Origin of the sequence: Streptomyces soli (assembly GCF_003999195.1) — a bacterium.
Lineage (GTDB): Bacteria > Actinomycetota > Actinomycetes > Streptomycetales > Streptomycetaceae > Actinacidiphila > Actinacidiphila soli.
This window is the reverse complement of the sequence record NZ_RJVR01000189.1, coordinates 55,397-113,067: the sequence shown is the minus strand read 5'-3', so window position 1 is coordinate 113,067 and position 57,671 is coordinate 55,397. Positions and strand designations below refer to the sequence as shown.

General features: G+C 70.0%; 46 protein-coding genes, 1 tRNA gene and 3 pseudogenes (2 of these 50 running past the window's edge). 21 read left to right on the top strand and 29 right to left on the bottom strand.

Going from position 1 to position 57,671, the window contains the following annotated elements; genetic code table 11:
* From EFK10_RS17680 to EFK10_RS17660, 5 genes are all read left to right on the top strand, one after another.
* Positions 1-474: the 3' portion of an urea amidolyase associated protein UAAP1 gene (locus EFK10_RS17680; RefSeq protein WP_127356639.1), read on the top strand. It extends 363 nt beyond the left edge of the window; only the last 474 of its 837 coding nucleotides appear in the window; the start codon falls outside the window, past its left edge; it ends in the stop codon at positions 472-474.
* Positions 471-1,079, top strand: a complete 609-nt coding sequence (locus tag EFK10_RS17675; protein ID WP_127356638.1) for an urea amidolyase associated protein UAAP2 — start codon at positions 471-473, stop codon at positions 1,077-1,079. The genes EFK10_RS17680 and EFK10_RS17675 overlap by 4 nt, the downstream gene beginning before the upstream one ends.
* Positions 1,076-4,681, top strand: coding sequence for an urea carboxylase (gene uca, locus EFK10_RS17670; RefSeq protein ID WP_127356637.1), 3,606 nt, complete (start codon positions 1,076-1,078; stop codon positions 4,679-4,681). The genes EFK10_RS17675 and uca overlap by 4 nt, the downstream gene beginning before the upstream one ends.
* Before the next feature lie 291 nt (positions 4,682-4,972).
* Positions 4,973-6,622, top strand: coding sequence for an allophanate hydrolase (gene atzF / locus EFK10_RS17665; protein ID WP_127356636.1), 1,650 nt, complete (start codon positions 4,973-4,975; stop codon positions 6,620-6,622).
* Positions 6,623-7,071: 449 nt separating this feature from the next.
* On the top strand, positions 7,072-8,169 hold the full coding sequence (locus tag EFK10_RS17660; RefSeq protein ID WP_127356635.1) for an LLM class flavin-dependent oxidoreductase: 1,098 nt from the start codon (positions 7,072-7,074) through the stop codon (positions 8,167-8,169).
* Between the two features lie 151 nt (positions 8,170-8,320).
* Here EFK10_RS17660 and EFK10_RS17655 read toward each other — a convergent pair whose 3' ends face one another.
* From EFK10_RS17655 to EFK10_RS17605, 11 genes are all read right to left on the bottom strand, one after another.
* Positions 8,321-11,158 (bottom strand): DEAD/DEAH box helicase, encoded by a 2,838-nt coding sequence (locus EFK10_RS17655; RefSeq protein WP_127356634.1) that lies wholly within the window; start codon positions 11,156-11,158, stop codon positions 8,321-8,323.
* An 82-nt stretch (positions 11,159-11,240) separates the two neighbouring features.
* Positions 11,241-12,200 (bottom strand): twin-arginine translocase subunit TatC, encoded by a 960-nt coding sequence (tatC, locus tag EFK10_RS17650; protein ID WP_127356633.1) that lies wholly within the window; start codon positions 12,198-12,200, stop codon positions 11,241-11,243.
* A 93-nt stretch (positions 12,201-12,293) separates the two neighbouring features.
* A complete protein-coding gene (gene tatA, locus EFK10_RS17645; RefSeq protein ID WP_127356632.1) occupies positions 12,294-12,593 on the bottom strand; it encodes a Sec-independent protein translocase subunit TatA in 300 nt (99 codons plus the stop codon).
* A gap of 264 nt (positions 12,594-12,857) precedes the next feature.
* Positions 12,858-13,061 (bottom strand): hypothetical protein, encoded by a 204-nt coding sequence (locus EFK10_RS17640; protein ID WP_127356631.1) that lies wholly within the window; start codon positions 13,059-13,061, stop codon positions 12,858-12,860.
* A gap of 33 nt (positions 13,062-13,094) precedes the next feature.
* A complete protein-coding gene (locus EFK10_RS17635) occupies positions 13,095-13,319 on the bottom strand; it encodes a hypothetical protein (RefSeq protein ID WP_127356630.1) in 225 nt (74 codons plus the stop codon).
* 15 nt (positions 13,320-13,334) lie between these two features.
* Positions 13,335-14,291, bottom strand: a complete 957-nt coding sequence (locus tag EFK10_RS17630; RefSeq protein WP_127356629.1) for a helix-turn-helix transcriptional regulator — start codon at positions 14,289-14,291, stop codon at positions 13,335-13,337.
* Between the two features lie 17 nt (positions 14,292-14,308).
* The gene (locus EFK10_RS17625; RefSeq protein ID WP_127356628.1) at positions 14,309-15,274 is read right to left on the bottom strand and encodes a helix-turn-helix transcriptional regulator; all 966 of its coding nucleotides are present in this window, start codon (positions 15,272-15,274) and stop codon (positions 14,309-14,311) included.
* A gap of 126 nt (positions 15,275-15,400) precedes the next feature.
* Complete coding sequence (locus EFK10_RS17620) at positions 15,401-15,772, bottom strand: FKBP-type peptidyl-prolyl cis-trans isomerase (protein ID WP_127356627.1); 372 nt, start codon at positions 15,770-15,772, stop codon at positions 15,401-15,403.
* A gap of 65 nt (positions 15,773-15,837) precedes the next feature.
* A complete protein-coding gene (locus tag EFK10_RS17615; RefSeq protein WP_127356626.1) occupies positions 15,838-16,773 on the bottom strand; it encodes an FKBP-type peptidyl-prolyl cis-trans isomerase in 936 nt (311 codons plus the stop codon).
* Between the two features lie 132 nt (positions 16,774-16,905).
* Complete coding sequence (gene pafA, locus EFK10_RS17610; protein WP_127356625.1) at positions 16,906-18,267, bottom strand: Pup--protein ligase; 1,362 nt, start codon at positions 18,265-18,267, stop codon at positions 16,906-16,908.
* Between the two features lie 9 nt (positions 18,268-18,276).
* Entirely contained in the window at positions 18,277-19,524 is a 1,248-nt protein-coding gene (locus EFK10_RS17605; RefSeq protein WP_127356624.1) for an MFS transporter, read from the bottom strand.
* A 178-nt stretch (positions 19,525-19,702) separates the two neighbouring features.
* On the opposite strand from EFK10_RS17605, the gene EFK10_RS17600 reads away from it, so the two are divergent.
* Positions 19,703-20,704 carry a LacI family DNA-binding transcriptional regulator gene (locus EFK10_RS17600; RefSeq protein ID WP_240677275.1) on the top strand — a complete coding sequence of 334 codons (1,002 nt, stop codon included), beginning with the start codon at positions 19,703-19,705 and terminating at the stop codon, positions 20,702-20,704.
* A 21-nt stretch (positions 20,705-20,725) separates the two neighbouring features.
* Here EFK10_RS17600 and prcA read toward each other — a convergent pair whose 3' ends face one another.
* The 6 genes from prcA to arc all read right to left on the bottom strand — a co-directional run bounded on the left by prcA (position 20,726) and on the right by arc (position 26,822).
* On the bottom strand, positions 20,726-21,475 hold the full coding sequence (prcA, locus tag EFK10_RS17595; protein WP_127356622.1) for a proteasome subunit alpha: 750 nt from the start codon (positions 21,473-21,475) through the stop codon (positions 20,726-20,728).
* Positions 21,476-21,516: 41 nt separating this feature from the next.
* Positions 21,517-22,362, bottom strand: coding sequence for a proteasome subunit beta (gene prcB, locus EFK10_RS17590; RefSeq protein WP_127356621.1), 846 nt, complete (start codon positions 22,360-22,362; stop codon positions 21,517-21,519).
* Positions 22,314-22,727: an endonuclease VII domain-containing protein gene (locus EFK10_RS17585; RefSeq protein WP_407647096.1), complete on the bottom strand. Its 414-nt coding sequence runs from the start codon at positions 22,725-22,727 to the stop codon at positions 22,314-22,316. Before EFK10_RS17585 ends, prcB begins: the two co-directional genes overlap by 49 nt.
* A gap of 186 nt (positions 22,728-22,913) precedes the next feature.
* The gene (locus EFK10_RS17580; protein WP_127356619.1) at positions 22,914-23,132 is read right to left on the bottom strand and encodes a ubiquitin-like protein Pup; all 219 of its coding nucleotides are present in this window, start codon (positions 23,130-23,132) and stop codon (positions 22,914-22,916) included.
* Between the two features lie 134 nt (positions 23,133-23,266).
* Positions 23,267-24,778: a depupylase/deamidase Dop gene (gene dop, locus EFK10_RS17575; RefSeq protein WP_407647095.1), complete on the bottom strand. Its 1,512-nt coding sequence runs from the start codon at positions 24,776-24,778 to the stop codon at positions 23,267-23,269.
* Between the two features lie 277 nt (positions 24,779-25,055).
* Positions 25,056-26,822, bottom strand: a complete 1,767-nt coding sequence (arc, locus tag EFK10_RS17570; RefSeq protein WP_127356618.1) for a proteasome ATPase — start codon at positions 26,820-26,822, stop codon at positions 25,056-25,058.
* Positions 26,823-27,074: 252 nt separating this feature from the next.
* Between arc and EFK10_RS17565 the strand changes: the two genes are divergently transcribed.
* On the top strand, positions 27,075-27,365 hold the full coding sequence (locus EFK10_RS17565) for a ferredoxin (protein WP_127356617.1): 291 nt from the start codon (positions 27,075-27,077) through the stop codon (positions 27,363-27,365).
* 4 nt (positions 27,366-27,369) lie between these two features.
* On the opposite strand, the gene EFK10_RS17560 is transcribed toward EFK10_RS17565, so the two are convergent.
* From EFK10_RS17560 to EFK10_RS17550, 3 genes are all read right to left on the bottom strand, one after another.
* Positions 27,370-27,930: a hypothetical protein gene (locus tag EFK10_RS17560; protein WP_127356616.1), complete on the bottom strand. Its 561-nt coding sequence runs from the start codon at positions 27,928-27,930 to the stop codon at positions 27,370-27,372.
* Between the two features lie 189 nt (positions 27,931-28,119).
* Positions 28,120-29,034: a tRNA (adenine-N1)-methyltransferase gene (locus tag EFK10_RS17555; protein ID WP_127356615.1), complete on the bottom strand. Its 915-nt coding sequence runs from the start codon at positions 29,032-29,034 to the stop codon at positions 28,120-28,122.
* A gap of 219 nt (positions 29,035-29,253) precedes the next feature.
* Positions 29,254-30,486, bottom strand: coding sequence for a site-2 protease family protein (locus EFK10_RS17550; RefSeq protein ID WP_127356614.1), 1,233 nt, complete (start codon positions 30,484-30,486; stop codon positions 29,254-29,256).
* A 95-nt stretch (positions 30,487-30,581) separates the two neighbouring features.
* On the opposite strand from EFK10_RS17550, the gene EFK10_RS17545 reads away from it, so the two are divergent.
* Both EFK10_RS17545 and EFK10_RS17540 read left to right on the top strand, forming a co-directional pair.
* Entirely contained in the window at positions 30,582-31,487 is a 906-nt protein-coding gene (locus EFK10_RS17545; protein ID WP_127356613.1) for a RecB family exonuclease, read from the top strand.
* A 9-nt stretch (positions 31,488-31,496) separates the two neighbouring features.
* Positions 31,497-32,168 (top strand): response regulator, encoded by a 672-nt coding sequence (locus EFK10_RS17540; RefSeq protein WP_127356612.1) that lies wholly within the window; start codon positions 31,497-31,499, stop codon positions 32,166-32,168.
* 42 nt (positions 32,169-32,210) lie between these two features.
* On the opposite strand, the gene EFK10_RS17535 is transcribed toward EFK10_RS17540, so the two are convergent.
* From EFK10_RS17535 to metH, 4 genes are all read right to left on the bottom strand, one after another.
* Positions 32,211-33,809: an ABC transporter substrate-binding protein gene (locus EFK10_RS17535; protein ID WP_127356611.1), complete on the bottom strand. Its 1,599-nt coding sequence runs from the start codon at positions 33,807-33,809 to the stop codon at positions 32,211-32,213.
* A gap of 89 nt (positions 33,810-33,898) precedes the next feature.
* Positions 33,899-35,494, bottom strand: a complete 1,596-nt coding sequence (locus EFK10_RS17530) for an ABC transporter substrate-binding protein (protein ID WP_127356610.1) — start codon at positions 35,492-35,494, stop codon at positions 33,899-33,901.
* Positions 35,495-36,004: 510 nt separating this feature from the next.
* Positions 36,005-36,706: an HAD family hydrolase gene (locus tag EFK10_RS17525; RefSeq protein ID WP_127356609.1), complete on the bottom strand. Its 702-nt coding sequence runs from the start codon at positions 36,704-36,706 to the stop codon at positions 36,005-36,007.
* A gap of 181 nt (positions 36,707-36,887) precedes the next feature.
* Positions 36,888-40,391, bottom strand: coding sequence for a methionine synthase (gene metH / locus EFK10_RS17520; RefSeq protein WP_127356608.1), 3,504 nt, complete (start codon positions 40,389-40,391; stop codon positions 36,888-36,890).
* Between the two features lie 217 nt (positions 40,392-40,608).
* On the opposite strand from metH, the gene EFK10_RS17515 reads away from it, so the two are divergent.
* The 6 genes and pseudogenes from EFK10_RS17515 to EFK10_RS17490 all read left to right on the top strand — a co-directional run.
* A complete protein-coding gene (locus tag EFK10_RS17515) occupies positions 40,609-41,373 on the top strand; it encodes an IclR family transcriptional regulator (protein WP_127356607.1) in 765 nt (254 codons plus the stop codon).
* A gap of 189 nt (positions 41,374-41,562) precedes the next feature.
* Entirely contained in the window at positions 41,563-42,321 is a 759-nt protein-coding gene (locus EFK10_RS17510; protein WP_127356606.1) for an MIP/aquaporin family protein, read from the top strand.
* A 32-nt stretch (positions 42,322-42,353) separates the two neighbouring features.
* Positions 42,354-43,880, top strand: coding sequence for a glycerol kinase GlpK (gene glpK / locus EFK10_RS17505; protein ID WP_127356605.1), 1,527 nt, complete (start codon positions 42,354-42,356; stop codon positions 43,878-43,880).
* A gap of 7 nt (positions 43,881-43,887) precedes the next feature.
* A complete protein-coding gene (locus tag EFK10_RS17500; RefSeq protein ID WP_127356604.1) occupies positions 43,888-45,495 on the top strand; it encodes a glycerol-3-phosphate dehydrogenase/oxidase in 1,608 nt (535 codons plus the stop codon).
* Between the two features lie 71 nt (positions 45,496-45,566).
* A pseudogene (locus EFK10_RS50305) lies at positions 45,567-45,812 on the top strand (ABC transporter permease subunit); the annotation flags it as partial.
* Between the two features lie 317 nt (positions 45,813-46,129).
* Positions 46,130-46,464, top strand: a pseudogene (locus EFK10_RS17490) (LLM class flavin-dependent oxidoreductase); the annotation flags it as partial.
* A 58-nt stretch (positions 46,465-46,522) separates the two neighbouring features.
* On the opposite strand, the pseudogene EFK10_RS17485 reads toward EFK10_RS17490, so the two are convergent.
* Positions 46,523-46,825, bottom strand: a pseudogene (locus EFK10_RS17485) (ArsR/SmtB family transcription factor); the annotation flags it as partial.
* Positions 46,826-47,188: 363 nt separating this feature from the next.
* Here EFK10_RS17485 and mtnB point away from each other — a divergent pair.
* The 6 genes from mtnB (at position 47,189) to EFK10_RS17455 (ending at position 51,373) form a co-directional block, all read left to right on the top strand.
* A complete protein-coding gene (gene mtnB / locus EFK10_RS17480; protein WP_127356601.1) occupies positions 47,189-47,797 on the top strand; it encodes a methylthioribulose 1-phosphate dehydratase in 609 nt (202 codons plus the stop codon).
* A gap of 58 nt (positions 47,798-47,855) precedes the next feature.
* Complete coding sequence (locus EFK10_RS17475; RefSeq protein WP_127356600.1) at positions 47,856-48,620, top strand: nucleoside phosphorylase; 765 nt, start codon at positions 47,856-47,858, stop codon at positions 48,618-48,620.
* Complete coding sequence (locus tag EFK10_RS17470; RefSeq protein ID WP_127356599.1) at positions 48,617-49,912, top strand: amidohydrolase; 1,296 nt, start codon at positions 48,617-48,619, stop codon at positions 49,910-49,912. The genes EFK10_RS17475 and EFK10_RS17470 overlap by 4 nt, the downstream gene beginning before the upstream one ends.
* A complete protein-coding gene (locus tag EFK10_RS17465) occupies positions 49,909-50,532 on the top strand; it encodes a sulfite oxidase-like oxidoreductase (protein ID WP_127356598.1) in 624 nt (207 codons plus the stop codon). Before EFK10_RS17470 ends, EFK10_RS17465 begins: the two co-directional genes overlap by 4 nt.
* Positions 50,525-51,265, top strand: coding sequence for a ferredoxin reductase (locus tag EFK10_RS17460; protein WP_127356597.1), 741 nt, complete (start codon positions 50,525-50,527; stop codon positions 51,263-51,265). The genes EFK10_RS17465 and EFK10_RS17460 overlap by 8 nt, the downstream gene beginning before the upstream one ends.
* Before the next feature lie 34 nt (positions 51,266-51,299).
* Positions 51,300-51,373, top strand: a tRNA-Pro gene (locus EFK10_RS17455).
* A 96-nt stretch (positions 51,374-51,469) separates the two neighbouring features.
* Here the strand turns inward: EFK10_RS17455 and EFK10_RS17450 are convergent.
* The 4 genes from EFK10_RS17450 to EFK10_RS17440 all read right to left on the bottom strand — a co-directional run.
* Positions 51,470-54,412, bottom strand: a complete 2,943-nt coding sequence (locus EFK10_RS17450; RefSeq protein ID WP_127356596.1) for an alpha/beta hydrolase — start codon at positions 54,410-54,412, stop codon at positions 51,470-51,472.
* Between the two features lie 52 nt (positions 54,413-54,464).
* The gene (locus EFK10_RS47465) at positions 54,465-54,638 is read right to left on the bottom strand and encodes a hypothetical protein (protein ID WP_164836030.1); all 174 of its coding nucleotides are present in this window, start codon (positions 54,636-54,638) and stop codon (positions 54,465-54,467) included.
* Positions 54,635-56,557, bottom strand: coding sequence for an amidase (locus tag EFK10_RS17445; protein WP_206305486.1), 1,923 nt, complete (start codon positions 56,555-56,557; stop codon positions 54,635-54,637). The genes EFK10_RS47465 and EFK10_RS17445 overlap by 4 nt, the downstream gene beginning before the upstream one ends.
* Before the next feature lie 498 nt (positions 56,558-57,055).
* On the bottom strand, positions 57,056-57,671 hold the 3' portion of the coding sequence (locus EFK10_RS17440; protein ID WP_127356595.1) for an aspartate/glutamate racemase family protein. Its footprint extends 128 nt past the window's final position; only the last 616 of its 744 coding nucleotides appear in the window; its start codon lies beyond the right edge, outside the window; the stop codon is at positions 57,056-57,058.

The window sequence follows — 57,671 nt, the reverse complement described above, 5'->3', positions numbered from 1 at the left end:
GCCTCCGTCGTCGCCGACACCAGCTCCCGCCACGACGCGCTGTGCGGCACCTCCACCGCCGTACGCAACACCCAGCGCTACGGCGACGGTTCACCGCAGGGCCCCTCCCCCGCCGGGCGCGAGCTGCTGAAACTTGCCGCGCTGAAGAACGGGCTGGAGCCACGCGATCTGCCACCGTCCCTGTCTTTCTTCCAGGGCGTACGGGTCGTGGCCGACGGCAAGCTCGAGTTCACCGGATCCGCCGGGCCGGGGGCGTCGGTGACCCTGCGGGCCGAGCAGCCGCTGACCGTACTGATCGCCAACGTCCCGCACCCGGTGGACCCGCGCCCCGACTACGTGTGCACGCCGCTGGAGGTGCTGGCCTGGCGGGCCGCGCCCACAGCGCCCGGCGACCGGCTCTGGGACGCCACGCCCGAGGGCCGCCGCGCCTTTCTCAACACCGACGACCACCTCGCCGCCAGGGGGATCCAATGAAGGTGACCAGCACCGTCGTTCCGGCCCGCGCGCCGTGGTCCGCGGTCGTCAGCAAGGGTGAGCACCTCGCCATCACCGACCTCGGCGGCAACCAGGCCGTGGACTGCCTGCTGTACGACGCCCACGACACCGCCGTCCGCTACAGCGCGCCCGACACCATCCACGCGCAGGGCAACATCTTCCTGACCACCGGCAGCGTGCTGCTCTCCAACGAGCACACCCCGCTCATGACCGTCGTCGAGGACACCTGCGGACGCCACGACACCGTCGGCGGCGCCTGCTCCAAGGAATCCAACACTCTGCGCTACGGCCACCACACCTGGTCCCAGCACGCCTGCGTGGAGAACTTCCTCGCCGAGGGCGCCAAGCACGGCCTCGGCAAGCGCGACCTGGTCAGCAACATCAACTGGTACATGAACGTCCCCGTCGAGGAGGACGGCACCCTCGGCATCGTCGACGGCATCTCCTCCCCCGGCCTGAAGGTCGTGCTGCGCGCCGAGACCGACGTCCTCGTCCTGGTCTCCAACTGCCCGCAGATCAACAACCCCTGCAACGGCTTCGACCCCACCCCCGTACGCATGACGATCACCGAGGGCGCCGCATGAGCCGTACGCCGGGCTTTGACACCCTCCTGGTCGCCAACCGCGGCGAGATCGCCGCCCGCATCATCCGCACCGCCCGCCGCCTCGGCCTTCGTACCGTCGCGGTCTACTCCGACCCCGACCGCTCCGCCCCCCATGTCCGCCTCGCCGACGAGGCCGTACGGCTCGGGCCCGCCCCGGCCAAGGCCAGCTACCTGGACGTCGACGCCGTGCTGGAGGCCGCCCGCCGCACGGGCGCCGGCGCGATCCACCCGGGGTACGGATTCCTGTCCGAGGACGCGGACTTCGCGCGCCGCTGCCAGGCCGAGGGCCTGGTCTTCGTCGGCCCGACCCCGCAGCAGCTCGAGCTCTTCGGCGCCAAGCACACCGCCCGCGCCGCCGCCGAGGCCGCCGGGGTGCCGCTGCTGCCCGGCACCGGGCTGCTGGACGGCCTGGACGCGGCGCGCGCCGCAGCCGACGCGCTCGGCTACCCCGTCATGCTCAAGGCCACCGGCGGGGGCGGCGGCATCGGCATGCAGGCCTGCCACTCCCCCGCCGACCTCGCCGAGTCCTGGGACCGCGTGCAACGGGTCGCCGCCGCGTCCTTCTCCGGAGCTGGGCCCCTCCTGCCCGAGGGCGGGCAAGGAGGGAGGGTGTTCCTGGAACGGCTGGTGGAGCGCGCCCGCCATGTCGAGGTCCAGGTCTTCGGCGACGGCCACGGCCGCGTCGTCACCCTCGGCGACCGCGACTGCTCCCTGCAACGCCGCAACCAGAAGGTGGTGGAAGAAGCCCCCGCCCCCGGCCTCCCCGACTCCGTACGCCGCCAACTCGCTGACACCGCTCGCTCGTTGTGCGCCTCGGTCGACTACCGGTCGGCGGGCACGGTGGAGTACGTCTACGACGCCGCGCGCGGCGAGGCGTACTTCCTGGAGGTCAACACCCGTCTGCAGGTCGAGCATCCGGTCACCGAGGCGACGTACGGCATAGACCTGGTGGAGTGGATGCTGCGGCTCGCGCGCGGCGAGGTCTTCGACATCACGCCGGAGGCCCCGCGCGGTCACGCCGTCGAGGCCCGCGTCTACGCCGAGGACCCCAGCCGGGGCCACCGGCCGAGCGCGGGGCTGCTGACGCGGGTGCGCTTCCCGGAGGGCGAGGGCGTGCGGGTCGACGCCTGGATCGAGACGGGCACCGAGGTGACGACCTCGTACGACCCGATGCTGGCCAAGATCATCGCGCACGGCACCGACCGCGCCGACGCCCTCGACCGGCTGGCCCGGGCCCTCGCCGAGACCCGCGTCGACGGCATCGAGACCAACCTCGGCCTGCTGCGCGCGGCCGCCGCCTCGCCCGCGCTCCGGGCCGCCGGCCACACCACCGCCTCCCTCGACGGGATCACCGACCCCACCCCGCGCATCGAGGTCGTCCGCGCGGGCACCCTCACCACCGTCCAGGACTGGCCCGGCCGCACCGGCCTCTGGCACGTCGGCGTGCCGCCCTGCGGCCCGATGGACGACCTGTCCTTCCGCCTCGGCAACGAGGCCCTGGGCAATGACGAGGGCGCCCCCGGGCTCGAATGCACCCTCCAGGGGCCGCAGTTGCGGTTCACCCGGGCCACCACTGTCTGCGTCACCGGCGCCCCCGCCGCCGTCACGGTCGACGGGGTGCCGGTCCCCCAGTGGGAGCCGTTCACCGTCCCTGCGGGGGCGTTGCTGGATGTTCCGGCGCCCGGGGGGCACGGCCTGCGTACGTACGTCCTCTTCGCGGACGGCGGCCTGGACGTGCCGGACTTCCTCGGCAGCGCCGCCACGTTCACGCTGGGGCGCTTCGGCGGCCACGGCGGGCGGACGCTGCGGGCGGGTGACGTACTGCACGGCGGGTCTACGGTGGTGGGCACGCCGGTGCCCGAGGGCCGGCGGCCTTCTTTCGGTGCCGAGTGGCTGGTCGGGGCGGTCGAAGGGCCGCACGCCGCGCCCGAGTTCTTCACCGAGGAGGACATCCAGGAGTTCTACGCCGCCGAGTGGAAGGTCCACTTCAACTCGGCGCGGACCGGGGTGCGGCTGGTCGGCCCCAAGCCGCGCTGGGCACGAACGGACGGCGGCGAGGCGGGACTTCACCCCTCCAACATCCACGACACGCCCTATTCGGTGGGCGCTGTCGACTACACCGGCGACATGCCGGTCCTGCTCGGGCCGGACGGGCCCTCGCTCGGCGGCTTCGTCTGCCCCGCCACCATCGTCACCGGCCAGCGCTGGAAGCTCGGCCAGTTCCGGCCCGGCGACACGGTGCGCTTCGTCCCCGTGACGGAGGACGCGGCGGCGGCGCTCCGCCTCGCGCCCGCCGTACAGCCGGTGGCCTCGCGGCCCGCTCTCCGGGACGGCGGCGTCCTCGGGCGCCTCCCCGAGACCGACGGCCGCCCCTCGGTCACGTACCGCCGCAGCGGCGACGACAACCTGCTCATCGAGTACGGCCCCATGCAGCTCGACCTCGCCCTGCGCATGCGGGTGCACGCCCTCGCCGAACGCCTCACTGCCGACGCCCTCCCCGGCGTCGTCGACCTCACCCCCGGCATACGGTCCCTGCAGGTCCACGTCGACCCCGACATCCTGCCGACCGCCAAGCTCCTCGCCCTCGCCCAGGAGGCCGAGGCCCAGCTACCCCCCACGGACGCGCTCCGCGTGCCCAGCCGCACGGTGCACCTGCCGCTGTCCTGGGACGACCCGGCCACGCGGGAGGCCATCGCCCGGTACATGGCGGGGGTACGGGACGACGCGCCATGGTGCCCGTGGAACATCGAGTTCATCCGCCGTGTCAACGGCCTCGAGTCCGTGGACGATGTCTACCGGACGGTCTTCGACGCGGAGTATCTGGTGCTGGGGCTGGGTGACGTGTACCTGGGCGCGCCGGTTGCGACGCCGCTCGACCCCCGGCACCGGCTCGTCACGACGAAGTACAACCCGGCGCGGACGTGGACCGCCGAGAATTCGGTGGGCATCGGGGGTGCGTACCTCTGCGTTTACGGGATGGAGGGGCCCGGGGGGTACCAGTTCGTGGGCCGTACGGTCCAGGTGTGGTCGAGCTGGTCGGGCTCCCATCTCAGGCAGCCGTGGCTGCTGCGGTTCTTCGACCGCATCAAGTGGTATCCCGTCGAGGCCGACGAACTCCTCGATATGCGGGCCGACATGGCTGCGGGTCGGCTTCACCTGCGGGTCGAGGACGGCGAGTTCTCGCTCGCCGAGCACCAGCGTTTCCTTGCCGAGAACGCGGACTCGATTGCCGCGTTTCGCGCCCGTCAGGGTGCCGCGTTCGGGGCCGAGCGGGATGCGTGGGAGGCGGCGGGCGAGTTCGCCCGTGCGGAGGCGGCTGTTGCTCCCGCACCGGCCACGGCCGACGTCGCTGTGCCGGAGGGTGGGTGCACCGTGGAGGCCGAATTCGCTGCCAGCGTCTGGCAGGTCGCTGTGCGTCCGGGTGAGCGGGTTCGGGCCGGGCAGAAGCTGCTCGCCCTTGAGGCCATGAAGATGGAGTCCGCGGTCTCGGCCCCCGCCGATGGCGTCGTCGCCGAGGTTCTTGTCGCCCCCGGCGATCAGGTGTCGGCCGGTACGGCGTTGCTCACGCTGGGGCCGGGGTGAGCGGCTCCCTGGGTGGGGGTGCGCGGGGCTTCGGTTCGTGGGTGGGTCGGGGCGTGTCGGGGTGGGTCCTATGAGACGGCGCTGCAGTCGATTTGCGGCCGGAGCAGCGTGGTCGCCCACTCTGTTCCTCGCCAGCTCGGAACCGGACGTTCTGCGTCGCTTTAGTGTCTCTACGGACCCGCCCCGCCCCACCCCCTCCGCGCCGACGGCGGCTGCCGGTCGGTGGGTGTTCCTGACCTCCTCGTCCCGGCACGGACCGGCAGCCCCCACCACCACAAGGAGACGCACGCGATGACCGGACCTGCACTCAGCCGCGTACGCGCCGCGTACACGAAGATCGCCGAGGTGGACCGGCCCGAGATCTGGATCGGGCTCAGGCCGCAGGCCGAGGTGGAGGCGGAGGCCCGCGCGATCGACGCGCGCCTGGCCGCAGGGGAACACCTCCCGCTGGCCGGGACGACCGCTGCGGTGAAGGGGAACATCGACATCGCCGGCTTGCCCACGACCGCCGGGTGCCCTTCGTACGCGTACGAGCCGGAGCGGGATGCCCCGGCCGTGGCGCGGCTGAAGCAGGCGGGCGCCGTCGTCCTGGGAAGTACGAACCTGGACCAGTTCGCCACGGGCCTGGTCGGCACCAGGAGCCCGTACGGCGCCGTGCGCAACGCGTATGACCCGGCGCGGGTCAGCGGGGGCAGCAGCAGTGGGTCGGCCGTTGCTGTGGCGCTCGGGATCGCCGATATCGCGCTGGGGACGGACACCGCGGGCTCGGGGCGCGTGCCGGCGGCGTTCAACGGAATCGTCGGCATCAAGCCGACGTACGGGCTGGTCCCGCCGACCGGGGTTGTGCCGGCCTGCGCGAGCGTGGACTGCGTGACGGTGTTCGCCCGTACGATCCGGGAAGCGGAACGCGCCTTCGGATTCCTCGCCTCGCCCGCAGGGCGGACCGGGGAGCCGCCGGCCCGCCGGCCCGGGCCGTGGCGGGTCGCGGTGCCGCCCACGGATCAGCTCGGTGAGCTGGACAAGGGGTGGGCGGAAGCTTTCGAAGCGGCCGCGCAGCGGCTCGCCGAGGCGGGCGCGGAGCTGCGCAGTGTTGAGCTCACGGCGTTCTCGGCGGCGGCTGAACTGCTGTATGAGGGCGCGTTCGTGGCGGAGCGCTACACCGCTGTCGGTGGCTTTATCGACAAGCATGCCGACGACCCGGCCCTCGACCCCACCGTCGCCCGCATCATCACGGCCGCCCGGGACCTCCCGGCGCACCGACTGTTCGCCGACATGGACAAACTGGCCGCACTGCGTGCGCAGGCCATGGCGGAGCTGAGTGACGCGGATGCGCTGCTGCTGCCCACGACCCCCGGCCATCCCACTCTGGCCGAGGTGGCGGCCGATCCGCTGGGCGCGAACGCACGCCTTGGCAGATTCACCAACTCCACCAATCTGCTGGGCATGTGCGGGATCGCCGTCCCGGCCGGCGAGGTGGACGGGCTGCCCTTCGGGGTGATGGTGCTCGGCCGTGGCTTCACGGACGACCGTACGGCGGCCATCGCCCGGCTGCTCAAGCCGACCGCGAAGCTCGTGGTCGTCGGCGCCCACCTGTCGGGGCAGCCCCTCAACCCCCAGCTGCTCGGCTTGGGGGCCCGGCTGGTGGCCACGACCAGTACCGCGCCCGAGTACCGGCTGTACGCCCTCGACACGGAGCCGCCGAAGCCGGGCCTGGTCCGGGTCCCGGACGGCGGCGCGGCCATCGAGGCCGAGGTCTGGGAGCTGCCGACCGAGGGGCTGGGCGCGCTACTGGCCGCGCTGCCGCGCCCCATGGCGCTGGGCAGGGTCGGGCTTGCGGACGGCACGACGGCCCCCGGGTTCCTGTGCGAGCCGGAGGCGGTCGGCAAGGCAATGGACATCACAACCTACGGCGGATGGCGCGCATTTCTCGCCGATTCGTGAGTCTGCGTGATCCTTTCGAACGCCGCGTTTCCGCACCGTTAAGGAATCGAGTGGCCGTCCGACCATAAAGGGACAGGAGTTCGACCTCAATGGTTGGGGGTCGGGGATCCTCGAGCCGGTCTGCCACCGGCGCATTTCGCGGGGCCCCGCACGCCCCCACTGATGTGGGGAATTCCGGACGCCCTCAATTGCCGCCGTGTGTCCCGAATTTCCCTCGGGTCCATCCCGTGTCACCGCGCGGGCGACCACCCTTGACCGTTTCCGCGTGTCTCTGTCACCGTTCAGTCGGCTTTAGCCAACACAGGGGAGCACACCATGGCACCGGCAATACGCCGCCGCGCCGTCGTGACCGGACTCGGCGTCATCGCGCCGGGCGGAAACTGCCGCAAGGCCTTCTGGGAACACGTCACTTCAGACGTGAGCGCCATCCGAGAAGAGGCCTCACACCCATGCCCGTAGAGTTCCTCGGCATCGCCGCGACCAACGAAGGCTCCGAAGTCACCTCGCGCTCCGGCGCCTCCTTGGACAAGGACTACACCCTCCGCCTCGCCCGCGCCCACGAGGACAACGGCTGGGACCGGATCCTCTTCGCTTACGGTTCCGGGTCCCCCGACCCCGCGCCCGCCGCCGCGTACATCGCCGCGAAGACCGAGCGCATCCAGATCCTGCTGGCGCACCGGCCCAACGTCTCGTACCCGACCTTCGCCGCGAAGACCTTCGCGACCCTGGACCGGATCAGCGACGGGCGCCTGGCGGTGCACTTCATCACCGGCGGCAACGACCACGAGCAGCAGCGCGAGGGCGACTTCCTCACCAAGGACGAGCGGTACGCGCGGACCCGTGAGTACATCCAGATCGTCAAGAAGATCTGGACCACGCACGAGCCCTTCGACCACGAGGGCGCCCACTACCGCTTCAACGACTTCGTCTCCGACACCTTCCCCGTCCAGCAGCCCCGCCCGCGCGTCTCCTTCGGCGGTTCGTCCGCGGCGGCGTACGAGGCCGGGGGCGCCGAGGCCGACATCTACTGCCTGTGGGGCGAGCCGCTGGCCGAGACCGCGCAACAGATCGAGTCCGTCAAGGCCGCCGCGAAAGCCGCCGGCCGGACCGACGTGCCGAAGATCCAGGCCGCCTTCCGGCCCATCATCGCCCCGACCGAGGAACTGGCCTGGGAGAAGGCCCACCGGACGCTGGACCGCATCCGCGCCCGCAAGGCGTCGGGGCCGCCGCTGAGCCGCCGGCACCCCCTCAAGAACCCCGAGAACACCGGCTCCCAGCGCCTCTTGGAAGTCGCCGCGAAGGGCGACCTCCACGACCGCGCACTCTGGACCCCCACCGCCGCCGCCACCGGCGGCGCCGGCAACTCCAACGCCCTCGTCGGCACCCCGGAGACCGTCGCCCAGGCCCTCCTCGACTACTACGACCTCGGCGTCGACATCCTCTCGGCCCGCGGCTACGACCTGCTGGACGACGCGATCGACTTCGGGCGGTACGTCATCCCGATCGTGCGCGAAGAAGTAGCCAAGCGTGACGCTGCGCGTGCCTGACCGGGTTGGGAGTAGGCCGCTCTCCCCCAGCTAGATGCTGGGTGGGGGTCCCCCCAGACGGAGTCTGGGGGAGAGTGCCGCCAAGGCGAGCGAAGCGAGGTGGGGGACCCCCACCTCTTCGCTCGCCTTGCGGAAAGTTCTCCCACAACCTTCACCCAACAGACGAGTACGCCACCACGCCCCGGAGCAGCGCATCGACCGCCTTGCGGGCATTGCGCCGCACCGGGCTGGCGTCTGGCGCCGCGGCCGCGATCTGGCCGAGCACATCGATCAGCTGCTTGGTCCAGCGGACGAAGTCACCGGCCGGCATGTCCGCGTCGCGGAGCACCGCGTCGAGGCCGTGTCCGGAGGCCCAGCGGTACGCGGGCCAGGCGAAGCCGAGGTCGGGCTCGCGCTGACCGACGCCTTCGGCCTGGTTGATGCGGTGCTGCTCTTCGAGCGCGTCGAGGCGGCCCCAGATGCGGACCATCTCGGCGAGCGCGTCGCGCGCATTGCCGCTGGGCAGGCGCGGCGGCATCGCGTCGTCCGCGGAGCGGGCCTCGTAGACGAGAGCCGAGGCGCAGGCAGCGAGCTCGGCGGGGCCGAGGGCGTCCCAGACGCCTTCGCGCAGGCACTCGCTGGCCAGCAGGTCGAGCTCGCCGTAGAGCCGGGCGAGCCGGCGGCCCTCCGGGGTGACCCTGTCGGCCTCCAGGTAGCCGAGGTCGGTCAGGAGCGCGCAGATGCGGTCGAAGGTGCGGGCGATGGTGTTCGTACGGCCTTCGATGCGGCGCTCCAACTGCCGGGTGTCGCGGAGCAGCCGGTGGTAGCGCTCGGACCAGCGGGCGTGGTCCTCGCGCTCGTCGCAGCCGTGGCAGGGGTGGGCGCGGATCTCGGTGCGCAGGCGGGAGATCTCGCGGTCGTCGGCGGCAGCCGCCCGCTCCTTGCGGTGGCGCGGCGGCGCCACGATCCCGGCGGTGCCTGCCTTGGACCGCATCGCGGTCGCGAGGTCGCGCCGGGACTGCGGGCTTCGCGGGTTGAAGGACTTGGGGATGCGCATACGGTCGAGGGCTTCGACCGGCACCGGGAAGTCGACGGGCGCGAGCCGCTTGACCTGCCGCTCGGCGGTGAGGACGAGCGGGCGCGGCCCGTCGTGCTGGAACTGCTCGTGCCGGGGGTGGTAGCCGGTGGACCGGCCCGCCGGGACGCCGGGGTCCAGAACGAGCGCGAGGCCGGCGAACTTGCCGGCCGGGACATGGATGATGTCGCCCGGCTTGAGCTTCTCCAGCGCGTCGGCGGCGGCGGCCCGCCGCTGCGCCGTGCCCTCGCGGGAAAGTTCGGCCTCACGGTCCTTCAACTGCCTGCGCAGGCTCATGTATTCGTCGAAGTCGCCGAGGTGGCAGGTCATGGTCTCCTTGTAGCCGTCCAGGCCCTCCTCGTTGCGCTGCACCTGCCGCGAGATGCCGACCACCGACCGGTCGGCCTGGAACTGGGCGAAGGAGGTCTCCAGCAGCTCCCTCGACCGATGCCGGCCGAACTGCCCGACCAGGTTGACCGCCATGTTGTACGAGGGCTTGAAGGACGAGCGCAGCGGATACGTCCGCGTACCGGCCAGACCCGCCAGGGCCGCCGGGTCGAAGCCGCGCTGCCAGAGCACCACCGCGTGGCCCTCGACGTCGATGCCGCGCCGTCCGGCGCGGCCGGTGAGCTGGGTGAACTCCCCCGGGGTGATGTCGGCGTGGGTCTCGCCGTTCCACTTGACGAGCTTCTCCAGGACGACGGAGCGGGCCGGCATGTTGATGCCGAGCGCCAGCGTCTCGGTGGCGAACACCGCCTTGACCAGGCCGCGTACGAACAGCTCCTCGACGACCTCCTTGAAGGTCGGGAGCATGCCGGCGTGGTGGGCGGCGACGCCGCGCTCCAGGCCTTCCAGCCACTCGAAGTAGCCCAGGACGTGCAGGTCTTCGTCGGGGATGGACTTGGTCCGCTCCTCCACGATGGCCCGCACCTTGACGCGCGCCTCGTCGTTGTTGAGGCGCAGCCCGGCGGCCAGGCACTGCTGGACGGCGGACTCGCAGCCGGCCCGGCTGAAGATGAAGGTGATGGCGGGCAGCAGGCCCTCCGCGTCCAGCCGGTCGATGACCTCGACGCGACTGGGGGTCCAGACCCGGCTTCGCTGGCGCCGCTCGCGCTCGCGGTCGGCCTCGCGGACCTTGCCGCGGCCGCGGCCGAAGCCGCCGGCCTGGCTCTCCATCCGGGCCAGGCGTACGAGGTCGGGGTTGACCTCGCGCCGGGTGCGGTCGGGGGATCCGGGGGCGCCGCTCTTCTCCTCGTACAGGTCGTACATCTTGCGGCCGGCCATGACGTGCTGCCAGAGCGGGACCGGGCGGTGCTCGGAGACGATGACCTCGGTGTCGCCGCGGACGGTGTCGAGCCAGTCGCCGAACTCCTCGGCGTTGGAGACGGTCGCGGACAGCGACACCAGCGTCACGGACGGCGGGAGGTGGATGATGACTTCCTCCCAGACCGCGCCGCGGAAGCGGTCGGAGAGGTAGTGCACCTCGTCCATCACCACGTACCCCAGCCCGTCGAGGGCCTGGGATCCCGCGTACAGCATGTTGCGCAGGACCTCGGTGGTCATGACGATCACCGGGGCATCGCCGTTGACGCTGTTGTCACCGGTGAGCAGGCCGACCTTCTCGGCGCCGTAGCGCTTGACGAGGTCGGTGAACTTCTGGTTGGACAGCGCCTTGATCGGCGTGGTGTAGAAGCATTTGCGGCCCTCGGCGAGGGCCAGGTGGACGGCGAACTCGCCGACGATCGTCTTGCCGGACCCGGTGGGCGCGGCGACCAGGACACCCTTTCCGGCTTCCAGGGCCTGGCATGCCTCGATCTGGAACGGGTCCAGCTCGAAGTCGTACAGCTCGCGGAAAGGCGCGAGGGCGGTGGCCTGCTCGACCGCCCGGAGCTTGGCGGCGGCGTAGCGCTCTGCGGGGGACATCTCGTCACTCATCTTGACACCGAGCGTACCGGCAGCCACTGACAGAGGACGTGATCTTTTCTTTTCGAATACCTTCTGAGCAGCGTCGTCGGGGTCAGGTGGCGTCGTCGAAGCCGTCGCCGGAGCCGCTGCGCTCGATCTGGTCGCGCCCGCTGGGCTGCTCGGGCAGGGCCGCGCCGACCGGCTCGGGGGTGAGGTCCACGTCGGAGGCCTCGTCGTCGTCCAGATCGGCGTCGGGGTTCGACCGGCGGCGGCGCTTGTCATTGACCAACGAGACCCCGACTGCGATGAAGTACAGGACCCAGATGGGTCCGGCCAGCGCGAGCATGCTGAGCGGGTCGGTGCTCGGCGTCGCGACGGCGGCGAAGACCGTGATGCCCATGATCATGCCGCGCCACCAGCCGAGCATCCGCTTACCGGACAGGATCCCGGCGAAGTTCAGCAGGACCAGCAGCAGGGGCATCTCGAAGGAGAGGCCGAAGACGACGACCATGCGCGTGACGAGGTCGAGGTAGTCGTCGAGGTGGAGGAGGTTGTCGACGCCCTTGGGGGTGAAGTCGATGAGGACCGTGGCGGTGGTCGGCAGGATCTTGTACGCGAAGAAGGCGCCGGCCAGGAAGAGCGGGAAGCCGACGCCGACGAAGCTGAGCGCGTACCGCTTCTCGTTCTTGTGCAGGCCGGGGGCGAGGAAGGCCCACAGCTGGTACAGCCAGACCGGGGTGGACAGCACCACACCGGCCATGAGGGAGACCTTCAGCGCGAGCGTGAACGGCGTCAGCAGGCCGTCCATGACCAGGTGTGCGCAGTGGGTGTCCGACTTGACGGAGCTGGACTGGTTGGCGATGTCGCTGAGCGACGCCTTGCAGCCGATCGACGTCAGTACCGGCTTCACGAGGAAGGCGATCAGGTCGTTGTAGAAGAAGGCAGCGACAACGGTGATCGCGATGATCGCGAGCAGCGCTTTGCCGAGCCGGTTGCGCAGCTCACGCAGGTGCTCCGCGAGGGGCATGCGCCCCTCCGGGTCCTTCTCCTGCTGGCGGGCAGACTTGAGCAACCCACGTCCTCATCTCGTGCGGCAGCCGCCGTCGCCGTCGGCTTGGTGTGTCTGTCCTGGTGACCTGGGCCTGGGGCCTGGGGAGAGCCGGGGTCAGCTCTGGGTGGTCTCGTGCGGCTGCGGGGTCTCGTTGACCGGGCGGGCGCTGGTCACATCGCCGGGAGAAGCCTGGATGGTCTTGGGCGCGGCCTGCTGCTCGGCGGTGGTGTTGTCGGCGGGCGGCCCGGCCGGGGCCGGCGCGTCGTCGTTCTTCATCGCCTTGGCTTCACTCTTGAGGATGCGCATCGACTTGCCGAGGCCGCGCGCCATGTCCGGGAGCCGCTTCGCCCCGAACAGCAGCAGTACGACGACAAGGATGAGGATGATCTCCGGGGCGCCGAGCCTACCGAACATAAGCGAATACCTTCTTACCGAGGCGGCGTGGGTCCATGTCTGCCGAAGCTTTCGGACGGACGTCCGACCTTCGTTCTGCCAGCGATCGTAGCCTGCAGGGGTGAACGTCTGGCAATCCCCTGGCGTCCAGCTGGCTCCGCTGCCCCCGCCGCACTCCTTCGGGGCCGCGTTGGCCAGCGTACCTCTCGAGCTTGCCAAGAACGAGGGGCTGGCGTGACAGCGCTTTCTACGAGCCTTCTACGAGCTTCCTACGCCCCGGCGGGCTCAGCGCCGGACGCTGTCCCCGGTCCTGCGTGCCACGGGCTCCGCGGCCCGCCGCAGGTCGTCCGAGGCGCGCGAGATCTCGTCGGTGCTGCGGCCCAGCTGCCGGGCCAGCCCCTGGACCTCGGCGAAGACCCGGATACCGAGGACGCCGAGGACAAGGATGCCGACGGTCGCCAGGCCCACGTAGAGGTAGAGCAGCCACATGACGGATGAGCCTAGTGGGTCGGCCGGTGTGGATCAGCCCACGTGCAGGCGCATGGTGTTGACCCCGCCGCCGGTGAGCAGCTCGATGATGCGGTCGCCGGCCGGTTTGCGTACGAAAGTGCCGCAGTCGGGGCAGGTGAAGGAGTAGAAGGTGGTCCTGTGGCTGCCGCCTATGGCCAGCCGCAGGGCGCTGGCGGACAGCTCGAAGCGGCCCCGGCAGTCGGGGCAGGCCGCCTTGAACACGACGCTCGGGACCATCACCGGATTCTCCCCTTACTCCCCGTACGCCGCCAGGGCCTCGGCGGCGGCCTTCTGGGCGCTGTCCGCGAGGTCCCGAGGGGAGACGATCCGGCCGTCGCGGCCCAGCCGCAGGGCGAGCCTGCGCAGGGAGCCCGGGTCGGGGGTGCGCAGGGTGATCCGCAGGGCGCCGTCGGGGAGCTCCTCGGCGGTGTCGTGCGGGTAGTACTCGGCGACCCAGCGGCCGCCTGGGCCGACCTCGACCACGACCTCGGGGTCGTCGCCGGCCGGCTGGACCAGGCCCTGGGACAGGTCCCGGGGCTCGATGCGCGGCGGGTCGGAGGGCGTGTCGAGGAGCTTGATCTCGGCGACCCGGTCGAGCCGGAAGGTGCGCCGGTCCTCCGACAGATAGCACCAGCCCTCGAAGTAGGTGTGGCCGACGGCGAACAGCCGGATCGGGTCGACCTCGCGCTCGGTGAGGGCGTCACGGGACGGCGAGTAGTAGCGGATCCACAGCCGCCGGCCCTCGGTGATCGCCCGGTCGACATCGGCGAAGACGCTGCCCTCGGACTCGAAGGTGACCGACAGCCCGGCGCTGGCCCCGGCCGCCTCGCCCGCCGCCGCCTCCACCTTGGCGGTGGCGCGCAGCAGTGCCTGACGGTCGCTGTCGCGCAGGCCCGGCAGATTGGCCACGGCCCGCGCGGCGACCAGCAGCGCGGCGGCCTCGTCGGCGGCCAGCCGCAGCGGGTGGGCGGCTTCCGCGAGGGCGCCTTCGTTGTGCCACCAGATCCGCTCGCCGTCGGTGTCGATGTCGAGCAGGTCACCGCCCCGGAAGCTGGTTCCGCACAGCGGCAGCACATTGAGGTCGCCGATCAGCTCGGCCTCGGTCACCCCGAAGGCCCGGGCGACATCGCTGACCCGGGCGCCGGGGCGCTCGCGCAGATACGTCACCAGGGACAGCATCCGGCGGGTCTGGTCGATCGCGTTCGCCATGGTGTCCGTGACCCCCCTCAGCCCTTGGCCACGGCGCGCAGCCGGTCGATGACATCGGCCCGCAGCTCGGCGGGCTCCAGGACCACCACATCGGGCCCGAACTCCGCCAGCCAGGCGTCCAGCCCGTGCCCGTACGGGATCTCCAGCTCGTCCCAGTCGGCGTCGACGGGCAGTATCTCCACCGCCCGGGCGCGCAGCGGGTACCCGGAGTCGCGGCGCAGCCTGATGCGGGCGGTGCTGCCGGTGGAGCCGTCGCCGGCCCAGCCGGCCACGGTGGCGCGTACGTCCACGTGGTCGGGGACGGGGGCGGTGAAGCCGCCGCCGCGCAGCCGGACCCGGCCGGTGATGCGCGAGAGCCGGAAGACCCGGACGTCCGAGCGGTCGCGGTCCAGCCCTGCGAGGTACCAGTGGCCGCGCCAGCACTCCAGGGCCCAGGGCTCGACCTGGCGGGGCTCGGGGCGTACGGCGTTGGCCTTGCGGTAGTCGAAGGCGACGGCGCGGCGCTCGCGGGCGGCGGTCATCAGCGGCTCGAAGGCCGGCTCGGGCGCGGGGATGCGAGGCTCCAGGGCGCTGTGGGCGCCGGCCGGGAGGTCGTCCGTACCGTCGTCGAAGGGGACGCCGGCGGCGCGCAGCTTCTGCAGGGCTCCGCTGGCGGCCTCGGCGAAGCGGGCCTGCTGCCAGACCTTGGCGGCCAGGGTGAGGGCAGCGGCCTCTTCGGCGTCGAGGGCGATCTCGGGTAGGCGGTTGCGGTCGCGGCGGGCGAGGTAGCCGATCTCGCCGTCCAGGCTCTCGATGGTGTCGATGACCATGCCGAGCTCGCGGAGATCGTCCTTGTCCCGCTCGAACATCCGGTTGAAGGCGTCGTCGGAGCCCTCGTGATAGGCCTCGATGGAGGTGCGCAACTCGCGCTTGCTGACCGGGCGCCGGGTGTTCATCAGGCACAGCGCCAGGTTCATCAGCCGCTCGGCCTTGGCAATGGCCACTCGCGCAACCTTCCTTCTTCAGCTCTCGTTGCAGACCGTACCGCCATGACGCCGCACGGCAAAAGCGAAACCCCCGCCGGACCGGCCGATGGCCTGGCCCGGCGGGGGCTCCCGGTCAGCCTGTCGTCAGACGGACAGCAGGTCCACGACGAAGATCAGGGTCTCGCCGGGCCTGATCGCCGGGGTGGGACTCTGGTTGCCGTAGGCGAGGTGCGCGGGGATGGTCAGCTGGCGGCGCCCGCCGACCTTCATGCCCTGCACGCCCTGGTCCCAGCCCTTGATGACGCGGCCGCCGCCGAGCGGGAAGGTGAAGGGAGAGTTGCGGTTCCAGCTCGCGTCGAACTCCTCGCCAGTGCTGAAGGAGACGCCGACGTAGTGGACGGTGACGTTCTGGCCCGCCCTGGCCTCGGGGCCGTCGCCCTCCCAGATGTCCTTGATCTCGAGCTCCGCCGGGGGGTTGCCGCCGGGGAAGTCGATCTCGGGCTTTTCGATGCTCACGTGCTTGCTCCTCGTTGGATTGCGGGCAACCTGGTCATTCTTGCAGTCGTCGGCTACCGGGCCGCCTACACGACCGCGAGAATGTCCACCGAGAAGACCAGTGTCGAGTTGGCCGGGATGCTGGACTGCGCGGTGGATCCGTAGCCCAGGGACGGCGGGATGACCAGCAGCAGCCGGCTGCCGACCTTCTTGCCTGTCAGGCCCTGGGACCAGCCCTTGATGACCTGGTCGAGGGTCAGCGAGGCCGGCGAGGTGTCCCAGCTGCTCTGGAACTGCTTGCCGGTCTTCCAGAGCACGCCCTTGTACTGGACGACGACGGTGTCGGTGCCCTTGAGTGTCTGGCCGTTGCCCTCGATGACGTAGTTGGAGACCAGCTGCGTCGGCGGGTTCTTCGAGGTCGGGACGGTGACGGAGGGGGCCTTGCCGTCGGTGTTGACGCCGATCTTGGGCAGGTTCGGGTCGGTCTGCGGGACCACCGTGCCGCCCTTGACCGTGGTCGGGACAGTGGTGGTGGAGATGATGTCCACGACGAAGACGAGGGTGGAGTTGGCCGGGATGGTGCCGGCCGCCTGGCTGCCGTAGCCCAGGGACGGCGGGATGACCATCTCGACCCGGCTGCCGGCCTTCTTGCCGACCAGAGCCTGGTCCCAGCCCGGAATGACGGCGCCGGTGCCGATCGAGGTGGTGATCGGCTTCTTCTGGTCGTAGCTGTTGTCGAAGACCTTCCCGGTCTCGTAGATCTGGCCCAGGTAGTTCGCCTTGATGAAGTCACCCTTTTTGACGGTCGCCCCGTTGCCCTGGATCGGGGTCGCGGTGACCAGCTTCGTCGGCTTGCTACCCGTTCCCTTGGCGACGGTCGGCTTCTCGCCGAACTTCGTACCGGCGGTGATCTTGGGCACTCCCCCGCTGGCGGAGTCGGAAGAGCCCTTGCTGTCGCTGCCGCAGGCCGCCGTCAGCAGCAAGGCGGGGACGATCAGAAGGGCGGCCAGTTGTCGGCGCACGATTAATGCCTCAGCTCATCGATGGATCTTGACGGTCAGTTCAGTGCGCGCCACTCTACGACGCGCGCAGGGCCCCGTACGAGTAACGTACGGGGCCCTGCGTCGCATTGACACCAACTGCTACATCCCGTGCTACATGCCGGCGATGAGCTTCTCAACCCGGTCGTCAACCGACCGGAAGGGGTCCTTGCACAGCACGGTGCGCTGCGCCTGGTCGTTGAGCTTGAGGTGCACCCAGTCGACGGTGAAGTCGCGGCGCTGCTCCTGCGCACGGCGGATGAAGTCGCCGCGCAGCCGCGCCCGGGTGGTCTGCGGGGGCACCGACTTGGCCTCGAAGATCTTGAGGTCGTTGCAGATCCGCTTGGCCTGGCCGCGCTTCTCGAGCAGGTAGTACAGACCTCGGCGACGGTGGATGTCGTGGTAGGCGAGGTCTATCTGCGCGATGCGCGGGTGCGACATGGTGAGGTTGTCGCGGGCCCGGTATCGCTCGATCAGCTGGTACTTCATGACCCAGTCGATCTCAGTGCCGATCCGGTCGAGGTCACCACTGCCGATGGATTCGAGGGTGCGGCCCCACAGTTCGAGTACCTGCTCGATGACGCCGCTGCGGATGCCGCGACGCTCGCAAAAGTCCACCGCCTTGGAGTAATACTCCTCCTGGATTTCCAGGGCGGACGCCTCGCGGCCGGAGGCCAGCCGGACCTTGCGCGACCCGGTGATGTCGTGGCTGACCTCGCGGATGGCCCGGATCGGGTTCTCCAGGGTGAGGTCGCGCATGACGGTGCCCGCCTCGATCATGCGCAGGACGAGGTCGGTGGCGCCGACCTTCAGCAGCATGGTCGTCTCGGACATGTTGGAGTCGCCGACGATGACGTGCAGGCGCCGGTAGCGCTCCGCGTCGGCGTGCGGCTCGTCGCGGGTGTTGATGATCGGCCGGGAACGGGTGGTCGCGGAGCTGACGCCCTCCCAGATGTGCTCGGCCCGCTGACTGACGCAGTAGACCGCGCCTCTGGGGGTCTGCAGCACCTTGCCCGCGCCGCAGAGCAGCTGCCGGGTGACCAGGAAGGGAATGAGGATGTCCGCGAGGCGTGAGAACTCCCCGTGGCGGGCGACCAGATAGTTCTCGTGGCAGCCGTACGAGTTTCCGGCGGAGTCGGTGTTGTTCTTGAAGAGGTAGACGTCGCCCGCGATGCCCTCTTCGTGCAGCCGCCGTTCGGCGTCGACGAGAAGGCCTTCGAGGATACGCTCGCCCGCTTTGTCGTGAGTGACCAGCTCCGTCACATTGTCACACTCCGGAGTGGCGTACTCCGGGTGCGAGCCGACATCGAGGTAGAGGCGGGCGCCGTTGCGGAGAAAGACATTGCTGCTACGGCCCCATGACACGACACGGCGGAAGAGGTACCGCGCCACCTCGTCCGGGGACAGACGCCGCTGCCCTCGAAACGTACATGTGACGCCGTACTCGTTCTCCAGCCCGAAAATGCGGCGGTCCATGACTGAACATTACGCCTGATGCGTGGGGCTGAAACCGGGTTCAGCCGCGGCGATTCGATCTTTTTCGGTCCGGCTCGCCAGGTTTGAGAACACCAGGAAACGGCCACAGGCCAGCAGAACCACCAGGGCCACCAGGCCTCCGGCCCCCGCAACGGCGAACGCGGCGGTGGCGCCCCCGTACTGCGCGGCGGGCCCCGCGGCGGCCGTACCGACGGCCGCGCCGACGCCGAAGGCGGTGACGATCCAGGAGAAGGCCTCGGTGACGGTACCGGAGGGCGCGTGCCGGTCGACGACCACGAAGGCACAGGCCAGCACGGGTGCCAGGAACAAACCAGACAGTCCCGCCAGGGCCGTCATCGCGACGACGCCCGGCACCAGCGCCAGCGGCAGATAGCAGACCGCCAGACCCACCATGAGCAGCCGCAGCCGCCGCTCAGGGATCCCGGGCCAGTGCCGTGCGCCGTAGACCACGCCGCCCACGAGCGCGCCGAAGCCGAGCGCGGACAGCAGGTAGCTGGACACCATGCCGCCGCCGTGGACGTCGGCGTACGAGACCGAGGCAACCGCTATCGAGCCGAGCGCGAGCCCGACGAAGAAGAACGAGCCGATCAGCGCCACCAGGCCGGCCGCGCGGAGCGGTCCGAGCCAGTCCGCCGCCCGGGGCGCCGCCCGCCAGGCGCGGGACGGCGGCGAGGTCACCACCGACAGGGCGCCGGCCACGCCGACCGCCGCGATCCACAGCAGTGCCGCCGCCTCGGAGAACGCGGCCACCAGCAGGGTCACCAGCAGCGGCCCGACGGCGAACATGACCTCCTGCGCGGCCGCGTCCAGGGCATAGGCGGCGTGGATACGGTCCGCCCGGTTCAGCACCCCCGGCCACAGCGCCCGCAGCCCGCCCTCCAGGGGCGGCGTGAACAGCCCCGCGACCAGCATCGCGGCATAGGCGAGCGGCAGCGGGTCCGGGCCGGTCAGCGCGAACAGCGCCATCCCGGCGGCCGAGAGCAGCGCGGCGGGGAGCATGACGCGGGGCTGTCCGTAGCGGTCCACGGCCCGGCCGAGCAGGGGCTGGCCGACGGCGTTGGCGATGCCGTAGACGGCGGACAGAATGCCCGCGAGGGTGAAGTCACCGCCCTGGGAGCGGGTGAGCAGGACGATGCCCAGGGCCGCCGTCGCGTTGGGCAGCCGGCCGACCAGGGTGCCGGTGAGCAGCCGTGTCGCGTGCCTTGTGCGCAGCAGATCCGCGTACCCAGCTGCCATGTGTGCCCCCGTTTCTCCGGGAGACCCGGTGGTGTTACGTATAACGCGCTCATCTATACGTAGCATGGCCGGACGGGCGGGTCCACCCCACGGACGCCGCCGCCAGACGAGAGGACCGGGCGCCGACGTGACGCGTACGGGCGGTTCGGCGCCAGCGGCCCGGCCCACGAGCCGGGACGTGGCACGCGCCGCAGGTGTGTCGCAGGCCACCGTGTCGCTCGTCCTGGGCGAGAAGTGGCGGGGCCGGGTCTCCGAACGCACCGCCGACACCGTGCGCAGCGCCGCCGAGACCCTCGGTTACCGGCCGAATCTCGCCGCCCGCAATCTGCGGCTCGGCCGAACCCGCACCGCGCTGCTGGTCGTGCCGACGATCACCAACGAGTACTTCGCCCGCGTCTACACCGGTGCCGCCCGCGTGGCCGCCGAGCATGGCTTCGGCGTCGTCCTCTACCCCTCCCCCGAGGGCGTCGGCCCTGCCAGGGACCCGTTCGGCTCCGCCCAGGCGTCCCTGGACGGCATCATCGCCTCCTCCATGGCCGCCGACGCACTCGCCGCGATCGGTGAGGGCGGCCTGCCCCTGGTCATGCTCGACGCCGACCCCGCCGAACCCGGCCCGGTCGCCACCGTCAACCTCGCCATCGCCGACGGCATGCACCAGACCGCCCGCCACCTGCTCGCCCTGGGACACCGGCCGGACCGGATCGCCCACCTCGCCGCCGCCATCGACACCTGGACCTTCCGGGTACGCGCCCAGGCACTCCACGACACCCTCGGCACCTCGCCGGCCGCAACCGCCCACTCCGCCCTCACCTTCGAGGACGCCCGGCAGGCCACGGAACGCCTCCTCTCCCGCCCCGGCGCCCGCCCCACCGCGCTGGTCTGCGACGACGACGTCCTCGCGGTCGGCGCCTGCAAGGCCCTGCGCCGAATGGGGCTCCGCGTGCCGGACGACGTCTCCGTCACCGGCTACGACGACTTCGCCCTTGCCACCGCCATCGAGCCCGAGCTCACCACGGTGCGGCTGCCCGCCGAGGAGGTCGGCGCCGGCGGCATGACCGCGCTCCTCGACGCCCTGGAGGGCCGCCCCGTCACCGGTACCGACCTGCCGGTCGAACTCGTCGTACGCGGCTCCACGGCAGCGCCCCGGCAGGCACAGGGCCTACCGGGGCGCGCGGGGTGATGCTCGCGGGGACCTGGCCTCCTACTCGTCGGCCTCGTCGGACGGCTCGTCCGTCTTCGTCGCCGAGGCGTCCTCCGCCTCCAGCAGACGGCTGAGCTGACGGCCCAGGATCCGCTTGAATTTCCGCTGCTGCGGCCGCGTTCTGTCCAGCACCGCGACCTCGAGCTGCTCGGCGGTCAGTGTCCGGTCCGCGCCGTTGTTGTCCCGGCTGAGCGAGTCCACGGCCAGCTTCAGCACCTCCGCGAGCGACATGCCGTCGCGGTGCCGCTGGTCCAGGTAGCTGCCGATCTGGTCGGAGTTCCCGCCGACCGCGACCGCGCCGTGCTCGTCCACGATGGAGCCGTCGTGCGGCAGCCGGTAGATCTGGTCGTCCTCCGGGGCCGCACCGACCTCGGCGACGATCAGCTCCACCTCGTAGGGCTTCTCGCCGACGCTGGAGAAGATGGTGCCCAGCGTCTGGGCGTAGACGTTGGCCAGGCCACGGGCCGTGACGTCGTGGCGGTCGTAGGTGTAGCCGCGCAGGTCGGCGTAGCGGACGCCGCCGATCCGCAGGTTCTCGAACTCGTTGTACTTGCCCACCGCCGCGAAGGCGATCCGGTCGTAGATCTCGCTGACCTTGTGAAGGGCACGGGAGGGGTTCTCGGCGACGAAGACGATGCCGTCGGTGTACTGCAGAACGACGACGCTGCGGCCGCGCGCGATGCCCTTGCGGGCGTATTCGGCGCGGTCCGCCATGGCCTGCTGGGGTGAGACATAAAACGGCGTCGACACCGGCTATCCGTCCCTTTCTGTCGGATACGAGTGCATCGGGCTCAGAGCAGCTCGGCCCGGGGGCCGTCCGGCTGCTCCAGGCGCCGCTCGATGATGGAACGGGCGATCTCGGAGGACTCCGCCTCCGAGAGCTTCTTGAACCCCTCGTCCGTGATGACCGTGACGATCGGGAAGATCCGGCGCGCCACGTCGGGACCGCCGGTCGCCGAGTCGTCGTCGGCCGCGTCATAGAGCGCCTGTACGACCAGCGTCGTGGTCTGCTGCTCCGTCAGGTCCTTGCGGTACAGCTTCTTCAGCGCCCCGCGCGCGAACACCGAGCCCGAGCCGGTGGACGCGAAGCCGTGCTCCTCCGAGCGCCCGCCGGTCACGTCGTAGGAGAAGATCCGGCCCTTCTCCCGGTCCGTGTCATATCCCGCGAAGAGCGGGACGACGGCCAGGCCCTGCAGGGCCATCCCGAGATTGCCGCGGATCATGGTCGACAGGCGGTTAGCCTTGCCCTCCAGGGACAGCACCGCCCCCTCGATCTTCTCGTAATGCTCCAGCTCCAGCTGGAAGAGCTTCACCATCTCCACGGCCAGGCCCGCGGTGCCGGCGATGCCGACGGCCGAGTACTCGTCGGCCGGGAAGACCTTCTCGATGTCCCGCTGCGCGATGATGTTGCCCATCGTCGCCCGGCGGTCACCGGCCAGCACCACCCCACCGGGGAAGGTCGCCGCTACGATCGTCGTGCCGTGCGGCAGCTCCACCGCGCCGAGCGTCGCGGGCAGCGGACGGTTGCCCGGGAGCAGCTGGGGCGAGTGATCGCCCAGGAAGTCCATGAACGAGGACGAGCCAGGCGTCAGGAAGGCAGCTGGTAGACGCCCGGTGCTACGAGTGTTGGCTTCCACGCGTTTCCTTCCAGGTATGCGGCCGCCCGCCGTATGACGTCGGGCCGGTCCTTGAACTGCCCCAGTGCCGCGTTGCAGCTGAAGCACAGTACGCCACGGACCCTACCCGTCTCGTGGTCGTGATCCACATGTTCTGCGGAGGCTGCCAAACAGATGCGGCAGATGCCGAATTGTCCGGCGACCATGGCGTCCCGCTCGGCCTCGGTGAGGCCGTACTGCCGCTTCAGGTAGTCAGCACGGCCCTGAGTAGCCCGGCACTGCTTGCAGCTTGTAGACAGGCCGTCGGAGGCGGTTGTATTGCGATGCCATTCGCTCCAGGGCTTGACCTCGTCGCAGCGAAGGCAGTGCTTGTGCCCCTCAGGCACGTCCACTACCCTCCGGAACTTCTTTCCGCGGGCTTCCTGACCACGCCCGTAAGCCTCCGCAGTGCATTCGCGGCAGTTATTCTGCAAACCGTCCAGCTTGGACCTGTTTCGCGCGAATGCACCGACGGGGAGACTTCGGTGGCATGCCGAGCACTTCTTCTCCGCCCCCGAAACGGACATATGGTGCTATTCTCCGCCTTTCTGAACAAATGACCTCACGAAATCCTCGGCATTGGACTCGAGCACATCATCGATTTCGTCCAGCACATCGTCCACGTCGTCCGACAGCTTTTCCTGCCGTTCCTTGAGGTCGGAGGATGCCTGCGCGTCCTGCGCGGTCTCCTCGACCTCTTCGGTCGAACGCGTGGCCTTCTGCTGTCCGCCGTCAGTGTCCTTGGTAGCCATGTCCCTCACCCCGCTCCGGTGTCATGTCCTACAAGATCAGACCCTACTAGGAGGGTCTGACATCGGCCCTCGATTGCTCTAACGTTCGGGAGCCACTCAGATGATTCCCGGTTCAGAAGCATTTCAGCCGCGTATCAGCCCCCGGACAAGATCCGGACAAGGTCCTCAGCCGTCCGGCACCGGTCAAGGAGCTCCTTGACATGGTTGCGGGTCCCGCGCAGGGGTTCCAGGGTCGGGACGCGCTGCAGGGAGTCACGGCCGGGCAGATCGAAGATCACGGAGTCCCAGGAGGCGGCCGCGACGTCGTCCGCGTACTGCTCGAGGCAGCGGCCGCGGAAGTAGGCGCGGGTGTCCTCCGGGGGCTTGGTGCGGGCCCGGGTGACGTCGTCCTCGTCCAGCAGGCGCTGGATGCGGCCGCGGGCGACGAGGCGGTTGTAGAGGCCCTTGTCGGGCCGTACGTCGGCGTACTGGAGGTCGATGAGCTGGAGCCTGGCGGCGGACCAGTCGAGGCTGTCACGGCGGCGATAGCCCTCCATGAGCTCCAGCTTGGCGATCCAGTCCAGCTCGCCGGCCAGGGACATGGGGTCGCTCTCGAGCCGGTTGAGGACGTCCTCCCAGCGTCCGAGTACGTCCTTGGTCTGATCGTCCGCGTCGGTGCCGTAGCGGTCCTCGACGTATTTGCGGGCCAGCTCGCAGTACTCCATCTGCAACTGCACAGCGGTGAGTGTCCGGCCGCTGCGCAGCGTGATGAGCCGCCGCAGGGTCGGGTCGTGGCTGACCTGGTGGAGGGTGCGTACGGGCTGGTCGACGGCGAGGTCGACGTTGATGAAGCTGTCCTCGATCATGGACAGCACCAGGGCGGAGGTGCCCAGCTTGAGGTAGGTCGAGATCTCGGAGAGGTTCGCGTCGCCGATGATCACATGCAGCCGGCGGTATTTCTCGGCGTCGGCGTGCGGCTCGTCGCGGGTGTTGATGATGGGGCGCTTGAGGGTGGTCTCCAGGCCGACCTCGACCTCGAAGTAGTCCGCCCGCTGGCTGATCTGGAAGCCGTGCTCGTGGCCGTCCTGGCCGATGCCGACGCGTCCGGCCCCGGTCACGACCTGCCGTGACACGAAGAAGGGCGTGAGGTGGCGCACGATGTCCGAGAAGGGGGTCTCCCGCTTCATCAGGTAGTTCTCGTGGGTGCCGTAGGACGCGCCCTTGTTGTCGGTGTTGTTCTTGTACAGGTGGATGGGCTGGGCGCCGGGGAGCTGGGCGGCCCGCTCGGCGGCCTCGGCCATGATGCGCTCGCCGGCCTTGTCCCAGAGCACGGCGTCGCGCGGGTTGGTGATCTCGGGCGAGGAGTATTCGGGGTGGGCGTGGTCGACGTACAGCCGGGCGCCATTGGTCAGAATGACGTTGGCCAGGCCGATGTCCTCGTCGGTGAGCTGGCTGGAGTCCGCTGTTTCCCGCGCGAGGTCGAAACCGCGGGCGTCCCGCAGCGGGTTCTCCTCCTCGAAGTCCCAGCGGGCGCGACGCGCCCGGTGCATCGCCGCCGCATAGGCGTTGACGACCTGGGATGAGGTGAGCATGGCATTGGCGTTCGGGTGGCCGGGAACGGAGATCCCGTACTCCGTCTCGATACCCATTACTCGCCGTACGGTCATGCGGCCCTCCTTGCCCGGCTCCGGCCCGTGCTGGACCGGACGCTCAAGTACCGCTGCACATATGGCCCCAGTGCGGCTGCAGTCCCATGATGCGTCGCCGCACTGCATGGCGCGGTACCGAAGAGCCTAGAACGCGATGGCGGCGGTGGGGAGATCATTTCCCTCATTACCTTGCTATGGCCGGTCTGTGTGGTCCTGTAGGTCCTGTAGGTAGTCCTGCCTTCAAACACCCCGGCTGCGGGCACCCGGCGTGGGCACCCGCAGCCGGAGGTGTCGCTTACAGGTACTGACCGGTGTTGGCGACGGTGTCGATGGAGCGACCTGTGTCGGCGCCCTGCTTGCCGGTGACGAGCGTGCGGATGAACACGATCCGCTCGCCCTTCTTGCCGGAGATGCGGGCCCAGTCGTCCGGGTTGGTGGTGTTGGGCAGGTCCTCGTTCTCCTTGAACTCGTCGACGCAGGCCGCGAGCAGGTGGGAGACCCTCAGACCCCTCTGGTTGTGGTCGAGGAAGTCCTTGATCGCCATCTTCTTGGCCCGGTCCACGATGTTCTGGATCATGGCGCCGGAGTTGAAGTCCTTGAAGTACAGGACTTCCTTGTCACCGTTGGCATAGGTGACCTCCAGGAAGCGGTTCTCCTCGGTCTCGGTGTACATCCGCTCGACCACGGCCTGGATCATGGCGTCGACGGTGCCGGCGCTCGATCCACCGTGTTCCGACATGTCCTCGCTGTGCAGCGGGAGGGACGGGACCAGGTACTTGGAGAAGATGTCCTTGGCCGCCTCGGCGTCCGGCCGCTCGATCTTGATCTTCACGTCCAGGCGGCCGGGCCGCAGGATCGCGGGGTCGATCATGTCTTCGCGGTTGGAGGCGCCGATGACGATGACGTTCTCCAGGCCTTCCACACCGTCGATCTCCGCCAGCAGCTGCGGGACGATGGTGTTCTCCACGTCCGAGCTGACACCGGAGCCGCGGGTGCGGAAGAGGGACTCCATCTCGTCGAAGAAGACGATGACGGGAGTGCCCTCGCTGGCCTTCTCCCTCGCACGCTGGAAGACCAGGCGGATCTGCCGCTCGGTCTCGCCGACGTACTTGTTGAGCAGCTCAGGACCCTTGATGTTCAGGAAGTAGCTCTTGCCCTGCGGCTGTCCGGTGACCTCGGCGACCTTCTTCGCAAGGGAGTTGGCGACCGCCTTGGCGATGAGGGTCTTACCGCAGCCCGGAGGGCCGTACAGCAGGACGCCCTTGGGCGGGCGCAGCTCGTACTCCTTGAACAGCTCGGCGTGCAGATAGGGCAGTTCGACCGCGTCGCGGATCTGCTCGATCTGGTTGCCGAGGCCGCCGATCTGGCGGTAGTCGATGTCGGGGACCTCTTCGAGAACGAGGTCTTCGACCTCGCTCTTGGGCACGCGTTCGTAGACGTATCCGGAGCGCGGTTCGAGCAGCAGGGCATCGCCGACGCGCAGGGCGCCGTCGAGCAGCGGTTCGGCGAGCCGGACCACCCGCTCCTCGTCGGTGTGGCCGATGACCAGGGCTCGTTCGCCGTCCTCGAGGACTTCCTTGAGGGTGACGATGTCGCCGATGCTCTCGAAGGCCATGGCTTCCACCACGTTGAGTGCCTCGTTGAGCATCAGTTCCTGGCCGCGCCGGAGTTCTTCCAGCTCGACGGACGGGCTGACGTTCACCCGCAGCTTGCGGCCGCCGGTGAAGATGTCGGCTGTCCCGTCCTCGTTCGCCTGCAGGAAAACACCGAATCCGGCAGGCGGCTGCGCGAGCCTGTCGACCTCTTCCTTGAGGGCGACAATCTGGTCGCGGGCCTCGCGGAGCGTGTTCGCAAGCCGCTCGTTCTGAGCGGACACGCCTGCCAGGTTGGTCTGCAGCTCGACGATCCGCTCTTCGAGAATTCTCGTGTGACGCGGAGAGTCGGCGAGCTTACGTCGCAGGACGGCGATCTCCTGCTCAAGAAAGGCGACCTGGCCCGTTGGGTCATCCTGACCACGGGTCGATCGGCCGCCACGGTTGATGTCGTCGTCGTGGGCCGCCACGGTCCTCACCTCCTCCAAGGGGAGCTGGACGTTTCCAGACCCTACCTGTGCCGGTAGGGGTGTAAACCCCTAGATCACTAAAGACGGTCGGGGTGTGTCCGATCTTCACCCTTGCGCACGTCCTCTCGCGAGGGAGATACCCACCCAGCAACATCGGAAAGCGGGCGGTTGTATCGTCGATTCGGTCAACGCCCGTCAGGGGCGGTTCCATCCCGGTTCGAGACCGGACTACGAACGGCAGGCGAGGTACCCGTGAGCGAGCTGGCCGGCGAGGCGCTGGAAGTCTGGATCGACCAGGACCTGTGCACCGGTGACGGGATCTGTGTGCAGTATGCGCCCGAGGTCTTCGAGCTGGATATTGATGGGCTCGCGTATGTGAAAGGCTCTGACGAAGAGCTTCGCCAGGTGCCGGGGGCCACCGCGCCGGTGCCGCTGCCGCTGCTGACCGATGTGGTGGATTCCGCCAGGGAGTGCCCTGGAGACTGCATTCATGTGCGACGGGTTTCGGACAGTGTAGAGGTCTACGGGCCCGACGCGGAGTGATCCTTCACACGCTGGCGGCCAGCGGCCCCGGGATCACGTAGTAGGTCCCCGAGCGCCATTCCCAGGTGTACGTGCGCTGCTGGTCGGGGCAGCAGCGGGGGACGGCCTCGCTGGAGTAGCCGAGGACGGTGGCCTTGACGGCGCTGTCACTGATCCGCAGATCCTTGATGTTGCGCTGGTCCTTGGGGTTCACCAGGGTCTCGACGATCCGGGGCGTTGTGCTGCCCGCCGCGCCCTGGGACAGCACGTACATGCCGCTGGGCGGGGTTCCGGTCTCGGAGTGGCAGCGGACGACGGCCACGGTCTCGGGGCGACCGTCCCGGTCCAGGTCGCCGGAGACGTGGTCCACGACATCCACCGGGCCCCCGGAGCAGTCCAGGGGGTAGTGGGCGGTCTTGGCGTCCGGGGCGTCGGCCACGGGGGCCTTGGAGCCGCGGGGGGAGGCGTCGGCGGGCTGGACGAGTACGCCCGCGCCTATGACGGCGGCGACGACCGCGGCCGTGGTGATCCAGTGCACCGATCCGGCTTGGGTGTGTGGAAGGGCCGGGCCTGCGGAAGGCTGCACGCGCCTGTCTCCTGGGAGGTCGAACTGCGGGGGTGGCCAGCATGGTGCCATACGTCACAGGGTGGTGGAACGATCGGGTCCGGTGTTTCGGGGTTCGACTCCCGTGACTGCCGGGACGGATGCCGCGAACGGGGCCGCCGCCGGTCCCCCTACGGGAATCCGGCGGCGGCTTCGTCGTGACGGTCGGGCTCAGCCCTCGGTTGCGGGCGTGCCCGCGCTGCCGCTGCCCGGACCGGTGTAGTCCTCGCCGTACGCGCCCTTGGCGGGGCGGCGGCGGCGCAGCGGGGGCTCGACGCCGTCGGCGAGGCGGCGGGCGGTCAGCAGAAAGCCGGTGTGGCCGATCATGCGGTGGTCGGGGCGTACGGCCAGGCCCTCGACGTGCCAGGTGCGGACCATGGTCTCCCAGGCGGACGGCTCGTTGAAGGTGCCGTGCTCGCGGATCGCCTCGACGGTGCGGGCGAGCTGGGTGGTGGTGGCCACGTACGCGCAGAGGATGCCGCCGGGGACCAGGGCCTTGGACACCGGCTCCAGGCACTCCCAGGGGGCGAGCATGTCCAGGATGACGCGGTCGACGTCGGTGTCGCTGAGGTTGTCCTGAAGGTCACCGACGGTGAGCTGCCAGGCGGGGTGGGGGCCGCCGAAGTAACGTTCGACGTTGCCGGTGGCGATCTCGGCGAAGTCGGCGCGGCGCTCGTACGAGTGCAGCATGCCCTGGTCGCCGACTGCGCGCAGCAGGAAGGTGCTGAGCGATCCGGAGCCGACGCCCGCCTCCACGACGCGGGCGCCGGGGAAGATGTCGGCCATCGACAGGATCTGCCCCGCGTCCTTGGGGTAGACCACGGCGGCGCCGCGGGGCATGGACAGGACGTAGTCGGGGAGCAGGGGACGCAGCGCGAGGTAGGCGACGTTTCCCGTGGTGCGGACAACACTGCCCTCGGGAGCACCGATCAGCTCGTCGTGCGGGAAGGAACCCTTGTGGGTGTGGAAATTCTTCCCGGCTTCGAGCGTGAAGGTGTAGTGACGTCCCTTGGGGTCGGTGAGCTGGACCTGGTCCCCGACCTGGAAGGGGCCGCGACGACGGGCGGCACCGGTCGGTTCGGACATGTGCGTAAGCCTACCGGCCTAGAGGCCGCGCAAATAGGTGGGGCGGAGCAAGGAGCGTGTCGAGGGCCGAGTCTGGCAAGGCGGTGGGGGTACCCCCGGCGAGGCCAGGGGGAGGACCCCCACCCAGCCGCCAGGCTGGGGGACGTCGTCGACCGACGACAACGCCGCCAGGCGAGAGCCATCGGCACGCGACGCCGCCCCACCTATTCGCGCGGCCTCTTAACTCTGGGGTCGTGCCATGGCCGCCAGGAAAGCCCGCTCCACGTCCGCGGTGGACAGCACGCCGTAGATCTCGCCGGTCGGCTCGACGACCAGGTACTCGGTCGCCGGGGTGGCCCGCAGGGTGTCCAGGAGGTCTTCTCCGGCGAGCTCAGCTGAAACCTTCATCCCCGGCTTGATGTCCTGGGCGAGGCCCGAGACGGCGACCCAGGGGCGGCGGTGTTCGGGGACGCCGACGATGGCGGCCTCGCGGACGACGGCGGTGGGATCGCCGTGGCCGTCGACCACGACGAGGGCGCGGGCGCCGGCCTCGTTGGCGCGGCGCAGCGCCTCGGACAGCGGGGTGTCGGAGGCGACGGGGACGGCCCGCCGGGTGAGGGTGCGGGCCTGGAGCTCGGGGAGGTGTTCGCGCAGGCGGGCCATGCGGAGGCTGTTGCCGGCGCCGGTCCAGATGATGGCGGCGAGAATGGCGGCCAGCAGCGCGTCGGTGAGGGAGTCGAAGCCGCTGGTGGGGTTGCCGCTGGACGCCCCGCCCGCGTACGAGAGCAGGGGCAGGCCGATCAGGACGGCGATGGCCAGCGCGCGCCCGGTCCAGGCGGCGGCGACGGTGCCGGTCATGGGCTTGCCGCTGAGCTTCCAGACCACCGCGCGCAGCATCCGGCCGCCGTCCAGCGGGAGGCCGGGCAGCAGATTGAAGGCGGCGACGATGAGGTTGCTGATCATGAGGCCGGCGAGCAGGACGCCGGGGACGGTGCCGGGCTCGACGAGCTTCAGGCCGAGGTAGAAGAGCCCGGACAGGACGAGCGAGAGCAGCGGGCCGACGAAGGCCAGGACGAATTCCCGGCCCGGGGTCTCGGACTCCTTCTCGATCTCCGAGACGCCGCCGAAGAACTGCAGCTGAATGCGCCGTACCGGCAGGTCGAAGCGGAGCGCCGCCACGGTGTGGGCAAGCTCGTGGACGAGTACGGAGGCGTAGAAGGCGACCGCGAAGAACAGCGAGACGAGGTAGCGGAGGTTGCCGAGTTCGGGCAGAACACGGTCGAGCTGGCCGCCGAAGACCCAGGTGATGAGGGCGGCGACGAGGAACCAGCTGGGGGCGACGTAGACGGGCACGCCGAAGATGCGGCCCATCAGGAATCCGCCGCCCGGCGGGCGCTTCCCTGTGCCGCCGGGGCCGTTGCCGGGCCCGGGAGTGCGCTCGCCGTCGGACGGCGGCTGCCCGTTCTCGCTCACTGTTTCCCCTCGTTGGACGCTGGTGACGTCGATGGTATTTGCCCGGCCCCGCGGTGCTGACACCGACTGTCAGTGAGACGCCGTAGGGTCCTGCCATGGGCACCAGTACTGACGGCATTCCCCCGCAGCGGCAGTCGGGACCGCGGCCGCCGTCATCGTTGTCGCCGTCCCGCGCCTCGGACTTTATGCGGTGTCCGCTGCTGTACCGGCTGCGGGTGATCGACAAGCTGCCGGAGAAGCCCAGCGAGGCGGCGACCCGGGGCACCGTGGTGCACGCGGTGCTGGAGCGGCTGTTCGACGCGCCGGCGGTGGAGCGGACGGCCGAGCGGGCGCGGGCGCTGGTGCCGGGCGAGTGGGAGAAGCTGCTGGCCGCGCGGCCGGAGTTGGCCGAGCTGTTCCCGGGCGAGGATGCGGCCGAGAGTGCCGAGAGTGCCGGTACCCGGCTCGCGGCGTGGCTGGAAAGCGCCGCCGCGCTGGTCGATCGGTGGTTCACCCTAGAGGATCCGACCCGCCTGGAGCCCGCCGAGCGCGAGCTGTACGTGGAGACGGAGCTGGAGTCGGGGCTCACCCTGCGCGGCTATGTCGACCGGCTGGATGTCGCGGCGGCCACCGGTGATCTGCGGGTGGTGGACTACAAGACCGGCAAGGCGCCCCGGCCCGAGTACGCGGACGAGGCGCTGTTCCAGATGAAGTTCTACGCGCTGGTGCTGTGGCGGCTGCGCGGGGTGGTGCCGCGCCGGCTGCAGCTGGTCTACCTGGGCAGCGGTGACGTATTGACGTACGACCCGACGGAGGCGGATCTGCGGACCGTGGCGCGCAAGCTGGAGGCGCTGTGGGAGGCGATCCGGCTGGCGACGGAGACGGGTGACTGGCGGCCGCGCCCGGGCCGGCTGTGCGACTGGTGCGACCACCAGGCGGTGTGCCCGTCCTTCGGGGGCACTCCCCCGCCGTATCCGCTGCCGCTGGTGGGGAAGAATGAGGATTCCTCGGCGACCGCATAAGGAGACCCCGTGGCGATTCGCGTCCTGCTCGTGGACGATCAGCCGCTGTTGCGCACCGGCTTCCGGATGATCCTGGAGGCCGAGCCGGACCTGGCCGTGATCGGAGAGGCCGGCGACGGCCAGCAGGCCCTGGACCAGGTGCGGGCGCTGCAGCCCGACGTGGTGCTGATGGACATCCGGATGCCGCGGATGGACGGGGTGGAGGCGACCCGCCAGATCACCGGCCCCGGACGGGACGGCCCGGCGAAGGTGCTGGTCCTGACCACCTTCGACCTCGACGAGTACGTAGTGGAGGCGCTGCGCGCCGGCGCCAGCGGCTTTCTGCTGAAGGACGCGCCGGCCCACGAACTGGTGCAGGCGATCCGGGTGGTCGCCGACGGCGAGGCCATGCTCGCGCCGAGCATCACCCGGCGGCTGCTGGACAAGTACGCGGGCCGACTGCCCTCGGGCGACGAGGCGGTGCCGCAGCCGCTGCACACCCTGACCGAGCGCGAGGTCGAGGTGCTGAAGCTGGTGGCCCGCGGCCTGTCGAACGCGGAGATCGCGGCGGAGCTGTTCGTCAGCGAGACGACGGTGAAGACCCACGTCGGGCATGTGCTGACCAAGCTGGCGCTCCGCGACCGGGTGCAGGCGGCCGTGTACGCGTACGAGAGCGGACTGGTGCGTCCCGGGGCGCAGTGACGGCTCCCCGGGACGGCACTGGCCCGGTGGCCCGTCCCGGGGCTACTGCTTGGCGACCTTCTCGATCTCCCAGAAGCGGAAGACGGTGGAGGCGTCGAGGGTCCATTCCAGGCCGTTGATGTTGTTCTGGGCGACGACGTACTGCTTGCCCTGCCACAGCGGGATGATCGGCACGTCCTTGGCGACCTGGTCCTGCAGTTCCTTGAACTGGGGGACGGTGAGGCTGCGGTCGGACTGGGCGGCGGTGCCGGGGATCAGGTCCGCGGTGATCCGGCTGTTGGTGTAGTGGTTGTAGAGCACATTGCCGTCGCCGAAGAACGGGGCGGTGAAGTTGTCGGGGTCCGGGTAGTCGGGGACCCAGCCCTTGACGTAGGCGGCGTACTTGCCGGCCTCGATGTTCTTGGCGTACGTGTCGGCGTCGACGCTCTTGACCGTGATGTCGAACAGGCCGGTGGCGTTGAGCTGCTTGGCGATGGTGTTGAGCTCGGCGACGGTGCCGGTGCCGTAGCGGACCGGGGTGGCCCACAGGGTGAAGCTGACCTTGCCGGTGATGCCGGCGCTCTTCAGCACGGCGCCGGCCTTGACGGTGTCGCCGCCCTCGCCGTAGCGGTCGAAGAAGGCGGTGTTGTGGCCGGTGATGCCGGCCGGGACGACCGAGTAGAGCGGGTCGACGGTGCGCTTGTAGACGTCGCGGATCATGGACTGGCGGTCGATGATGTACGCGATGGCCTGGCGGACCGCCTTGTTGCCCACCACGGGGTCGTTCAGGTTGAAGACCAGGTGCTGGACCTCGGCGCCGCTGCCCTCGACGACGTCCAGGTTGCCCTTGCCGCTGGTGGAGGCGGCCTGGATGTTGGCTATGTCCTGCATCTCCAGGCCTCGGTAGGCGAGGTCGACGGTGCCGTCGGTGAGGGCCTGCTTCAGGGTGGTCTCGTCGTTGTAGAAGCGCATGGTCATGCCGGCGTTCTTGATCACGTCGTCGCCGTTGTAGCTGCCGTTGACCTTGAAGACGGCTTCCTTGTTCTTGTCGTACGACTCCAGGGTGTACGGCCCGGAGCCGACGGCCTTGCCGTCGGTGCGCAGCGCGTCCATCTTGTACTGGCTGTGGTCCACGATGGATCCGGCACCCGAGGCGATCTTCATGGGGAAGGTCGCGTCGGAGTACTTGAGATGGAAGATGACGCTGTCGGCCCCGGGGGTGTCGACGGACTTGATCGAGCCGAGCAGCGCGCTCGCCGGGCCGTTGTCGTCATTGATCTTGATGGTGCGCTCGAAGGAGAACTTGACGTCCTCGGAGGTCAGACTGTCGCCATTGCTGAACTTCAGTCCCGACCTCAGGGTGCAGGCGTAGGTCTTGCTGCTGGTGTCGGTGAACTTGCAGCTCTTGGCGGCGTCGGGCACGGGCGTGGTGCCCCCGTTGGGGAAGCTGAGGAGAGACTGGAAGACGTTGTTGAAGACGATCCAGGAGCCCACGTCGTAGCCGGCTGCCGGGTCGACGGAGGTCACCTTGTCGGTGATCCCCATGGTGATGGCCTCGCCGGAGGTGTTCCCGGCCGACGACCCCGAGCCGCACCCGGCGACCACCGCCGCCGTCAGGGTCACAGAGAGCGGAAGCGCCAGCCGCTGGACTCGATTCCTCACGAGCATTCCTCACAGGTTTCTCGACCCATCACCAAAAAGGTCGCGCGGATCGCTGGACGCGAACGTCCCGGATCCGCGCGACCGGTGGGTCATCCTGTCATGCCGCGGCCCAGTTCCCAGTACTGGATTGTGGAGGAAGAGTTAAGAACCCACTCGACACCGGTGATGTCGGAACGGGAGGCCACGTAACCCTTGGCCTGCCAGAGCGGGATGAGCGGGATGTCCTTCGCGACGATGTCCTGCATCTTGCCGAAGTCGCTGGACGTGGTTTCACGGGCCGCCTGCTCGCGGGTGTGCGGGAGCAGTGTGCCGGTGATGGTGGGGCTCGTGTAGGGCAGTTGCAGGAAGTTGTCGCTGATGAAGGGGGCGATGTAGTTGTCGGCGTCGGGGAAGTCGGGGGCCCAGCCGATGCCGTAGAAGGCGTACTTGCCCTTGATCGCGTTGCCGACGAAGGTGCCGTAGTCCACCTTCTTGAGGCTGACGTCGAACAGCCCGGTGGCGTTGAGCGACTTCTGCAGCCAGAGGGCTTCCTCGCCGGCCGAGGAGCCGGCGGTGGTCCGGTACGTATACGTGATCTTCACCGGGGTGGAGATGTTGGCGCTCTGCAGCACCTGCGACGCCTTGGTCGTGCTCGGCTCACCGTAGAGGTTGTAAAAAGAGTTCTTGTGGCCGCTGATGCCCTGCGGAACGATCGAGTACAGGGGGTCCACGGTGCGCTGGTACGTGTCGCGGGCCAGCGTCGACCGGTCGAGGATGTCGGCGACGGCCTCGCGGACGGCCTTGGGCTGCACGGACTGGAACTTGGTGTTGAAGACGAGGTAGCGGGTCTCGGTGCCGGAGCCCTCGGTGAGCGTGACGCCCTTGACCTTGCCGTCCTGCATGGACTGGATCTCGGCCGGCTTGAAGGCGGTGGAGCCTGCCACGACATCGATGGTGCCGGCAGCGAGCGCGTCCTTCATCTTGCTGGAGTCGTCGAAGAACTTCACTTCGATCTTGCTGTTCTTCAGGGTGACATTGCCCTTGTAGCTGTCGTTCTTCGAGAGGACAGCACTGTCACCCTGGTTGAAGGAATCCAGCTTGTACGGGCCCGAGCCGAGGACCTTGAGGCCGTCGTACGGCTTGTCGGGCTGGTACACCTGGCCGTCCACGATGGCCCCGGCAGGCGTGGCCAGCTTGTACGGGAAGGTGGCGTCGGGAGCCTTGAGGTCGAAGACCACGGTCTTGTCGTTCGGGGTCTCGACCTTCTTGAGACCGGACAGCAGGCTGGCCGGGCCGAGGTCGCTGTTGATCTTGAGCATCCGCTCGAAGGAGTACTTCACGTCCTCGGCAGTAAGCGCGTCCCCGTTGGAGAAGGTCAGGCCGTCACGGAGCGTGCACCGGTAGGTCTCTGACTGCGTGTCGGAGAATGCGCAGCTCTTGGCGGCGTCGGGCTCCGGCGTGGTGCCGCTGCGCGGGAGGCGCAGCAGCATCTGGAACGTGTTGGACAGGATGTTCCAGGTGGCCGCGTCGTACGAGGTGGCCGGGTCGAGCGGCGCCGGATTGTCCTTCGAGACAACGATGGAATCCGTACTGCCGACGACGATGGCCTTGTCGCTGGAACCGCTGCCGCCGGAGCCCCCGCAACCAGCCAGTACGGGCGCGATCAGACCCACCAGGGCCGGCAGCACCAGTAGCTTGCGCTTCATCCTCGTTGTTCTCCCTGTTTCCGGCCTGCGGCCGTGCTGTGTCGTACTGGTACGTCAAGATGCCGGCCGCCGACGGAGGGTGGGGGCTCGCACACTTGAGCGACGATACCGAGAATGCGAAGGTGCGGCACCGAAGATGGGGCGAACTTGGGTGGAAGCCGTGACGGCAGCGGTGTTGACGTGCCAGGACAGTACTTCGAAGCCCCGACGTCGCTGGAACACGGGGAAGCCGAGCGCGAATCACGGGCCTGTAACGGGGTGCGCCACTCCGATATCCGAACACGGGAACGATCTGGTGGGTTAGGGCAGCAAAGGGGACACAACGACCCCGCCGGCGACTCCGGTCGGGGGCGCGCAGCATTCAACGGGCCGCCTGTCGACGGGCATTGACGTGACAAGAATCACGCGTCCGTTGTTTTTGCCGGGTAGATGAATTCGGACAGGCGCATTCGTCACGGAAAACGATCGGTCAGGCGCCCACAGTTCCGAAAGCCGGTTATGGGCGCACTCTCAGTGCACGGACGTAATCAGAGAGCGCAGAAAAGGCAGGTCCACGTGTTCCAGTGAGGGCACGACGGTACGTCCGGGCGCTTTCGGGATCGGCGCGATCGAGGGCACGGCCACCACCTGGCAGCCGGCCGCCTCCGCCGCCGCCACTCCGGTCGGGGTGTCCTCGATGACCACGCAGCGCGCCGGATCGGCCCCCAGCCGGGCCGCCGCGAGCAGGTACGGCTCGGGGTGCGGCTTGGTCCTGGAGACCTCGTCGCCCGCGATCGACAGCGCGAAGTGCTCGTGCCCCAGCGACCGCAGTACGGAGTCGATCACATGCCGCTGGGAGGCCGAGACCAGCGCTGTGGGCACCCCATGGGCACCGAGTTCGGTCAGCAGCCGCCGCGCGCCCGGCATCAGGGGGACGCCCCGGCCGATCAGCTCGGCGAAGCGCACATTGATCAGCGCCGACAGCTCGGCGAGGGTGGCGTCGGCGCCGGTGACCGAGATCAGGTGGCCCAGGCTGCGGGCCATCGGGCCGCCGACCACCACCTCGCGGTGGATCTCGTCGATGGCGTGGCCCAGCTCGGCGAAGACCTCGACCTCCGCATCCCACCAGAAGCCCTCGGTGTCGACGAGGGTGCCGTCCATGTCCAGGAGTACGGCCTGCAGGGCGGAACCGTCAGCCGGGCGGCTGTCCACGGCGGGAATCGTGCTGGTCATACGGCCCACTCCTCGCGCTGTCCAGGGGGAGACGAAGGCCGGTCGCCATGGCTCCACGGTGGTGGGGCGGGGCGACCGGCCTCTACCGGACCGTCCAGTCTACGTCGCCGGCGGCGGAAGTGCCTCCGGGGCGGGTCGTGGGCGCGTCGTGGACGGCCCGTGAGTGCCTCTGGGCTGCGCTCTAGCGGGCGTTGAAGTACTTGGCCTCGGGGTGGTGGATGACGATGGCGTCCGTGGACTGCTCGGGGTGCAGCTGGAACTCCTCGGAGAGCACGACGCCGATCCGCTGGGGTTCGAGCAGCTCGGCGATCTTGGCGCGGTCCTCGAGCTCCGGGCAGGCGCCGTAGCCGAGGGAGAAGCGGGCTCCCCGGTACTTCAGGGCGAACATGTCCTCGACGTCGTCCGGGTCCTCGGAGGCGAAGCCCAGCTCGGCGCGGACCCGGGCGTGCCAGTACTCGGCGAGGGCCTCGGCGAGCTGGACGGACAGGCCGTGGAGCTCCAGGTAGTCGCGGTAGGAGTCTGTGGCGAACAGCTCGTTGGCCGCCTCGGAGACCTTGTTGCCGACGGTGACGACCTGCAGGCCGACGACGTCGGTCTGGCCGGACTCCTCCGGGCGGAAGAAGTCGGCCAGGCAGAGGCGGCGGCCACGGCGCTGGCGGGGGAAGGTGAAGCGGGTGCGCTCGGTGCCGTCGTCGCCCAGGATGATCAGGTCGTCGCCCTTGGACACGCAGGGGAAGTAGCCGTACGTGACGGCGGCCTCCAGCAGCCCGTCGGTCTGCATCCGGTCCAGCAGCCCGCGCAGCCGGGGCCGGCCCTCGGTCTCCACCAGCTCCTCGTAGCTCGGGCCGCCGGCGCGGGCCTGCTTCAGGCCCCACTGGCCCTTGAAGAGGGCGCCCTCGTCCAGCCAGGAGGCGTAGTCCTTGAGCGGGATGCCCTTGACGACCCGCGAGCCCCAGAAGGGCGGGGTGGGGACGGGGTTGTCGACGGCGACGTCGGAGCGGATCTGGCCGCGGTTCTCCTCCGGCTCCTCCACCGGCAGGTCCCGCTTGGGCACCCGGCGCTGCTTGAGTTCGGGGAGTACGGCTCCGGGGACGCCACGCTTGACCCCGATGAGGGCGTCCATGAGGCGCAGGCCCTCGAAGGCGTCGCGGGCGTAGCGGACTTCGCCCTCGTAGATCTCGTGGAGGTCCTGCTCGACGTACGCCCGGGTCAGCGCGGCCCCGCCGAGGATGACGGGGTAGTCGGCGGCGAGCTTGCGCTGGTTGAGCTCCTCCAGGTTCTCCTTCATGATCACCGTGGACTTGACCAGGAGGCCCGACATGCCGATGACGTCGGCGCGGTGCTCCTGGGCGGCGTCGAGGATCGCCGAGACGGGCTGCTTGATGCCGAGGTTGACCACGGTGTAGCCGTTGTTGGACAGGATGATGTCCACCAGGTTCTTGCCGATGTCATGGACGTCGCCGCGGACCGTGGCGAGCACGATGGTGCCCTTGCCCTGGTCGTCGGTCTTCTCCATGTGCGGCTCCAGGTAGGCCACCGCGGTCTTCATGACCTCGGCGGACTGGAGCACGAAGGGCAGCTGCATCTGGCCCGAGCCGAAGAGCTCGCCGACGACCTTCATGCCCTCCAGGAGGGTGACGTTGACGATATCGAGAGCGGGGCGGGTCGTCAGGGCCTCGTCGAGGTCGGCCTCCAGGCCGTTCTTCTCGCCGTCGATAATGCGGCGCTGCAGGCGCTCGTCCAGTGGCAGGGCGGCCAGTTCCTCGGCGCGGCCGGCCTTGACGGACTTCAGGTCGACGCCCTCGAACAGCTCCAGGAAGGCCTGCAGCGGGTCGTAGCCCTCGCGGCGGCGGTCGTAGACCAGGTCGAGGGCGACCTCGCGCTGCTCCTCGGGGATCCGGGCGATCGGCAGGATCTTGGAGGCGTGGACGATGGCGGAATCGAGGCCGGCCTGCACGCACTCGTTGAGGAAGACCGAGTTGAGTACCACGCGGGCCGCCGGGTTGAGGCCGAAGGAGATGTTGGACAGGCCCAGGGTGGTCTGGACGTCCGGGTGGCGGCGCTTGAGCTCGCGGATGGCCTCGATGGTGTTGAGGCCGTCCTTGCGGGACTCCTCCTGGCCGGTGCAGATGGTGAAGGTCAGGCAGTCGATGAGGATGTCGGACTCACGCACGCCCCAGTTGCCGGTGAGGTCGGCGATCAGCCGCTCGGCGATCGCGACCTTGTGCTCGGGGGTACGGGCCTGCCCCTCCTCGTCGATGGTGAGCGCGATCAGCGCCGCGCCGTGTTCGACCGCCAGGGAGGTGATGCGGGCGAAGCGGGACTCGGGGCCGTCGCCGTCCTCGTAGTTCACCGAGTTGATCACCGCGCGGCCGCCGAGCTTCTCCAGTCCGGCGCGCAGGACGGCCGGCTCGGTGGAGTCCAGCACGATCGGCAGGGTGGAGGCGGTGGCGAAGCGTCCGGCGATCTCCTTCATGTCGGCGACGCCGTCGCGGCCCACGTAGTCCACGCAGAGGTCCAGCAGGTGGGCGCCCTCGCGGATCTGCTCGCGGGCCATCTCCACGCAGTCGTCCCAGCGGCTCTCGAGCATGGCCTCGCGGAACTTCTTGGAGCCGTTGGCGTTGGTGCGCTCGCCGATGGCCAGGTACGAGGTGTCCTGACGGAACGGCACCGTCTGGTAGAGGGAGGCGGCGCCGGGCTCGGGACGCGCCCGGCGGGGGGTGAGGTCGTGGCCCTGGACCCGCTCGACCACATGGCGCAGGTGCTCGGGGGTCGTGCCGCAGCAGCCGCCGACCAGGGACAGTCCGTATTCGCGTACGAAGGTCTCCTGCGCGTCCGCCAGCTCGACGGGGCTGAGCGGGAAGTGCGCCCCGTCCTTGGTGAGCACGGGCAGTCCGGCGTTGGGCATGCAGGAAACGCCCACTCGGGCGTGCCGGGCCAGGTAGCGCAGGTGCTCGCTCATCTCGGCGGGGCCGGTGGAGCAGTTCAGGCCGATCATGTCAATGCCCAGCGGCTCCAGCGCGGTGAGCGCGGCGCCGATCTCCGAGCCGAGCAGCATGGTGCCGGTGGTCTCCACCGCGACCTGGCAGAGCAGCGGCAGCTCCAGGCCCGCGGCCCGCATGGCGCGCTTCGCGCCGATGACCGAGGCCTTGATCTGCAGCAGGTCCTGGGAGGTCTCGATCAGGACCGCGTCGGCGCCGCCCGCGATGAGGCCGGCGACGTTCTGCTCGTAGCCGTCGCGCAGCGTCTCGTACGGGGCGTGGCCGAGGGTCGGCAGCTTGGTGCCGGGGCCGACGGAGCCGAGCACCCAGCGGGGGCGGCCGTCGGCGGCGAAGTCGTCGGCGACCTCGCGGGCGATGCGGGCGCCGGCCTCGGAGAGCTCGTAGATGCGGTCGGCGACGTCGTACTCCCCCAGCGCTGCCAGGTTGGCGCCGAAGCTGTTGGTCTCGACGCAGTCCACGCCGACCGCGAAGTACTCCTCGTGCACCGATCGGACGATGTCCGGGCGGGTGACGTTCAGGACCTCGTTGCAGCCCTCGAGCCCTTGGAAGTCGTCGAGGGAGGGGTCGTGCGACTGGAGCATGGTGCCCATCGCGCCGTCGGCCACCACGACACGGGTGGCGAGGGCCTCGCGGAGCGCTGTGGCTCGGGCGGTGCTGGCGGACGAGGGGGACGGCGAGGCCATGAATGTGCTCCCTGGGATGCGACGGCTGTCGGCTTTGCGTGTCCGAATTGATCGGGCCCGCACCGGGCCAGACTAACGCGCGGACAGAACCGGGTCCTGGGGATTCCGAGGGGCGGACGGTAGGTGTCAGAATCGACTCTGACAAGATGGGGTCGACATGGTCTGACGTTGTTCAACATTGTCGACCCATGTCTGGCGTCATTACGGAAGGTGTTTCATGCCAGGACCCATCCAGTCGCTCACCAGGGCGGCCGCGATCCTGCGGCTGCTCGCGGGCGGGGAGCGGCGGCTCGGCCTGTCGGACGTGGCCTCGTCACTGGGGCTCGCCAAGGGCACGGCCCACGGGATCCTGCGCACCCTGCAGCAGGAGGGGTTCGTCGAGCAGGACGCGGCATCCGGCAAGTACCAGCTGGGCGCCGAGCTGCTCCGGCTGGGCAACAGCTACCTGGACGTCCACGAGCTGCGGGCCCGCGCCCTGGTCTGGACGGACGACCTGGCCCGCTCCAGCGGCGAGGCGGTCTACCTCGGGGTGCTGCACCAGCAGGGCGTGCTCATCGTGCACCATGTCTTCCGGCCCGACGACAGCCGGCAGGTACTGGAGGTCGGGGCCATGCACCCGCTGCACAGCAGCGCCCTGGGCAAGGTTCTTTCGGCGTACGACCCGGTCGCGCACAACGAACTCACCGACCTGAAGCGCGAGCCACTGACCCCGCGCACCATCACCGAGCTGCCCGACCTCGAGGGCGTGCTCGACCTGACCCGCGCCCGGGGCTGGGCCTCGGACCTGGAGGAGACCTGGGACGGGGTGGCGTCGATCGCCGCACCGATCCACGACCGGCGCAAGGTGCCGGTGGGCGCGGTGGCGATCACCGGCGCCGTGGAGCGGGTGTGCGAGGACGGCGACATCCGGGCCCAACTCGTCGCCGCGGTACGGGATTGCGCGCGCTCGGTGTCCCGCGATCTGGGCGCCGGACGTTTCTGAGACGTTAGTGAGACTTTTCGTACTTTCAAGAGTCCTTCCTCACAGACCTCTTGACGCGTGCCGCAGCGCGGATGAAAACTTCCGTTCGGCGGTCGACATTGTCGAACACCGACCGACGGAGTCGGTAGGATGCGCGAAGTCCAGACCGCCGGTAGCCCCTCCCCTGGACGAAGGACAAAGGAGTCGCGGGTGTCCAGCGACAAGATCTTCATCGGCGAGACCATCGGTACCGCCATACTCATACTTCTCGGTGCCGGTGTCTGCGCGGCGGTCACCCTCAAGAGCTCCAAGGCCCGGAACGCCGGATGGGTGGCCATCGCCTTCGGGTGGGGCTTCGCCGTCCTGACCGGTGCCTACATCTCGGGCAGCCTCTCCGGCGCCCACCTGAACCCGGCAGTGACCATCGGTCTGGCCATCGACACCGGCCAGTGGAGCAAGGTCCCGGTCTACCTGGCCGGCCAGCTCCTCGGCGCGATGATCGGCGCAGCGCTGGTCTGGGTCGCGTACTACGGCCAGTTCAAGGCCCACATGAACGACCCCGAGATCGCGGCGCTCGCCAAGAACAGCAACAGCCCGGCCGGTCCGGTGCTCGGCATCTTCTCCACCGGCCCCGAGATCCGCAACACGGTCCAGAACCTGGCCACCGAGATCATCGGCACCTTCGTGCTGGTCCTGTTCATCCTGACCCTCGGCCTCACCAAGGGCCTGGCCGTCTCCGGCACCGGCACCATGATGGTCGCCCTTGTCGTGGTCGGCATCGGCCTGTCGCTCGGCGGTCCCACCGGTTACGCCATCAACCCGGCCCGCGACCTCGGCCCGCGCATCGTGCACGCCCTGCTGCCGCTGCCGAACAAGGGCGGATCGGACTGGCGATACGCCTGGATCCCCGTCGTCGGCCCGATAGTGGGGGCGGCGCTTGCCGCCGGCCTGTACAAGATCGCGTTCTGACCGCCCGAGTCCCAGGATTTGAGGAGCACATCGTGACCGACGCACACACCACTGGTCCGTTCATCGCCGCGATCGACCAGGGCACCACCTCGTCCCGCTGCATCGTCTTCGACAAGGACGGCCGGATCGTCGCGGTCGACCAGAAGGAGCACGAGCAGATCTTCCCGAAGCCGGGCTGGGTCGAGCACGACGCCGCCGAGATCTGGACCAACGTCCAGGAGGTTGTCGACGGGGCCGTCACCAAGGCGGGCATCACCTCCGCCGACGTGAAGGCGATCGGCATCACCAACCAGCGTGAGACCACGCTGCTGTGGGACAAGGCGACCGGCGAGCCGGTGCACAACGCCCTGGTCTGGCAGGACACTCGCACCGACGCCCTGTGCAAGGAGCTCGGCCGCAATGTCGGCCAGGACCGCTTCCGCCGCGAGACGGGCCTGCCGCTGGCCTCCTACTTCGCCGGCCCGAAGATCCGCTGGCTGCTGGACAACGTCGAGGGCCTGCGCGAGCGCGCCGAGCGCGGCGAGATCCTGTTCGGCACCATGGACAGCTGGGTGATCTGGAACCTCACCGGCGGCCCGGACGGCGGCGTGCACGTCACCGACGTCACCAACGCCTCGCGCACCCTGCTGATGAACCTGGCGACCCTCCAGTGGGACGAGAAGATCCTCTCCTCCATGGACATCCCGGCCGCCGTCCTGCCGGAGATCCGCTCCTCCGCCGAGGTCTACGGCCACGCCGTCGGCGGCCTGCTGGCCGGCATCCCCGTCGCCTCCGCGCTGGGTGACCAGCAGGCGGCCCTGTTCGGCCAGACCTGTTTCGCCGAGGGCGAGGCCAAGTCGACGTACGGCACCGGCACCTTCCTGCTGATGAACACGGGTGAGACGCCGGTCAATTCGTACAACGGCCTGCTGACCACGGTCGGCTACCGGATCGGCGACCAGAAGCCGGTCTACGCGCTCGAGGGCTCGATCGCGGTCACCGGTTCGCTGGTGCAGTGGATGCGGGACCAGATGGGCCTGATCAAGAGCGCGGCCGAGATCGAGACGCTGGCCCTGTCGGTGGACGACAACGGCGGCGCCTACTTCGTGCCGGCCTTCTCCGGTCTGTTCGCCCCGCACTGGCGCTCCGACGCCCGTGGCGTCATCGCCGGCCTGACCCGGTACGTCACCAAGGCGCACATCGCCCGTGCCGTCCTGGAGGCCACCGCCTGGCAGACCCGCGAGATCGTCGACGCCATGACCAAGGACTCCGGCGTCGAGCTGGCCGCGGTCAAGGTCGACGGCGGCATGACCTCCAACAACCTGCTGATGCAGACCCTCGCCGACTTCCTGGACGCGCCCGTGGTGCGCCCCATGGTCGCCGAGACCACCTGCCTGGGCGCCGCATACGCCGCCGGCCTGGCCGTCGGCTTCTGGGCGGACACCGACGAGCTGCGCGCCAACTGGCGCCGGGCCGCCGAGTGGACGCCCAACATGGACGCGGCCCAGCGTGACCGCGAGTACAAGAGCTGGCTCAAGGCCGTCGAGCGGACCATGGGCTGGATCGAGGACGAGGAGTAACAAAAAAATGAGCACCCTGCAGAGCGTCCCCACCCTTGGGACGCACCCGACCGCCGGCCGCAACCCCGGCCGTTCCGAGACCCGGGAGCTGCTGAGCCACGCCACGTACGACCTACTGGTGATCGGCGGCGGCATTCTCGGCACCTCGGTGGCCTGGCACGCCGCGCAGTCCGGGCTGCGGGTCGCCATGGTGGACGCCGGCGACTTCGCCGGCGCCACCAGCTCCGCCTCCTCCAAGCTGGTCCACGGCGGTCTGCGCTACCTGCAGACCGGCGCGGTCAAGCTGGTGGCGGAGAACCACCAGGAGCGGCGTGCGCTGGCCAAGGACGTGGCCCCGCACCTGGTCAATCCGCTCACCTTCTACCTGCCCGTCTACAAGGGCGGCCCGGTGAGCGCGCCCGTGCTCGGCGCCGGGGTCTTCGCCTACACCGCGCTGTCCGCCTTCGGCGACGGCGTCGGCAAGGTGATCTCCCCGGCCCGTGCCGCGGCCGACAACCCCGGCCTGAACACGGACAACCTCAAGGCCGTGGCGGTCTACTACGACCACCAGATGAACGACTCCCGGGTGGCCGTCATGACGGTCCGCGCGGCCGTCGAGGCCGGGGCCGTGGTGCTCAACCACGCCGAGGTCACGGGGCTTCGCTTCACCCGCGGCCGGGTCAGCGGCGCCGACCTCAGAGACCGCCTGGACGGCAGCGAGTTCGGGGTCGACGCCCGGATGGTGCTCAACGCCACCGGCCCGTGGGTCGACCACCTGCGCCGGATGGAGGACGCGGGCGCCGACCCGTCGATCCGCCTGTCAAAGGGCGCCCACGTGGTGCTCAAGCGCCAGGCGCCGTGGCGGGCAGCGATGGCCACCCCGGTCGACAAGTACCGCATCACCTTCGCGCTGCCGTGGGAGGACCAGCTGATGCTGGGCACCACGGACGAGGAGTACACCGGCGACCCGGCGGACGTACGGGCCACGGAGTCGGACATCCAGCAGATCCTGGACGAGGCCAGGCTCTCCGTCCGCGACGAACACCTGTCCCGGGACCTCATAACGTACGCCTTCGCGGGACTTCGGGTGCTGCCCGGCGGTCCCGGTGACGTCAAGAAGGCCAAGCGCGAGACGGTCGTCACCGAGGGGCGGGGCGGCATGCTGTCTGTCGCCGGCGGCAAGTGGACGACGTACCGCCACATCGGCCGGACGGTGGTCGGAAAGCTGGCCAAGCTGCCCGGCCGGCCGCTGACCGACGACATGGAGCCCTTGTCGCGGCTGCCCAAGCGGCTGCCGCTGCCGGGTATCGCCAACCCGAACGCGGTCGCCCACCGTCTGCTGATGGACCGCGACCCGGGCCACCGCATCGATCCGCTGACGGCCCGTCACCTCGCCACGCACTACGGCTCGCTGTCCTTCGAGATCGCCCGCATGGTGAACGAGGACCCGTCGCTGGGCGAGCGCATCCACCCCGACGGCCCGGAGATCTGGGCGCAGGTCGTGTACGCACGCGACCACGAGTGGGCCGAGACCGCGGACGACGTGCTGCGCCGCCGTACGACCCTGACCGTGCGGGGCCTGGACACCGTGGACGTACGCGACCGGGTCGAGGTGCTGCTCGCGAAGCGCGCCTGACGCCACTCCCTGGAACTCATCCAGCAGCAAGTCAACTTGACCCGGTCGTTTACGGCCGGGTCAAGTTGACGAGCCTGATCCTGCCGGTGATCACTCTGTCGCTGCCGACGGCCGCCGTCATCGCGCAGGTCTTCGCCAAGAGCCTCCGTACGACGCTGCGCGAGCCCTACGTGGAGACCGCGCTCGCCAAGGGCGCGAGCCGGGCGCGGGTGCACTTCCGGCACGCGGTCCGCAACGCATCCATTCCGGCGCTGACGGTGGTGGGGGTGCTGGTGGGCAATCTGCTCGCCGGATCCGTGGTCATCGAGACCGTCTTCTGATCTGAGCGCGGGGCGGCGGGCGCGCCGCGTCGCCGGTTTCCCGGTGCGCCGACCGGGGCTGCTGCTGTCGCTCGCGCTGATCGCGCTGGTGCTCCTGGCGGCCTTCTTCCCCGGGCTGTTCACGTCCCAGGACCCGCTGTCGGGCGTCCCGCGCGAGAAGCTTCAGCGCCCGGGTCTCCACCACATCTTCGGCACCGACCAGCTCGGGCGCGACCTCTTCTCCCGCGTGGTGCACGGCTCCGCGCTCACCCTGAAGGCGACCGCGCTGGCGGTGTCGGTGGGCCTGGTCGTCGGCTCGGGGACCGGGCTGCTGGCTCTTCACCGCGAACGCCATCCGGCCGCGGGAAGCGTACTCCCCGCTGATCGCCCACTACCGCGAGCGCTACGAGGCGTACGGGCACGACCCGGCGACGGCGTACGTAGCGGCGGGGTCGGGCGGGCTGTACATCGCCGACACGACGCAGCAGGCGATCAGCAGATCATCGACAAGATCCTCGGCTACCACGAGGTGTACCGGCACGATCTGCAGTCCATCACCGTCGACGGCGTCGGGCTCGGGCAGGCGCAGCAGATCGAGGCGCTGCACCGCTTCGCGGAGGAGATCGCGCCGGTGGTGCGGCGCGAGGCGCCTACGGCGCTGTGGGGCTGAGGCGGTAGGCGGCGGCGAGCTGCTGCGCTTGGGCGTAGGTGGGGAGGTCGGCGGGGGCGGGTTCCTGGTCCTGGGCGATGGCGTCGGCGGCGAGGTCCTCGATGAGCTGGGCGACCTGCGGGTCCGCGAGCCGTACGTAGCGGTGCCGGCCCTGGCGTTCCTCGGCCAGCAGTCCGCCTGCGACGAGCCGGGTCAGGTGCTCCGTCGCGGTCGACGGCGCGACGCGCGCGTGCCGCGCGAGTTCCCCGGCGGTCCAGGCCCGGCCGTCGAGCAGCGCGAGGCACATCGTTGCGCGGGTGTCATCCGCGATCAACGCTGCGATTGCCGCAAGGCGGGTGCCGGGGTTGTCGGTGCGTGCCATGGGCCCAGCATGCGTGACGCACGGTTCGGTGAGCGCCGAAGTGTGGCCGGGCGCGCACGGTTCGTTTGGGGTCGGGACCGCACCGGGGCACTCCCCCAGCCCTGGTGGCTGGGGGTGCCCCCAGCTCGGCGCTCGAACCGCTGGCAGTCCATGTCGCTGATGTACGCCAATTCTCGTCGCCTGTCGGGAAGGGGGTGGTGGACGAACCCCCGGCCGTGTGCGGGCGCGGCGCCGGCCCGAGGAGAAGCCGGACCCGGTCATTTTCCGTGCATCCACCAACCGGGAGGTGGCGGTTGGCTACGATCCGAAGATCGACAACGCTCAACTCCCCGCCGTCGGCGGCGACCAGTAAAGGACCCCGCAGTGACCGAGACCGAAGCCGCCGCCGACCTCCGACGCGCCGGTGACGTTCTGGCCGCTGAAGCCGCCCGTTACGCCTCGTTCGGCTGGATGCGCGGTACGACCGGCAACCTCTCGGTGGTCCTGGACCGTGACCCGCTCCGGCTGGCGGTCACCGCCAGCGGTTTGGACAAGGGCGAACTCACCGCGTCCGACGTGGTTCTGGCCGACGGCGACGGAGCCGCGCTCGGACCGGGCACACCCCCCGCGGAGGCGGGACTGCACGCCAGGATCGCGCAGTTGACCGGGGCCGACGCCGTGGTGCATGTCCATACTGTCGCCTCGGTGGCGCTGGGGTACCGGCAGCCGGGGGGCATCGTGTTCAAGGACCTGGAGATGCTGAAGATCCTGGGCCATCCGGCGGAGGACGAGGAGATCACCCTGCCGGTGATATCCAACAGTCAGGACATGCGCGTCCTCGGGGACCGGCTCGAAGCCGCCCGGGACCCCCGGATGCCGGCCGTCGTGGTCGCGGGGCACGGGCTGTACGCGTGGGGGCCGGACCCTCGGAAGGCGCGGCACCACACGGAGGTCGTCGAGTGGCTGCTGGAGCTGGAGCTCGCCGGCCGGTGAAGTCATCGTAAGATCCGCGCACGCATAACTCTCCCCGTACCGCACGGAGTGCCACGCAATGACCGCTGACGCCCTGCCCATCTCCCGTATTCCCCGCACCGGTCTGCCGCCGCGCGCGGTGGTGGTCGGCGATCCGGCCCGCGCGGCGGAGGTCGCGGCGCTGCTGGACGGCGGCCGGGAGGTGTCCCACCACCGGGAGTACCGGACCTTCACCGGGAGCTGGAAGGGCACATCGCTGGTGGTGTCGTCGCACGGGGTCGGGGCGCCCGGCGCGATGTGCCTGTTCCAGGAGCTGGCGGAGGCGGGGGTACGGACCATCATCAGGCTGGGCACGGCGGGGGCGATCCGGGCCGGGATCGGTGACGGCGACCTGGTCATCGCGGAGGCGGCGGTGCGGGACGACGGGGTGACGCAGCAGCTGCTGCCGCCGGAGTACCCGGCCTTCGCGGCGCCGGAGGTGGTGCTGGCGCTGCAGCGGGCGGCGGTGGCGGCGCGGGCGCCGCATCACCGGGGCGTGGTGTGGACGCGGGCGGCGTTTCAGCCGGGCTTCATCGCGCTGCCCGGGGACACGTACACGCGGGCCGGGATCGCGGCGATCGAGATGGAGCTGTCGGCGCTGCTGGTGCTGGCGTCGACCCGGGGCCTGGTCGCGGGCGGCATCGTGGTGATCGACGGGGCAAATGCGGACGAACTGGTCGACGAGGAAGCTACCGGCGGCTACAACCCGCACCGCGATGTGGTCGCCACCGGGGTCGCTCTGGGCAGCCGGGTAACGTTGGACGCTGTGCATCTGCTGGCGACGACCGAGGACGACTCGAAGTGACTGACATCGACCTGCTGGTGCACGGCGGCGACATCCTGACCGTGGACGCCGCCGGCACCGTCATCCCGGCCGGCGCCGTGGCCGTAAGCGGCGGCGAGATCGTGGCGGTCGGCCCGGCCGACGAGCTGCGCTCCCGCTTCGAGGCCGCCGAGGAGATCGACGCCACCGACTGCCTCGTCCTCCCGGGCCTGATCAACACGCACACCCACCTCGCGATGACCCTGCTGCGGGGCTGCGCCGACGACGTCACCCTCCAGGGCTTCCTGGAGCGCGTCATTCCGCGCGAGGCCGCGCTGCTGTCCCCTTCCCACGTCGCCTCGGCGCTGCGGGTCGCGGTGGCGGAGAGCGTACGGTCCGGGGTGACGGCAGCGCTGGACATGTACTGGTTCCACGAGGCGGCCGAGGCGGTCGCGGCGGAGGCAGGCTGGCGGTTGCTGACCGGGCCGACCTTCATGGACGTGCCGGGCCCGCCGGACGGACGGCCGTACGAGGACCGGCTGGCCTGGGCCCGTAAGGACCTGGCGGCCCGGACGCCCGCGCCCGGTACGCGGCCGGTGCTCTTCGCGCACAGCACGTACACCCTCTCCCCGGCCCAGCTCACCGACATCGCGGCGCTGGCCCGCGAGCACGGCGCGCTGCTGCACATCCACGCCGCCGAGAACGCGGCCGAGGTCGCCATGGTCGTCGAGCGGCACGGCAAGCGCCCGGTCGAGCTGCTCGACTCCCTCGGCCTGCTCGGCCCCGACGTGCTGCTCGCGCACGCCGTCGACCTCACCGACGCCGAGATCGCGGCGCTGGCCCGCACCGGGACGGGCGTCGCGCACTGCCCGGTGTCCAACCTCAAGCTGGGCTGCGGCGTCGCCCGGGTCACCGACCTTCTCGAGGCAGGCGTCACCGTCGGCCTCGGCACGGACGGCGCGGTCAGCTCCAACACCCTGGACCTGGTGGGCGCGATCCGGGTCGCCGCACTCGTGCACAAGGCGGCCGGCGACCCGACGGCCATCACCGCCGAGCAGGCGGTGCGGATGGCCACCATCGAGTCCGCCCGCGCCCTCGGCCTCGCCGACCGGCTGGGCTCGCTGGAGGCCGGCAAGCGCGCCGACCTGCTGGTCCTGGACCTGGGCCGACCGCACCTGACGCCGCGTCACGACCCGTGGTCGATGGTCGCGTACGCCGCTGCCGCCGCCGACGTACGCGACACCGTCGTGGACGGCCGGATCCTGATGCGCGACCGCGAACTGCTCACCCTGGACGAGGCAGCCGCCCTGAACTCCCTGGCGGCCATCGCATGACGACCCGGCCCCTGCCCACCCGGGGCTTCACCGGGCGGGCCACCGCCGCCGACCGCGACCCCCGGCTGCCTCCCGGCCAGTACGACGCCCGCGACACCTGGCCCGTGCTGTCCGCCGAGGTCACGCCCCAACTGGCCGAGGCCGACTGGACGTTCCGTATCGACGGCCTCGTCGGCGCCCCCCGCACCTGGGGCTGGGAGGAGGCGCACGCCCTCCCCCGTTCCGAGTACCGGGGCGACATCCACTGCGTGACGACCTGGTCGAAGTTCGGCGTACGTTTCGCCGGTGTCAGCCTCGACGTCTTCCTCGCCGAGGCCCGCCCGGCCCCCGGGGCCACGCACGTCGTCGCCTACTCCCACACCGGCTACACCACCAATCTCCCGCTGGCCGACGTGACCGGCGGCCGCGCCTGGATCGCCTGGGAGTACGACGGCGAGCCGCTCGCCCCCGAACACGGCGGCCCGGCCCGGCTGATCGTCCCCCACCTCTACTTCTGGAAGAGCGCAAAGTGGATCGCCGGGCTCCGGATCCTCGACCACGACCTGCCCGGCTTCTGGGAGGCCAACGGCTACCACCACCGGGGCGACCCGTGGCGGGAGGAGCGCTACTCCGGTGACTGACACCTTCGTTCCGACCACGGCTTTCGCCGTTGCCGGCCGGATCGCGGTGAGCAACCGCGCCGCCGCCACCTGGCAGCGTGCCGTCATCACCCACATCCGCCGCGAGACCCCGCGCGCCGCCACCTTCCGCCTGGCCGTCCCGCAGTGGCAGGGCCACCTCCCGGGCCAGCACCTCATGCTGCGCCTCACCGCCCAAGACGGCTACACCGCCCAGCGGCACTACTCCATCGCCTCGGCGCCGGACGACTCGGGGCACATCGAGCTCACCCTCGACCACGTCGACGGCGGCGAGGTCTCCGGCCACCTCCACACCACCGCCCGCCCCGGCGACACCGTCGAGGTCCGCGGCCCCCTCAGCGGCTTCTTCGCCTGGCCCGGCGACCGCCCCGCCCTCCTCCTCGGCGCCGGCTCCGGCGTCGTCCCCCTCATGTCCATGATCCGCCACCACCGCCTCCGCGGCCTGGACCTCCCCCTGCGCCTCCTGGTCTCGGCCCGCACACCCGCCGACCTCATCTACGCCTCCGAGTACGGCCCCGAGACCACCGTCATCCACACCCGCACCGACGGCCGCCTCACCGCCGCCCACCTCGAGCCGTACCTGGGCGAGCACCAGCCCTCCGGCGGCTGGGAGGCGTACATCTGCGGCAGCAACGGCTTTGCCGAGCACGCCTCTCGGCTGCTGGTCGCCGGCGGGCAGCCGGTGGACCGGATCCGTATCGAGCGATTCGGCTGATCAGCGGAAACAGGGTATTCTGAGCACGTTCCACCGGGACGTGGCGCAGCTTGGTAGCGCACTTGACTGGGGGTCAAGGGGTCGCAGGTTCAAATCCTGTCGTCCCGACGGTGTTATCGCAGGTCACGGTCAAGACCGGTTCGCGGCGGGTGGCAGGCATAGCCGTCACCCGCCGCGAACCGGTTCAGTCCGGTTGCGCCGGAATTACCGGGTTCCCCCGTTCAGCACACGGCCGACACGGATGTCCGCCGTCCTCGTGCGGGCGGAGCCCGCCCCGATCGCGGTGAGCACCGCGGTGCCGGAGGGCTGGTCCGCGGGTATCACGGCGCGAAACTCCACCGTGCCGTCGCTGCCCGCGATGGCGCTGTCGAGCGCCGAGGAGCCGAGGGCCAACGCAACACTCTCGCCGGCGCGGTAGCCCGACCCGCGTACGGAGACCGTCTCACCGGGAACCGGCGTGGTGTCGCTGACGGTCAGCTTGCCCGGGTGGGAGAGCGCGCTGTGCTCGGCGCAGACGTCGCCCTGCACGCCTACCGGTGCTGCGGGGACCGCCGTGCCGGTGAGGCCGTCGTCTTCCCGGACGGTGACGGTGCCATAGTCATTGCTGCCCAGCACCGCGTCGGTCGGATTCGACACCGCGATCTTGTAGGAGGTGGTCGGGGCCGTCCCGGCGAGGGTGTCGCCGGTCACCGGGATCGCGACCGCCTGGCAGGTCGCACCCGGGCGGAAGGTGATCTTCTGCATGGCGAGCCCCACCTTGCCCGTCGCCGAGCCGATGACCGTCAGGTACGCCGTGACGTCGGACGCGCTCGGCTGCGAGAGGTAGACGGCGACGTGGTCCGTGCCGGGTCCGGAGCCCTCTTCCACCGTGGTGGACGCCACATTGACCGTCGGCCGTACTTGGACCCGGGCCGTGCCCAGGTCCTTGCTGTCGAAGCCGAGGTCGGACAGGTACGCTCCACCGGTCGCCGTGCCGTCGGCACCGACGGCCGGGGTGAAGGTGACCTTGGAGACGCGGTTCAGGTCCAGGCCCGCCTGCTTCAGTGCCGAGGTCGGCACGTGAACCTGCTGGAGAACGATCTTTTGCAGCAGCGTGGATGTGCTGCCCGGCATCCGGCTCACCCCCCAGGTGTTGAGGTGGGACACCAGGTCGCTCCAGGTGTGGCCGGCGCTGTCGGTGACGCTCAGCTTCATGTCCGTCCCTGTGGCGACGCTCTCGTCGGGCGACATGTCCACGGTCATCTCGTCGTAGTGCGAGACATTGCGCTGGGAGGACGGGACCGCCACGCTGAGGCCGCCGTCCGTGCCGGTCCATGTCAGGTGTGTCATGGGGTTGAGCGGGACGTTGGGGGCGAATGCGGCGGGTGTCCAGTACGGCACCTGCTGGTTGGTCAGCGTGCTGCCCGGGTTGGTGCAGTACGGGAGCACCTCGGGAACCGTGCGCCCGTACTTGCTGGCGCAGACCGTGGCCGTGACCGCTCCCGTTGTGCTGACGAGCGGGGACGTGTCCTTGAACGTGGTGATGTCCTCACGCGTGGCGGTGGGCTGCTGGGCCACCGTCCTTACGTCCGCGTAGGACGCCACGGATGACGGCAGCTGCCCGGAACCATCGAACATGCCCTGGAAGCGCGTCTGTCCGCCGAGGGTCGCCTCGAAGAACCCGGAGATGTACGCCGAGCCCACCTGGTACTCCTGCGCCGCGGTGAGCCGGGTGTTCTTGCCGGAAGCCAACGCGGTGTCACTGGTGCCGCACACCGGGTCGTTGACGTTCGTCCAGTCGTCCGCGGCACCCGGATACGGCGGGGTCCAGGAGGTGTTGTAGAAGTCGTGGTCGGTGCCCATGACCCAGATGTCCGAGCGCTGCACGTTGTCCTGGAAGGTGTTGTCGCGCGAGTCGGCGTAGAAGTGCTGGCCCTGCTGGTCCGACACATCGCCGTCGCAGTAGGGCAGCAGCGTCGTGGTCACCACGTCCGGCAGAGTGGCGCGGGTGAAGTCGATCGGCGCGAGGGCGAAGACCGACTTGATGTTCCACGGATGCGGCAGGGCCTCGTTGAGGGTGCCCGCGGTGACGACGCCTTCGCCGCCGCGCGAGTGGCCCATCAGCCCGATTTGGCTGAAGTCCATCGTGTTCACGAGCTGATTCGCCGTCAGCGTGCCGGTCGGGTATGTGGACTGTCCGGCGGCCAGCGCCTGGTTCAGGGTCACGTCCTGGCCGGCCGCGGCATCGTGGTAGCTGACCGGCCGCGCGTCGTTCGCCGCCTTGAGCATGGTGAGGGTGTCGAGTACGAGTTGGCCGCGGGTGACCGCGCCGTCGTCCGGGGAGAGCTGGTTGTCGTTGGCGTTGATCGCGTTCGCGGAGATCGACACCACGGTGTAGCCGTCCGCCGCGAGCGCCTCACCGGCGCCGTCGTAACCGGCGTAGCTCAGGATGGGGGCCGTCCCGGCCGCGCACGGCCAGACTCCGCCCGCGCCCTTCAGGGTCGTGGTGTTGTAGCACGAGCTGTGCCGGCCGTGCAGGAAGATCACCAGGGGGTGCGCCCCGCCGGCGGTCGGCAGGTAGATGCGTCCTTCGAGTTCCCCGCGGATGCCGCCGATGTCGGCGAGGGGGATGGACTGGGCGCCGAAGTTGTAGTCGGCGATCGTGTAGTTGCCCTTACCGATGGTCGTCGGATCGCCGCTCGTCGTCCCCGACGTGCCAGGGGTCGTCGGCAGGGCTTTCTGCTGGGACCTGAGCTGGGCGCCCGCGGAGGGCAGAGCGGTCGGGCCTACGGCTGTGCTGTTGCCACCGCTGGACCACTGCCAGGTGACCGCCTTGGCGGTGGCCACCGACGGGTCGGCCGTCGTCACGGTGAGCGTACGCCCGTCCGCCGACTCCGCGGCGGGGCCCAAGTTCTGTCCCCCGGCGAGCAGTTCGGGTACGTCGTCCTTCACGGGCAGTGCGGTGTGCAGCTTGAGCGACACCAGATAGCCGCCGGCCGCCCGGGTCACCGTCCAGCCGTTTCCTGAATCGACCACGGCCGTGCCGGGCCCCGGGGTCGAAGCGGCGGCCGGAAGGGACGCGGCCGCCGTCGCCCCGAGCAGGACAAGTCCCGCAGCCGCCACGGTGAGCGGACGCCGCAGCGCCCGCACAGATCTCTTTCTTTTCACGTCATGCACTTGATGCACCAGATGCCTTTCTCAAGCCGCGCGCGAGCGGCGGTCATCGGGAGACGGCCGGGGCCGCGTCGGGGTCGTCGTCGGGGTAGGGGTAAAAGGCGGTGCCGAGCTTGGGCAGCCAGCCGACGGTGGCGACCGGCGCATCGCCGTCCCCGGGGTGCTGCGGTGGGAGGCCGGCGTTGACGACCGGGCCCCAGCCGACGGTGAGGAAGCTCATCGCAGGGCCTCCTCGGCTACTAGCGGGTCGTTGGACAGCTCGGGCGGTGCCGCGGGCGCCACAGTCAGGCGGCGCGGCGCGACCTTCGGCGTCCCCGTGGTGACCGGGTCCGGCGGGGCCGCGTTGTGGTACTCGGGGAAGTGGGCCTGGTAGTCGATGGCGGCCTGGACGATCTCCGGCTCGCTGAACCTCGGCCCCCAGAACTGAGCCGCTATCGGCAGGCCGACCGTGCTGTCGTAGCCGATCGGGAACGAGACCATGGGCCACGTCAGGGCGTTGGGCAGTTGGTAGTAGGCCCGGTAGACCGGGAAGCCACCGCCGGCGCGCAAACCGATCTGCGCGCCGATGGACAGTACGAGCATGAAGTCCACGCCCGCCGCGTCCAGTGCGGCCTGGTAGTTGGCCTGCAGGGTGCGGCGCCGCTTCTCGCCCTCGACCCGGACGGAGGCGGGCACCGCGCCGGCGAACCGGGTCGCCGAGTCGAAGGAGGCCGTCGTGTCGTTGGGGCCCTTGCGCCCGTACTGGGCCAGCAGCGCGGCTGCCTGGTCGGCCGGGCGGGTGGCGGCGAAGTCTCCGACCGCCTTCCAGTAGCCGATCTCGTACCGGTTGGGGCTCAGCACCGCGGAGGAGGGTGAGACGGGGGAACCGTCGACGGTGGCCAGGACGTCGGTGCTGGCGAAGTACGGGTCGTTCTGCGGCACGGTGACGTCCAGGCCGGGGAATTCCTTCACCGTCGCGCCCAGCGAGGTGAGTTGCTGCTTGAGCCGTTCGAAGGCGGCGCTGTGGTCGGCGTCGTAGAGGTCCTGCGGCGGGGTGCCGACCTGGATGCCCTTGCTGGTACGCATCCAGTCGGTCTGCGGGATCCCGATGGTGATGCCGGAAAGCGGCCGGGAACCCTTGCGGGCGGTGAGCGGCATGGCCGGGAAGGGGTCGGGGGCCGCAAGGGTCAGGGGGTCGTTGGCGGGGTCGGGGCCGAGGATCACCGAGAGGATCAGGGACGCGTCGCGCACCGACCGGGCGATCGGGCCCAGCACGTCGTATCCCGGCGACAGCGGCATCAGCCCGGCCACCGAACTGGTGCCGAGCGACGGCTTGATGCCGCTGGCGCCGTTGGCCGCCGACGGCATCATGATGGACCCGCCGGTCTCCTCGCCGATGGCGGCGGCCGCCAGCCGAGCGATCGGAGCGACACCGGAGCCCTGGCTGGATCCGCCGGGTACATAGGCCATGTTCCAGGCGTTGCCGGCGAAGGTGCCGGTGATCGAGCCGGAGAAGGCGGAGCACACCGTGTGACCCAGGATCACCGCGCCGGCCGTGCGCAGCCGGTGGACGACCGTGGCGTCCCGCAGCGCGGCGTTGCCGTCGAAGGCGTGGCTGCCGTCCTTGGCCTCGAAGCCCTTGACGGCCACCGAGTCCTTGATGCCGAACGGGATGCCGAGCAGCGGGGGCAGGTCCTCGCCCGAGTGCCTGGCCTTTTTGAACTGCGCGTCAGCGGCGGCCGCCTGGGCCAGCGCGCCGTCCCGGTCGATCCGGACGAACGCGTTGTACAGGCCGTTGTCGCCGTAGGTCTCGAAGGGGCCGTTGAAGCGGTCGATACGGTCCAAGTACGCCTGGGTGACCTGCACCGAAGTGACGACACCGGCCCGCATCAAGGCGGCCAGCTCGAACACCTCGTAGTCGACCAGCCGGGACCGCTTCTTGATCCCGGAGACGGCGGGAAGGGCGCGCTCGTACGCGCTCGCGGCCGTCGGTGCCGGGGCCGCGGCTGCCGGCACCACGGTGGCGGCCGACACGGCGACCGCTCCCGTCATGGCGGCGGCCCCGCCCAGCACCGTCCGGCGGCTCAGTCTCCGAGGGGGCCCGGACACCGCCGGCACGGCGGTGTCCGGGCTCGTTGAGGTGACGCGTTCTGCGGGCATCTGCAGATTCCTGTCCTCGTTCGTGCATGGCGAATGGAAAGGCGTGAACGTGGGGGGAATGGCGACGCCGAGAGGAGACTGTAGGACCTGGCGAATATCGGGGGAAGCCCGCCGAGAGAATTTCTTAACGGGTCCGCAGAGGCTCACGCCGATATTTCCACAGCATTCCGGTGGGATGAATTCTGAGTTGCTGCCAATGCCGTACGAATCCGGGCCAATCGGCCATTCGAAGGTGATCAACAGACCCCTTACCTGGCCCTACTGAGGTATTTGAAACAAAAACTAAACACGCGCGACAGAATGTCGAGTGCATGACAAAGATTACTTCGGCTATCACTGAACCGTTGTGGCTGAATTCTTCGCAATACCCCCTTAGCGCGCCCTTCCATCCCTCCTTTCACGCCGGATTACCGGCTCGTCAATCCGTCGGGGCCACCGGTCAGGGAATCCGCCTCACCGCCAGGTTGGCTCCGTCACGAAAGAAATCGAGTAGGGCGTTCACGCAGCGCGTTCCGCCCCGCTCCGGGACAGCGGCCAGCCGGGGACCGGCCGGGCGGGCGGCGCCGCGTACGTGCACACCTTGCTCGTCCGCAATCCCATTCCGGCCACCGCTTCGGCCAGCCGGACCCCCGCGGCCACGCCGTCCACCACCGGCACCCCCAGCCGGCCGGTGATCGCCTCCTCAAGCCCGGCCATCCCCCCGCACCCCAGGCAGATCACCTCCGCCCGGTCCTCCCGCACCGCCCGCTCGGCCTCGGCGAGGATCGCCGCGACAGCCGCCGGCGGGTCGGCGTCCACCTCCGCGGTGGACAGACCGCAGGAACGCACCGACGCGCAGCGGTCCGCGAGCCCGGCCAGCCGGAGCCGGTCCTCGATCGCCCCGACCGAGCGCGCCAGGGTGGTCACCACCGAATAGCTGCGGCCGATCATCTGGGCGACGTGCGCCGAACTCTCCGCGATGTCCAGCACCGGAACATCGGTGATCTCCTGCACACCCTCCCTGCCGTGTTCGCCGAACCCGGCCAGTACGACCGCGTCGTACGGCTCCCCCACCGCCAGGATCCGGTCCATCACCGCGACCGCCGACAGGTAGCTCTCCAGACTGCAGTCGATC

Bases quoted from the DNA above. Each gene is read 5' to 3' on its own strand.
- EFK10_RS17675 (WP_127356638.1), top strand. From the start codon at position 471: ATGAAGGTGACCAGCACCGTCGTTCCGGCCCGCGCGCCGTGGTCCGCG.
- uca (WP_127356637.1), top strand. From the start codon at position 1,076: ATGAGCCGTACGCCGGGCTTTGACACCCTCCTGGTCGCCAACCGCGGC.
- atzF (WP_127356636.1), top strand. From the start codon at position 4,973: ATGACCGGACCTGCACTCAGCCGCGTACGCGCCGCGTACACGAAGATC.
- EFK10_RS17660 (WP_127356635.1), top strand. From the start codon at position 7,072: ATGCCCGTAGAGTTCCTCGGCATCGCCGCGACCAACGAAGGCTCCGAA.
- EFK10_RS17655 (WP_127356634.1), bottom strand. From the start codon at position 11,158: ATGAGTGACGAGATGTCCCCCGCAGAGCGCTACGCCGCCGCCAAGCTC.
- tatA (WP_127356632.1), bottom strand. From the start codon at position 12,593: ATGTTCGGTAGGCTCGGCGCCCCGGAGATCATCCTCATCCTTGTCGTC.
- EFK10_RS17640 (WP_127356631.1), bottom strand. From the start codon at position 13,061: ATGTGGCTGCTCTACCTCTACGTGGGCCTGGCGACCGTCGGCATCCTT.
- EFK10_RS17635 (WP_127356630.1), bottom strand. From the start codon at position 13,319: ATGGTCCCGAGCGTCGTGTTCAAGGCGGCCTGCCCCGACTGCCGGGGC.
- EFK10_RS17630 (WP_127356629.1), bottom strand. From the start codon at position 14,291: ATGGCGAACGCGATCGACCAGACCCGCCGGATGCTGTCCCTGGTGACG.
- pafA (WP_127356625.1), bottom strand. From the start codon at position 18,267: ATGGACCGCCGCATTTTCGGGCTGGAGAACGAGTACGGCGTCACATGT.
- EFK10_RS17605 (WP_127356624.1), bottom strand. From the start codon at position 19,524: ATGGCAGCTGGGTACGCGGATCTGCTGCGCACAAGGCACGCGACACGG.
- EFK10_RS17580 (WP_127356619.1), bottom strand. From the start codon at position 23,132: ATGGCTACCAAGGACACTGACGGCGGACAGCAGAAGGCCACGCGTTCG.
- dop (WP_407647095.1), bottom strand. From the start codon at position 24,778: ATGACCGTACGGCGAGTAATGGGTATCGAGACGGAGTACGGGATCTCC.
- EFK10_RS17555 (WP_127356615.1), bottom strand. From the start codon at position 29,034: ATGTCCGAACCGACCGGTGCCGCCCGTCGTCGCGGCCCCTTCCAGGTC.
- EFK10_RS17545 (WP_127356613.1), top strand. From the start codon at position 30,582: ATGGGCACCAGTACTGACGGCATTCCCCCGCAGCGGCAGTCGGGACCG.
- EFK10_RS17530 (WP_127356610.1), bottom strand. From the start codon at position 35,494: ATGAAGCGCAAGCTACTGGTGCTGCCGGCCCTGGTGGGTCTGATCGCG.
- EFK10_RS17525 (WP_127356609.1), bottom strand. From the start codon at position 36,706: ATGACCAGCACGATTCCCGCCGTGGACAGCCGCCCGGCTGACGGTTCC.
- metH (WP_127356608.1), bottom strand. From the start codon at position 40,391: ATGGCCTCGCCGTCCCCCTCGTCCGCCAGCACCGCCCGAGCCACAGCG.
- EFK10_RS17515 (WP_127356607.1), top strand. From the start codon at position 40,609: ATGCCAGGACCCATCCAGTCGCTCACCAGGGCGGCCGCGATCCTGCGG.
- EFK10_RS17500 (WP_127356604.1), top strand. From the start codon at position 43,888: ATGAGCACCCTGCAGAGCGTCCCCACCCTTGGGACGCACCCGACCGCC.
- EFK10_RS17475 (WP_127356600.1), top strand. From the start codon at position 47,856: ATGACCGCTGACGCCCTGCCCATCTCCCGTATTCCCCGCACCGGTCTG.
- EFK10_RS17465 (WP_127356598.1), top strand. From the start codon at position 49,909: ATGACGACCCGGCCCCTGCCCACCCGGGGCTTCACCGGGCGGGCCACC.
- EFK10_RS47465 (WP_164836030.1), bottom strand. From the start codon at position 54,638: ATGAGCTTCCTCACCGTCGGCTGGGGCCCGGTCGTCAACGCCGGCCTC.
- EFK10_RS17445 (WP_206305486.1), bottom strand. From the start codon at position 56,557: ATGCCCGCAGAACGCGTCACCTCAACGAGCCCGGACACCGCCGTGCCG.